This is a genomic window from Streptomyces sp. NPDC029044 (assembly GCF_040637495.1).
Lineage (GTDB): Bacteria > Actinomycetota > Actinomycetes > Streptomycetales > Streptomycetaceae > Streptomyces.
Map to the genome: position 1 here is coordinate 55,571 of NZ_JBEZWN010000025.1, position 41,733 is coordinate 97,303.

35 protein-coding genes and 5 pseudogenes (1 of these 40 running past the window's edge) are annotated in these 41,733 nt (G+C 70.1%); 16 read left to right on the top strand and 24 right to left on the bottom strand.

Features of this window, described 5'->3' with window-relative positions; genetic code table 11:
• The 3 genes and pseudogenes from AB0E85_RS21085 to AB0E85_RS21095 form a co-directional block, all read left to right on the top strand.
• On the top strand, positions 1 to 1,207 hold the 3' portion of the coding sequence (locus tag AB0E85_RS21085; RefSeq protein ID WP_361929271.1) for an MFS transporter. The gene continues 29 nt to the left of window position 1, outside the view; 1,207 of the gene's 1,236 nt are visible here — the last part of the coding sequence; its start codon lies off the left edge, out of view; the stop codon is at positions 1,205 to 1,207.
• A gap of 30 nt (positions 1,208 to 1,237) precedes the next feature.
• Positions 1,238 to 1,541, top strand: a pseudogene (locus AB0E85_RS21090) (hypothetical protein).
• A gap of 52 nt (positions 1,542 to 1,593) precedes the next feature.
• Positions 1,594 to 2,838, top strand: a complete 1,245-nt coding sequence (locus AB0E85_RS21095; protein WP_361929274.1) for an ATP-grasp domain-containing protein — start codon at positions 1,594 to 1,596, stop codon at positions 2,836 to 2,838.
• 215 nt (positions 2,839 to 3,053) lie between these two features.
• Here the strand turns inward: AB0E85_RS21095 and AB0E85_RS21100 are convergent, their stop codons facing one another.
• Positions 3,054 to 3,251, bottom strand: coding sequence for a hypothetical protein (locus AB0E85_RS21100; protein ID WP_361929277.1), 198 nt, complete (start codon positions 3,249 to 3,251; stop codon positions 3,054 to 3,056).
• Positions 3,252 to 3,529: 278 nt separating this feature from the next.
• On the opposite strand from AB0E85_RS21100, the gene AB0E85_RS21105 reads away from it, so the two are divergent.
• The 6 genes and pseudogenes from AB0E85_RS21105 to AB0E85_RS21130 all read left to right on the top strand — a co-directional run bounded on the left by AB0E85_RS21105 (position 3,530) and on the right by AB0E85_RS21130 (position 8,051).
• Complete coding sequence (locus AB0E85_RS21105) at positions 3,530 to 3,985, top strand: hypothetical protein (protein WP_361929279.1); 456 nt, start codon at positions 3,530 to 3,532, stop codon at positions 3,983 to 3,985.
• Positions 3,982 to 4,612 (top strand): annotated as a pseudogene (locus AB0E85_RS21110) (HAD family phosphatase). Before AB0E85_RS21105 ends, AB0E85_RS21110 begins: the two are co-directional and overlap by 4 nt.
• A gap of 26 nt (positions 4,613 to 4,638) precedes the next feature.
• Positions 4,639 to 5,505, top strand: a complete 867-nt coding sequence (locus tag AB0E85_RS21115; protein ID WP_361929282.1) for a DUF317 domain-containing protein — start codon at positions 4,639 to 4,641, stop codon at positions 5,503 to 5,505.
• A gap of 33 nt (positions 5,506 to 5,538) precedes the next feature.
• Positions 5,539 to 6,027: a hypothetical protein gene (locus AB0E85_RS21120; protein ID WP_361929285.1), complete on the top strand. Its 489-nt coding sequence runs from the start codon at positions 5,539 to 5,541 to the stop codon at positions 6,025 to 6,027.
• A gap of 30 nt (positions 6,028 to 6,057) precedes the next feature.
• Positions 6,058 to 7,071: a SpaA isopeptide-forming pilin-related protein gene (locus AB0E85_RS21125; protein WP_361929288.1), complete on the top strand. Its 1,014-nt coding sequence runs from the start codon at positions 6,058 to 6,060 to the stop codon at positions 7,069 to 7,071.
• 263 nt (positions 7,072 to 7,334) lie between these two features.
• Positions 7,335 to 8,051: a hypothetical protein gene (locus tag AB0E85_RS21130; RefSeq protein WP_361929291.1), complete on the top strand. Its 717-nt coding sequence runs from the start codon at positions 7,335 to 7,337 to the stop codon at positions 8,049 to 8,051.
• A 289-nt stretch (positions 8,052 to 8,340) separates the two neighbouring features.
• On the opposite strand, the gene AB0E85_RS21135 is transcribed toward AB0E85_RS21130, so the two are convergent.
• The gene (locus tag AB0E85_RS21135) at positions 8,341 to 9,654 is read right to left on the bottom strand and encodes a hypothetical protein (RefSeq protein WP_361929293.1); all 1,314 of its coding nucleotides are present in this window, start codon (positions 9,652 to 9,654) and stop codon (positions 8,341 to 8,343) included.
• Positions 9,655 to 11,300: 1,646 nt separating this feature from the next.
• A pseudogene (locus AB0E85_RS21140) lies at positions 11,301 to 13,087 on the bottom strand (reverse transcriptase domain-containing protein).
• A gap of 534 nt (positions 13,088 to 13,621) precedes the next feature.
• Here AB0E85_RS21140 and AB0E85_RS21145 point away from each other — a divergent pair.
• The 3 genes and pseudogenes from AB0E85_RS21145 to AB0E85_RS21155 form a co-directional block, all read left to right on the top strand.
• Positions 13,622 to 13,801, top strand: a pseudogene (locus AB0E85_RS21145) (DUF317 domain-containing protein); the annotation flags it as partial.
• 105 nt (positions 13,802 to 13,906) lie between these two features.
• Positions 13,907 to 14,197 (top strand): hypothetical protein, encoded by a 291-nt coding sequence (locus tag AB0E85_RS21150; RefSeq protein ID WP_361929295.1) that lies wholly within the window; start codon positions 13,907 to 13,909, stop codon positions 14,195 to 14,197.
• 15 nt (positions 14,198 to 14,212) lie between these two features.
• The gene (locus AB0E85_RS21155; protein WP_361929298.1) at positions 14,213 to 15,034 is read left to right on the top strand and encodes a DUF317 domain-containing protein; all 822 of its coding nucleotides are present in this window, start codon (positions 14,213 to 14,215) and stop codon (positions 15,032 to 15,034) included.
• Between the two features lie 171 nt (positions 15,035 to 15,205).
• On the opposite strand, the gene AB0E85_RS21160 is transcribed toward AB0E85_RS21155, so the two are convergent.
• The 11 genes from AB0E85_RS21160 to AB0E85_RS21210 form a co-directional block, all read right to left on the bottom strand.
• A complete protein-coding gene (locus AB0E85_RS21160) occupies positions 15,206 to 15,898 on the bottom strand; it encodes a hypothetical protein (protein WP_361929301.1) in 693 nt (230 codons plus the stop codon).
• Positions 15,899 to 15,977: 79 nt separating this feature from the next.
• Positions 15,978 to 16,421: a hypothetical protein gene (locus tag AB0E85_RS21165; RefSeq protein ID WP_361929304.1), complete on the bottom strand. Its 444-nt coding sequence runs from the start codon at positions 16,419 to 16,421 to the stop codon at positions 15,978 to 15,980.
• A 233-nt stretch (positions 16,422 to 16,654) separates the two neighbouring features.
• Positions 16,655 to 18,397: a relaxase/mobilization nuclease domain-containing protein gene (locus tag AB0E85_RS21170; protein ID WP_361929307.1), complete on the bottom strand. Its 1,743-nt coding sequence runs from the start codon at positions 18,395 to 18,397 to the stop codon at positions 16,655 to 16,657.
• A complete protein-coding gene (gene mobC / locus AB0E85_RS21175) occupies positions 18,394 to 18,789 on the bottom strand; it encodes a plasmid mobilization relaxosome protein MobC (RefSeq protein WP_361929309.1) in 396 nt (131 codons plus the stop codon). Before mobC ends, AB0E85_RS21170 begins: the two co-directional genes overlap by 4 nt.
• A 263-nt stretch (positions 18,790 to 19,052) precedes the next feature.
• On the bottom strand, positions 19,053 to 19,289 hold the full coding sequence (locus tag AB0E85_RS21180) for a hypothetical protein (protein ID WP_361929312.1): 237 nt from the start codon (positions 19,287 to 19,289) through the stop codon (positions 19,053 to 19,055).
• A gap of 85 nt (positions 19,290 to 19,374) precedes the next feature.
• The gene (locus AB0E85_RS21185; RefSeq protein ID WP_057608355.1) at positions 19,375 to 19,566 is read right to left on the bottom strand and encodes a hypothetical protein; all 192 of its coding nucleotides are present in this window, start codon (positions 19,564 to 19,566) and stop codon (positions 19,375 to 19,377) included.
• Positions 19,563 to 21,158 carry a hypothetical protein gene (locus tag AB0E85_RS21190; RefSeq protein WP_361929315.1) on the bottom strand — a complete coding sequence of 532 codons (1,596 nt, stop codon included), beginning with the start codon at positions 21,156 to 21,158 and terminating at the stop codon, positions 19,563 to 19,565. Before AB0E85_RS21190 ends, AB0E85_RS21185 begins: the two co-directional genes overlap by 4 nt.
• Complete coding sequence (locus AB0E85_RS21195) at positions 21,155 to 21,796, bottom strand: WhiB family transcriptional regulator (protein WP_361929318.1); 642 nt, start codon at positions 21,794 to 21,796, stop codon at positions 21,155 to 21,157. Before AB0E85_RS21195 ends, AB0E85_RS21190 begins: the two co-directional genes overlap by 4 nt.
• 156 nt (positions 21,797 to 21,952) lie before the next feature.
• On the bottom strand, positions 21,953 to 22,669 hold the full coding sequence (locus tag AB0E85_RS21200; protein ID WP_361929321.1) for a hypothetical protein: 717 nt from the start codon (positions 22,667 to 22,669) through the stop codon (positions 21,953 to 21,955).
• A gap of 2 nt (positions 22,670 to 22,671) precedes the next feature.
• The gene (locus AB0E85_RS21205; RefSeq protein ID WP_361929324.1) at positions 22,672 to 23,562 is read right to left on the bottom strand and encodes a helix-turn-helix domain-containing protein; all 891 of its coding nucleotides are present in this window, start codon (positions 23,560 to 23,562) and stop codon (positions 22,672 to 22,674) included.
• Positions 23,559 to 23,705, bottom strand: coding sequence for a hypothetical protein (locus AB0E85_RS21210; protein WP_361929326.1), 147 nt, complete (start codon positions 23,703 to 23,705; stop codon positions 23,559 to 23,561). The genes AB0E85_RS21205 and AB0E85_RS21210 overlap by 4 nt, the downstream gene beginning before the upstream one ends.
• Positions 23,706 to 24,449: 744 nt before the next feature.
• Between AB0E85_RS21210 and AB0E85_RS21215 the strand changes: the two genes are divergently transcribed.
• The 4 genes from AB0E85_RS21215 to AB0E85_RS21230 all read left to right on the top strand — a co-directional run bounded on the left by AB0E85_RS21215 (position 24,450) and on the right by AB0E85_RS21230 (position 28,078).
• Positions 24,450 to 24,881 carry an XRE family transcriptional regulator gene (locus AB0E85_RS21215; protein ID WP_361929329.1) on the top strand — a complete coding sequence of 144 codons (432 nt, stop codon included), beginning with the start codon at positions 24,450 to 24,452 and terminating at the stop codon, positions 24,879 to 24,881.
• Positions 24,882 to 24,951: 70 nt separating this feature from the next.
• Positions 24,952 to 25,428: a hypothetical protein gene (locus AB0E85_RS21220; RefSeq protein ID WP_361929332.1), complete on the top strand. Its 477-nt coding sequence runs from the start codon at positions 24,952 to 24,954 to the stop codon at positions 25,426 to 25,428.
• Complete coding sequence (locus tag AB0E85_RS21225; RefSeq protein WP_361929335.1) at positions 25,425 to 26,633, top strand: MAB_1171c family putative transporter; 1,209 nt, start codon at positions 25,425 to 25,427, stop codon at positions 26,631 to 26,633. Before AB0E85_RS21220 ends, AB0E85_RS21225 begins: the two co-directional genes overlap by 4 nt.
• Complete coding sequence (locus tag AB0E85_RS21230; protein WP_361929338.1) at positions 26,630 to 28,078, top strand: amidase family protein; 1,449 nt, start codon at positions 26,630 to 26,632, stop codon at positions 28,076 to 28,078. Before AB0E85_RS21225 ends, AB0E85_RS21230 begins: the two co-directional genes overlap by 4 nt.
• Here the strand turns inward: AB0E85_RS21230 and AB0E85_RS21235 are convergent.
• From AB0E85_RS21235 to AB0E85_RS21280, 10 genes and pseudogenes are all read right to left on the bottom strand, one after another.
• Complete coding sequence (locus tag AB0E85_RS21235) at positions 28,056 to 29,042, bottom strand: AAA family ATPase (protein WP_361929341.1); 987 nt, start codon at positions 29,040 to 29,042, stop codon at positions 28,056 to 28,058. The genes AB0E85_RS21230 and AB0E85_RS21235 overlap by 23 nt on opposite strands.
• 119 nt (positions 29,043 to 29,161) lie before the next feature.
• Positions 29,162 to 29,689, bottom strand: coding sequence for a M15 family metallopeptidase (locus AB0E85_RS21240; protein WP_361929365.1), 528 nt, complete (start codon positions 29,687 to 29,689; stop codon positions 29,162 to 29,164).
• A 329-nt stretch (positions 29,690 to 30,018) separates the two neighbouring features.
• Positions 30,019 to 30,432: pseudogene (locus AB0E85_RS21245) on the bottom strand (AAA family ATPase); the annotation flags it as partial.
• On the bottom strand, positions 30,429 to 31,922 hold the full coding sequence (locus tag AB0E85_RS21250; RefSeq protein WP_361929344.1) for an NUDIX domain-containing protein: 1,494 nt from the start codon (positions 31,920 to 31,922) through the stop codon (positions 30,429 to 30,431). The pseudogene AB0E85_RS21245 and the gene AB0E85_RS21250, both read right to left, overlap by 4 nt.
• Before the next feature lie 57 nt (positions 31,923 to 31,979).
• Positions 31,980 to 33,116, bottom strand: coding sequence for an NUDIX hydrolase (locus AB0E85_RS21255; protein ID WP_361929347.1), 1,137 nt, complete (start codon positions 33,114 to 33,116; stop codon positions 31,980 to 31,982).
• Positions 33,117 to 33,177: 61 nt separating this feature from the next.
• Positions 33,178 to 35,118, bottom strand: a complete 1,941-nt coding sequence (locus tag AB0E85_RS21260; protein ID WP_361929349.1) for an ABC transporter ATP-binding protein — start codon at positions 35,116 to 35,118, stop codon at positions 33,178 to 33,180.
• Positions 35,119 to 35,351: 233 nt separating this feature from the next.
• The gene (locus tag AB0E85_RS21265) at positions 35,352 to 36,464 is read right to left on the bottom strand and encodes a hypothetical protein (RefSeq protein WP_361929352.1); all 1,113 of its coding nucleotides are present in this window, start codon (positions 36,462 to 36,464) and stop codon (positions 35,352 to 35,354) included.
• A gap of 4 nt (positions 36,465 to 36,468) precedes the next feature.
• A complete protein-coding gene (gene fxlM, locus AB0E85_RS21270; protein ID WP_361929354.1) occupies positions 36,469 to 38,514 on the bottom strand; it encodes a methyltransferase, FxLD system in 2,046 nt (681 codons plus the stop codon).
• Positions 38,515 to 38,550: 36 nt separating this feature from the next.
• On the bottom strand, positions 38,551 to 39,621 hold the full coding sequence (locus AB0E85_RS21275; protein WP_361929357.1) for a lanthionine synthetase C family protein: 1,071 nt from the start codon (positions 39,619 to 39,621) through the stop codon (positions 38,551 to 38,553).
• On the bottom strand, positions 39,618 to 41,657 hold the full coding sequence (locus AB0E85_RS21280) for a lantibiotic dehydratase family protein (RefSeq protein ID WP_361929359.1): 2,040 nt from the start codon (positions 41,655 to 41,657) through the stop codon (positions 39,618 to 39,620). Before AB0E85_RS21280 ends, AB0E85_RS21275 begins: the two co-directional genes overlap by 4 nt.
• Between the last annotated feature and the right edge of the window lie 76 nt (positions 41,658 to 41,733).

Sequence of the window (41,733 nt, forward strand, 5' to 3'; positions counted from 1 at the left end):
ACGCCACACGGTCGGGCTGATGAGCAGTATCTACCTGCCGCGCACGGCGGATGCGTTGGCGTTCGCGATGTCCACCTACGGCATCCCGTTGCTCGTCTTGGCCACGACTGGCTCCGCCGTGCTGACGGGGGCCGCCTTCGCCCTGGAGTGGATCCCGCGGCTGGCGGCGTTCGGGTGGGCTGGATCGATCGTCGATCGGCGTGGCGCCGCGGTGGTCTTCCACCTCGGCTCCCTGGGACGGGCGGTGGCTCTCGCTGTCGGCGCGGTCCTGCTGTACCTCTACCCGTCCGGTGCTGTGGCGAGCGTGACGGTGATGGTGCTGGCGGCGGCGACCGGTGTGCTCACCGAGTTCAGTTACATCGCCGTCGAGACTGCAGGTGCCGCCGCCGGCCGCCGAGCGGGGCCTCGGGCTCACCGTGTCCAGGCTGTCCTGCTTGGCATCGACCAGACCGCGACCTTGGCCGGTCCGGCGCTCGCTGGCGTGTTGCTGCTCGCCGGACCGCCGTCGATGCTCGCGGTGGTCACCGTGTTCTCGCTGCTCGCCGCGCTGCTCGCGCTGCGCACACCGCCCTCGCCCGTTGCCCCGGCCCGCGCGGCGAAGGGGCGGCCCGGCGCAGGGCTCGTCACGGGGTGGCGCACCATCCGCGCGCTTCCCGCGCTCGGCTGGTTGGTGGCCGGGCTGACCGTGTCCAACCTGTCTATCGGCCTTCTCCAGGCCGCCGGTCCGGTGATCGTCGTCCAGCACTTCGGGCAGTCCACCACGGCCGTCGGCCTGGTGTGGTCCGCCGCAGCGGCGGCCACCCTGGTGGCCGTCACCGTCTGTCGGTTCGTGTTGGACCGCCTGGGCCTGTGGCCAGTGGGAGTCGCCTGCTCTGTCATTGCTTCGCTCGCCTGTCTCGCTGCCGCCCTGGCCCCCGATTACCTGTCCTACCTGGTCATGGTCGCGGTCCTGATGGCAGCCGATGGCGGCCTGGCGGTCGTCCTGCGCACCCTGCGCTTCCGCCTGATCCCCCCAGAGACGTTCGGCAGCACCCTGTCGGCCAGCATCCTCATCCTCCTGCTGCCCTTCCCCGTCGCCGGCGTGCTCACCGCCCTCACCCCGCCCGACGCGCTGGGCCACGTCATCACCGCATGCGCCGCCCTGCAAACCCTCGGCCTGTTCTGCGCCTTCGCCCGCCTGCGCACCGACCCCGCCCTGCGCACCTGACCAGCTGTCCCCAGCCCGTGGAGAACCCTTATGACCATCGCCGCCCTCGGGTCGCACCGAGCGACCGGCCGCACCATTACCGAGCAGTTCCACGCCTTCGATGCCCGCAACCCGCACGTGTACCGCGCTCTGGCACGCATGGCCGCCCGCCGCCTGGCCGCCGGCGCCACCCGGATCAGCCTCAAGGACCTCTTTGAAGACCTTCGCCGCCAACTCCCGTACGGCGTCGTCGGGCTGAACAACAACTTCACCGCTCTCTACGCCCGCCGTCTGATCGACGACCCCCCCCCACTGGGCCGGCGCGTTCGAGCTGCGCCGTCGCCGCGCCGCCTGAGACACCCCCCTTTTTTTCCTGCCCTGTCGTCCCTCGATACGGAGAACTCTTCTTGCCCGCTCGCCCCGTTGTACTTGTCGTCGCTCCCGGAGATGAGAACTACCGCGGCTACTGCCTTGAGCAGGTCGCCGACGCCTACGACGTCGTGCTGCTCACCGGCACCGAACCGTCGTGGGAGAAGCCGCACATCACCGATCACGCCGTCGTGGACCTCAGCGATCCTGCCGCGCTGCTGGCAGGGGGCCGCGCCCTGGCCGGACGCCACGACCTCGCTGGTGTCATGACCTGGGACGAGTGGAGCGTGGTCCCGACCGCCCGCCTCGCGCGCCAGCTCGGCTTGTCCACCACCGCACCCGAAGTGATGCAGGGGTGCCGCAACAAGGCCACCGCTCGCTCGCTGTTCGCCCGCCACGGCGTGCCTTCGGCCGCTTCGGTGAGCGTGCGTAGCCGTCAGGAGGCCGAAGCCGCCGCCGAACGGATCGGCTACCCCGTGGTGCTGAAGCCTGCCTCACACGCGGGTGCCATCGGCGTGCTCCGCGTCGACGACCGTGATCAGCTCACGGCCGCCTACCAGGCAGCCGAACGGACGGCCGGTCAGGGCACCGAGAACACCAGCGTCCTCGTCGAGGAGTACCTCGACGGGCCGGAGATCTCCGTGGAGTGCGCAACCTACCGCGGCGCCACCACGGTGGTCGCGGTCAACCGCAAGACCATCAGCCCTCCGCCGCACTTCGAGCAGCTGGCCCACAGCGTGGACGCCGACGACCCGCTCCTGGAGACCGTCGCGCCGGCCGCCAAGGCGGCGATCAACGCCCTCGGCATCACCGACGGCGTCAGCCACATCGAGATGCGCCTCGTCGACGGCAGACCCCGCCTCATCGAGGTCAACGCCCGCCTCGCCGGAGACATGATCGGCCACCTCGTGCGTCTCGCCACCGGCATCGACCTGCCTCGTGCCGCCGCCGACATCGCCTGCGACCGTGCCCCCGACCTCACGCCCACCAGGTCCTCGGCCGCCGCCATCCGGCTCCTCTACCCGGACACCTCCGGCACCCTCACCCACCTCACCTACGACGGGCCCCGACCGCATTGGCTGGACCGGCTGCACTTCCAGTGCCGCCCCGGCGACCAGCTCCTCCTCCCCGCTGACGGAGGAAACCTGTACACGGGGCGGCTCGGCTACCTCATCACCACCGCCGCCACCGGCCAGCAGGCGCGTGCACGCGCCCAGCAGACCGTTCGTGCCGTCACCGCGGTCCTCGACCGGGCCCCCGGCACCCGCAGTACCAAGGCGTGAGCGCGGTGTCTGCGGCTGACCGGCACAGCCGGACGCTTCTGACCGGGTACTTCCTCGGCCTCGGGGCCATCATGGCGGTGTGGGGCGCCCGGATGCCTGCTGTGCAGCAGGCTGCCCATCTCGGCACCGGAGGGCTGGCCCTGGTCCTGCTGGCCGCCGCCGTCGGCATGGTCGCAGGGCTTCAGCTCGGAGGTCGCTACGCCCGCCCGGCACGGCTACCGGCTCTGCTCAGCACTGGGGCCCTTGCCCTGGCCGGATGCCTCGTCCTCGTGGGCCAAGGCGAGAACCTGTCCGCGCTGCTGGCGTCGGCTCTCGCCTTCGGTCTCGCCCACGGCGTCCTTGATGTAGCCGCCAATACCGCGGCCGTCCGCTGCCAGAACGCCTTCGGCCGACCCATCATGTCTGGTCTTCACGCCGCCTACTCCCTCGGCGCCCTGGCTGGCGCAGCCCTGGCCGCTTTCACTGCCCAGGCCCCGCACAGCACTCTCTTCACCGCAACAGGTGCCCTCCTGGTCGGCATCGCGGTCGCTGCAATGCCGGTCACCCGAAGCCTGAGCGGCGCAGACCGCCCCGCAATGCCCGCCGGCGTCAGGGAGCTGCCCCTGCTTCCTCGTCGGGAAAGCTCTGGCTTCTGGCCGCGCTGGCAGCAGCGAGCCTGCTGGGGGAGGGCGCCGCCGCTGACTGGGCCGCCGTGCACCTGCACACCCTGGGCGCCCCGACGGCCGCGAGCGCCACCGCGTTCGCGCTCTACAGCGCGGCCATGGCCGCTGGACGGCTGACCGGTGACCGGCTCACCGCAGCCTTCGGCGCGCCGACGGTCGTACGGGCCGGTGCCGTTCTCGCCACGGCCGGACTGACCATCGGCGTCATCGGGAGCAGTACCCCGCTTGCGCTGACCGGCTGGACGCTCTTCGGACTCGGCCTGTCCACCGCCGTCCCCTCGCTCATCACCGCGGCCGGAGCCGGCGGCGCGAAGGCCGCGGCCACGGTCACCGCCACCGGCTACCTCGGCCTCCTCGCCGGACCGGCCCTCATCGGCGCCCTGGCCAGTGCCACCACCCTGTCCACGGCCCTGTTGCTGCCCGCCCTCCTCGCAGCAGCTGTCGCCGCCCTCGCCCACCGCGCCCTGGAGAACACCACCCCTTGACACCCGCCACCGCCCAGACGGGCCTAGACGCCGTCATCCTCGACTACAACGGCGTCATCGGCCTGCAACCCACCACTGACCAGTGGCTCCGCCTGGCCCGCACCGCCCTGTGGTCCGACGACGACCTCCCCGCCTTCCAGAACGCCTTCTGGAACGCCCGCTCCGCATACGACGCCGGCCAGCTCAGCGACCTCGCATACTGGGCCACGACCCTCGGCTACCCACCCCGGCGCCCGCCGGCTGCGTGAACTCCGCGACGCCGACACCGACATGTGGACGTCCACCGACGACCGCGTGGTCGAGGTCCTGGACTACGCTCACGAGTCCGGGCTGCCGCTGGTCCTGCTGTCGAACGCACCCCGCCACCTCAGCGATGTCCTCGACCGCCACCCGTGGCGCCGCCTGATGACCCACGCCTTCTACTCGGCCCGGCTCCACGTCTGCAAACCCGACCCGGCCGCCTACCAGCACGCGATGAACGCCACCGGCACCGCCGACGCCGACCGCGTCCTCTTCGTGGACGACCGGGCCGACAACTGCAACGCCGCCCGCCGCCTGGGTCTGCGCACTCTGCACTACACCGGCCGGCCCACCGACCTCGCAGCCGCCCTGCAGTCCCCGAACTGACCCGCCCGCCCTTCCCCCAGGACCCAGTGCCTCACGACGACCACGACACCATCGACGGCGACGTCTACGTCTCCCCACGCCACCTGGCCCGCGCTACCGCGGTCGGTGACCCTGGCCTCGACCCGCTACGCGACCTCGGCTGGGATCTGCACCACGACGACCTCGGCAACGCCTACCTCACGGCCCCCGACGGCAAGATCCGCCTCGGTTACCTCCCCGAAGGCGACGACGACGGACTGTGGCGCATCAACGCCTACAAGGACGCCTTCGGCCCACCGGCCTGGGGCGTCTGCTTCAACGACGCCGCGCCCACCGAATTCGTCACCGCCTTCACCACCGCCCTCGCCGAGGCGTACCGGCAGGGCCCGGACCACTACCTTGCCCGCCCGCTCGCCGGAAGCGCCGACCGCGACCCGTTCCTGGCCGTTGCCCCGCTCATCAACCGAGGCTGGCGCTTCGACCGCCCGGACCTGAGCACCTTCGCCATCACCTCACCCGACGGGCTCGCCAGGCTGGAGTACGCCACCGGAGACCTCGACCCGGCGATCGAACTGGATACCCGCGACGCTCGCTGGCACCTGTGGGCCGGCATCTCCTCAGCCCGGCCCTTCTGGTACGCCACGGCCAGCACCGACACCCCAGCGGCCCTTCTGCGGGCCGTGACCGAGGCCGTGGCCGACCCCGCACCCCTTTCTCGATGGCGGGACGACACCTACAGCTACGTCAAGGACCACGCCCAGCTCTCCCCGATCCTCCCGCCGAGTCCGCTGTCGCCCACCCCGCTCGACGTCCGGCGAGCCGCCGCGTCCCGCCACCCGGCCGCGCTTCCCGCGGCCAGCGTCCCGCGCTGGAGCACCACGAGCCGACCTGCCCTGCCCGGCCCACGCCGCTGACCCCAACCCACCCCGACCGGAGACCTACCCCTCGTGTCGTTGCAGGCCCCCGAGTTCTTCAGCGAGCTGTGCCTCCCTTTCCACGACCACGCCGTCGTGGGCAACACCTACTACGCCGCTCCCGTCCCGGGCACGCCGCTACGGCTGCGGATCGACTTCACCCGCACCATCCACGCGGACACCTACGGCGGGCTACGTGTCGCAGTCGTCCACCCGGAACGCGGGGAGATCGACGCGGTGGCGCTCAGCTTCGTGGACCACGGAACATTCCACCGCCGCGACGAAGCCACCCACACCCGTCCGAACACCAAGCAGTACGGCACCTTCGACACCTACCACCGCCCCGCCCGCCCGCCGTGGGACGGGGCCGTCACCACCGGGCTGCGCGATGCCATCCAGCGGTACACGGCCGTCTGGTTTCCCGGCGCCTGGGCCGCCTCCGCGCCCAAGCGAGCGGCCGGCCGCACGTCGCGCAGCACTCCGGCCCCGCCGACCGCCCCCGCCGGGACCCGCACCCGCTGACCCCCGACCGATCAAGGAGTCTTCTTCCTCGTGCACGCACGTCTCGTTCGATCCGCCGCCGCCCTCGTCGTCGCCGCGGCCGGAACCCTCACCTGGGCGCCGGTCGCGAGCGCCGAGCCCTCCGAACCGAGCCCCTCGGCCTCCGCCGAGACTCCGGCCCCGGACGCGGGCAGCGTCGAGATCACCACCAAGGACACGGCCGGAGACGCCCTGCCCGGCGCCGTGTTCTTGCTGCTCGACTCCGCTGGCCAGGAGGCCGGACGCGGGACGACCGACGCTCAGGGGAAGCTGATCTTCTCCGACCTCGCGCCCGGCGTCTACCGGCTCAAGGAGACGGCTTCCGGCAGCCCGCTCCACGAGGTCGTCGCCGACCAGGACGTCGTCACCCCGGGCGCGACCACGCGGCTGACGATCACCGACCCGTTCAAGGCCGCCAAGGTCCTCCTGCAGGCCAAGGACGACAAGACCGGCAAGCTGCTGGCTGGATCCACGGTCAACATCGGCAGCGGCGACAAAACCCTCCTGATGCTCACCACCGGCTCCGATGGCACGGCCAGCGGCAAGCTACCCATCAACTCCCGCACGGGCAACGAATTCTGGGTCAGGCAGGTGAAGGCACCTTCCGGCTACGACATCCACAAACCCGCGAAGGAGTTCACGGCCAAGCCGGGCGCCCCCGTGACCGTGATCGTCACCAACGCCAAGACCGCCACCACCCCGCCACCCACGGAAAAGCCGGCAGGCAAGCCCACGGAGAAGCCGACCACCAAGCCCACCGAGAAGCCGAGCGACAGGCCCTCCCCGGGCCAGCACGGCGAGGACGAGGATGTCCCGGTTCCGTCCGCTTCGGGTACCCCGACAGCCGACGAGACCGCATCGAGCACCGCGGCACCTGCCCCCGCGGGCTCGCTCGCGCACACAGGCGCCGACGCCACCCCGTGGCTGATCGGAGGCGCCGGAGTTCTGATGGCCGCAGGCGCAGGCGCCCTCGCCATGGCCCGCCGCCGGCGCACGGACAACTCCACCGACGATGGCTCCGCCTAGAGTTGGTCATCCGACTTACGGCACGAGGCCCCCGGAATCCACCCCGATTCCGGGGGCCTCGTCGGGATTCGGGCCGCCGTCGAGAGCTTGTGGTAGACGACCCGACGCCCGCTTGGGCGGCCATTCACCTGGAGCGGGCCGGGCGCCGCTGGGGCAGGTGTCCGTACCGGTCGTTGCCCCGCCGGTGCTCAGGTGTTGCACGGACGGGTGACCCGAGGGCGTGTCGACGAACTGCCTACGTCCCGGTGGGCGAGGCTCCGGCCATGGAGAAGGTAGGGATTTGGGTCGCAGACGATCGGTTCGACATCACTGAACTGAATATCGTGGTCGAAGGGCTGCCCGTCGTCAGTGCGTCAGCCGAGTTCGTGAACTCCTGGTCAGGCGATCTGGAAGAACTGGCAGCGGACCTGTTAGAACGGTTCACCGATGACGGGTCGTGGTGCCGGGTCGGCAACGACGTCCACTCGGTGACCGATGGTTCGGCCGAAGTTCGGCTGACTCCCCGGCCGGATGACCCGGGCTGGCACGCGGAGCTCTTTCACGCCGAGGGCTGGAAGAGTCGGCAAGGCGCGCGTATTCCTGCGGAATGCCGGTGGCAGTACGCCAAGTACGCCGACCGCCGGCACGAGGCCCGCGAGAGCTGCCTTCAGGCGTCGGATCTACGTGCGGCCGCGGCTAAGGACGGAGCTGCAGGTGTCGACAAGCTGGTGCGGCACCAGCAGGCACAGCTTGCCGAGTGGTACGCCGCCCTGGACGAGTTCACCTCCTCCGTGCACACCGCCGAGAGCCTTCCCGAGTGGGCCATCCTGGTGACCAAAGACGAACTCATGGACTGGCATCGGACCCGCGAGTACCTGACAAGCGCTGTTATGGAGTATCACCATGGCGACGTCGGGCCACGTCCCGACACTGTGTTCGGCAATCTGTGTTTCCGCTTCTCGACGGCCGAGTTGGAGCTGGCGCCCTCTCCAGCTCACTAGCCGAGATCACTTGAGATCCCACAGGAGTGGGTCCCCGACGCAACGGCTGTGCCACGCCATCAGATTCCTGACCGGGCGCCCGCAGGCGTGCCGGCGGCAGAGGTGAGGCGCTCGCCGAACACGTAGGGCACAGCGCACGCCGGGATTGGCCTCGCCGAGATGAGCGCAGTACTTGGCGATCGGTGCCAGCTAGGGCACCCAGTCACATCCTCGTGCCCAGTGGCACCACGCTTTGATCGTGCGCCACTGAATGTTGATCGACACGACAGAACCCCTCGCGTCGTTCTGCTCACGGCCGGTCGGGCCACAAGAGCGATGACGGGAGCCGTACGGAGGGCAGTCGCACCGCCTGGATCGGTCCGAGAGCAGTTGCTGCGGCGCGAAAGGCTTCGTCGTGAGTGCCAGAGCCAAGGATCTCTGCGGAGCAGGCCGGGCAGTCGCCGGGACGGCGGGCGTGACCGGTGCTGCGATCTCCAGAGCCCCGGACGTGGGCGAAGGCATCGTCAGGGAAGTCGGCCCGAACGGCGTGCCATACCCCGATGCGTTCGGCGTCGGGCAGCCCGGCTGCTACCGCCGGTCGCATCGGCGGCAGCAGGCGTTCGTGCTCCTGGACGAGGAAGATCCGGTCGGTGAAGTCGACGCTGTCCCCCTCTGGGCGTTCGTGGTCCAGCCATGCCCGGGCCTCCGCTCGGGTGCCCGGCCCCCACAGGTATTCCGTGGGGAAGCGTGTGGTCTCGTAACGGGTATCGAACTCCGCCCAGTGCTCGTCATTCCAGCGACTACCCGGGATGAAGGGGATGGCCCGTACCACGAGGTGCTGGTACTCGTCGTCCTCCTGATCGTCCAAGGAGTCGGGGGCGGTGAGCGCACCGGCGGGCTCCATTCGCGTCCGCCCGGAAGTGTTCCAGCTCAGCACGGCGATCTCTCGATGCAGAGGGGCCGGGTACAAGCGTCCGTCGGGAGTGGCTTGCCCCCACAGCTGGTTGATCAGTTCCGCCAGATCCCGCACCGTACGGGCAGCACCGACGGGGGTGTCGACATGATGGCCCGACGGATGGGCTACGTGGTTACGCAACTTGGCAAGCGCCTCTTCGACTGCCCGACTGCGCCGCCCGCGGAGCAGCCCCGCCGTCCGCGCCCACCGGCGGAGCCCGTGCAGCATCCCATTGAATTCGATTGCGTCGGTGCCGACAACCAGCTTCGCGCGTCGCCGCGTCATCCTGTCCGCGTGCTTCTTGACGTCGTCGTACGACGTGACGGTGTAGGAGACGTCTGCGGCCTGGGACACGCGGAAGGCGATGGTGCCGGCGCACCACTCCATGAAGCGGTCGCGCAACGCCTGCTCGTAGATGAGCAGGGCGTGGTCGCCGACCACGGTGTACACGTCGTAACACAGCACGCCGTAGGCGAAGACGGTGCGCAGCCGCTCGAAGGAGTCCCGTGTGCCAGGTGCGACACCTGCAGCCAGGTCGCAGTCGGCGATCTGCCGCTGTTGGAACTCCGCAGCGTCTTCGGGCTCCATGCGGCCGCCAAGCCCGTAGGGATTGAACGCCAGCGACAGGTCATCAGCGGTGCGCAAAGCCGCGAGCGGCCGGATTTCCATCTACCTCTCCTTCCGATGGGAAACGGGCCAGTTTGCACCTACAGGCTCCGTGGCCGCCACCCTCTTTTCCTTGGAGCGTCAGTTCGGCTGCTGATACGGCCGTTCGGCGCTGGCATTCGGCACAAGGGCGGATGCTTACCATCCGCTTGTGAAGGTTCACGGCATGGAAGATGACCTTGATTCTCCATTGCGAGCTGTATGCGCGTTGTAGCGCACTGAGCGCGCAATCCAAGGGCTCTTATGACCCCATACGGGAGAAGGGGTGCAATTAGGGACTTTTCGGGAAGGCGGCTCTCCGACTCGACCATGAGGCATATCGTCATCTCTGCGATGTCGGCCCGTCCGACGAGTGCAACTCCAAGCATCAGCACATGAGTTCGTGGTCATGCCACGCCCATCGATGCATTGGAGGCACACATGAACGACGGGGAGTCTCGCAACAAGGGGAAGGGACCAGCAAAGGTCTTAACGGCCTTCCTGTCAGCGCTGGCAGTTCGAGCAATTGCCGACTGGTTCAGCGACTGGAGGAGGCGCCACGGCCTGTAGCCGGTCCCCGGTCACCCTTCACTGACCGCGTACGCGGCCAGTTGGCCGGGCCTCACACACCCGGCCTCGCGGGGTCACGCCTTGCCGGGCGTGATCCCGCTCTTTCGATGGCAGCAAACTATGTACCCGACGCCGCTCATTCAATGGTGAGGCATGCGTCAAGTTATTCGCGTCGCCACCCCAAGCACTGTAGCGCTCTCCCCGCTCGCGCGGGGGTGGTCCGCGCTTCTTGCCGTTATGTCGAATCTGGCAGGTCGCGGCGTGGGTTCCCCGCGCACGTCGGGTGGGTCGCACCCCGCGCCCAGGGCCTCAAAGCACAGTTGTAAACCCAATTAAGCAATGGAGGTGGCGCTCAGCGTTGCCGCCAACCGCCGCATCTGGACCGCCTACGTCGCCGGACTGGGCTTCGCCGAGGTGGCGCTTCCCGGGCCGGGTTGAGCAGTCAAGACACTCTGTCGGCCTCGGGCCGCTGACCTTCTCGCCCTCAGCCTGCATTGCGGCGACAGCCTTGTTAACCACGGGAACGGCCTTCCTCGCAGTGCCCTGCCGTCAGGGCTCCCGCCCCGCCGCCTCCGCCGCTGCCAGGCCACCGGTCAGCGCGTCCGTCACTGCGTCGTTGTCAGTGTCCGGTCTGTGGCCGATCGGCCAGCGAGTGGCCATTGGCCGTGAGCTTCGGCCACGGGGATTGAGATCCCACAGAATGACTCGGAACGGCAGTTCGCCGGGGGCAGACAGCAAAGAGCGCGGAAAGACTGGCCAAGGTGTGCGAGCACATGTCAACGTAGACGACCTTGCAAGTAACCCCAGGTCAGAGAGGTGATTGCCCGTGACCGTGGCTCCCCTGGGTTCTGCTCTCTCCACCACCGTCGAAGCTCTGCGCCTGCGCGAGTGGCAGCTCGGCCCCGGCCAGCCCACGCTCGTCACGGATCAGTTCTCCGCGGAGGACTTCCATCTCATCGTGGACGACCGCGCGGACGTGCACATCAGCTCGAAGGACGGTGAAGTAGGCCGCCGACGAGGTGCCCGTGGCGCGGGTCCTTCTCCGACGGCCCCTTCCCGAACGGTGCGGGCCAGTTTCCCGGCACCCCGCTCTCCAGTGGTCATTTCCGGGTTGAGGCTGTGGCGCGGCCCGCGTGGATGTCCTGATGGCAGGGCAGGCAGACCACGAGGGTCTTGCGTCGCCGTTTCGCCATCAGCCGGACCCATGCGGACCGAGGCGGCTGACCTGGCCGTTTGAGGTCAGCGAGTTTGCGGACGTGGTGGACCTGTAGTCCGGTCCGCGTTCCGCAGAGCTCGCATTCTCCGGCCAGAAGCCGGTGCAGGAGCTCATTACGGCCTGCACGGCTCTCCGGGGGTGCGGTGTCAGCCAGTTTGGCGGTGCGCTGTCGCTTGAGCGGTATGCCGAAGCGAGCGATCAGCGGTTCCCTTCCTCCGTCTCGGTGGACCTTGACCTCGAAGCATGTCCTGGGCCCGTGAGGAGTGTCGATGGTCGTCTTGAGCTTGTGCGCCATCGCCCCAACGGAGGACTTGTGCTTGTTCGCCAGGGTCGCGAGCAGCGAGTACCCCATCACCCAACACAGCCGGTTGAACCGGAAGACGTCTTGAGCGAGGAGGTAGTAGTGAACCAATCCCCGGTACTCGCTTGGTACTGAGACACGATCGAATAGTCGCTGTCGTGGATCAGCACGCCACGGTGCACCGGCTTCCCGCGCTTCATGTACAGCGCGCAGCGTTGCCGGATTACCTGCCGAGGCACGAAGAGGCCGATGGTTCCGTTCACGCCCCGGAGACCGCCGGTGATCCTCGTGTCGGCGTACTGAGTCTTGATGTCGTAGCCGAGGAAGCGCGCCGGCTGGCTGGCGGCGTGCGTGATCAAAGTCTTGGACTCGGACAGCTCCAGCTTGAGGTCGTCGCGCAGGAACTGACGGATCCGGGCCTTGATTTCCTCTGCTTCGCGTTTGGGCCCAGCGAACCCGAGCAGCCAGTCGTCGGCGTACCTGACGTATCGCAGCCGCCGGTAATTCGGATCGTAGGGGTCTCCGACCGGCAGGCGACGTTTCTGCTTGCGCAGGTGTCGCACCGCTTCGCGGTCGCCGCGTTTGCGGGCCCGGTTCATCCTGTTGGCGACGCTTACGTACGCCGGGTTGCTCCGACGTCGCTTGCCCCGGTTGTAGTCCGGCATCAGGCGTTGTTCAACGAACTGGTCGAGCCGGTCCAGGTAGATGTTGGACAGGATCGGCGAAGCGACACCGCCTTGCGGCGCACCGCTGAGCGTGGCGTTCCACCGCCAGTCCTCCAGATACCCGGCCTTGAGCATCCGGCCGATCAGGTTCAGGAACCTGCCATCGTGGATCTTCTCCGCAAGGGTCTCGACCAGAATCTCGTGGTCGAGCGACCCGAAGCAGTCGGAGATGTCGCCCTCGATGAACCAGTGGGTTCCCTGCCAGTTGTCCACGATCTCGCGCAGGGCGGTGTGGCAACCCCGACGCGGGCGGAACCCGTGGGACCGGTCGGAGAACTGGACGTCGTAGTACGCCTCAAGGAGCAGGCGCACCACTTCGGCGACCAGCTTGTCCGACCAGGTTGGCAGGCCCAGCGGGCGCTTCTTCTTCGATCCTTTCTTCTCGATGTAGACCCGCCGTGTTGGCGCCCACCGGTACGACTCGCGGCGTAACGCCCCGATGATCGCGTCGATTTTGGCCAGTGACATGCCGTCCGCGGTCTCCCCGTTCACGCCCGGAGTCATCGCACCCGCGTTGGTGTGGATGCGTCCGTAAGCAAGGAGGAACAACTCGTGGTTGAACAACTGCCGGTACAGCCTTTCAAGTGGCAGGCCGTGCCTGCCGCGTTCCCGGATGACGCCCAGCACCGTTTCGGCGCTCTGCATTTCGCATACCTCCCTTCGCCGAGCGTCAAGAACACCTGTGCCCCTTCGCCCTGTGACCGGCTTTCCCGGTCTCCGTGGCAGGTCGCTGCTCCTGCGACTACTACGGGCACTCCGTCACCTTGGGGCTCGCGCCCTGTAGGTGATCCCGTGGTACGTCTTCGCTGTACGTATCGAGCGCGAGGTAGGCCGCCCACTCATCCCCTTGGCCGCCCTCATTGGGTGGCGGTCCACGATCCAGAGGGTGCCCCGGCCATCGACCGTAGCCAGGGCAGGAAGTGGCACCGGTTTCAAGCGTCATTCCGGCGGGTCGATAGTTTTACCACCTGGGGATTGGGCTTCAGGCAATCCAGCTTTGGCCATGTCGCGCGGGTCTCGCGGCACCCCGTCCGAGACGCCTCCAGACGGCCACCGTTGATCTGGCATGCTGCTGTCCCCTCGCGCTTTCGCGTCCAGGTAAGCCAGGAGACCCAAGAACCTCCCTCCTGTTCCTCCCGACTGCGTCGGGGATACAACGAAGCGCCTCACGGCGCACGCCGTTTCTACCTCGGCTGGTTCCCCAACGGCCGCCCCGGCACCGACGGCGAAGGATGGACGATTGCCGTCACAGGGACGGCGAAGGTGCGCGGCTACCGCCTGTCGTTCGACACCGAGACGCCGGCCGACATCGTCGCCGCCACCGTGGCGAGGGTGCTGGAGATCTCACGCCGCCTCTGACAGCGCGGCCACCGATACATAGTGCCCGTCCTGTGAGTGCTGGCCGTGCCGAAGGCTGGCCCGTCTCCACTGCCCCCGTTTCCACCGAATCCCAGGAGGCTGTCCGTGACGTCCCCGGAGATGACCGTCGGCGATCTCATCGACTTGTTGTCCGGCTGCGACCGGAGGGCTCCGGTCCGCCAGGCCATGAACCCGTTCTTCCCGATGGCGCACCGCTTGGCGCAGGTCCTGCAGTCGGTCGACGAGACCGGCCGGACAGTTGTCTACCTCGCCGAAGGGCGGGACGAGGACGCGCAGCTCGGCTACCTTCCGCCGGAGGTCGCCATCGCCCTGACGTGGCAGGGTCCCGTCCAGGCGCCCCCGCGCCGCCCTCGCCGCCGTGCCGGCGGCAACTAGACCCGCACCGAGCCCTTGGAGGCGCCCCTGTACCCCGACCTTCCACCTGACCCGTCCGCTCCGCGCGGCGGCCAGCCCGCGTTCTGGGTCGGCCCCCGGCACTTGGCTGGTGACGATGGACGCCTCTACGACGTCGTCGCCGACGCGCTCGCCGGTCTGGGTTGGACGAGCCTGACGATCGTCCGCGGACGGCACGAGCCGGGCGAGGAACCGGAGGACCGCCAGGTCCTGCGCAGCACCGTCCTGCACATCAGCCCCGATGCCTTGCGCTGGGCCCAGTGGGGGCTGGCGGACGAGCCGTTCCACCTGGGTGGGCTGCCGATCGCCTGGCAGATTTCCGCCCGAGCCGAGGCGAGCAGCCCGCTCGCCCAATGGTCGGCCTACTTCACCCGTGACGTCCCCGGCGAGGCTGTGGTCGACTTCCTCGTCGCGCTCGACGCAAGCGACCAGCCTGCCGTGCCGCTCGCCGGATCGGAGCTGGTCCTTGACGCTGTTGCCGCCCACGGCTGGTTCCGCGACATTGACCAACCCCAGGCGGTGGCGACGGACCCGACGTTCACCTCGCACATCAGCCTGGTGGAGGTGCCGCCCCTCATCCAGGACGGCGACCTATGGGCCCTGTCCGCCGAGGACGACGAGACGGGACCGGCCGGATGGCAGGCGTGGGCCGAGCCTATGCTCGGCGCCCCGCTCCTGTGGGTGGCCTCGTTCGCCGCCAGCGTCCCGCACGATCTCGTCGCCGCCTTCGCCGCCTCCCTCAGCTCGACCGCACCGGTCCTGCGGCGGGTCCTGCCCGAGGCCACCCAGGAGCGCCTCCTGCGCGCGCCGGCCATCTAACGTCCCGCGCACCACTCTCGACGATCGAAGTCCGGCATCCTCCCAGTTGGGGGTGCCGGACTTTTCTATTTTTCCCGGGTGAAGTGGCCGTCGGGTTGTCCATGCGCAGCCCATAACGCACTACTGCCCCCGACCCGCGGTGGTCGGAGGCAGCAGCGTGACGCGCGCAGGTCAGCTCGTTGCCGTGGCCTTGGCAAGGGCCTTGTCGAGGTGGCGGTCGACGAGGGCCGGGGAGCCGGAGACGACCAGCAGCAGGTTGCCGTCGCGGATCGCGGTCTGCTTGACCACGGTGCTCCGTCCCCCGGCGATGAATGTCAGGAGCAGGCTCCACTGCTCATCACCGCCGACGGTGGGTGCGGGCAGCTTCTGCGAGGTCACGTCGACCGGGGTGCCACCGGAGACGACCTGATAGGCCGGGCAGCCGGTCATGGCGTCGAAGATCCGGCCGATGCCGTTGGAGAGCTTCTTCACGCTGTCGCTGTACAGCTCCTCGGAGATCTCCGAGGAGCTGCCGCCGTAGGTGAAGTCCGCCTTCGCCTTATGCGGGAAGGTGAGCGTGCCGCCAGTTGCCGCGTCGCCGCCCAGCTCGCTCAGGGCCGGGCAGCCGATGACGGTGACGTCGTCGTGCTGGGCCGGACGCTCCGGCTTGGGAAGGTAGCCGCTGCCGAGGTCGCGCGGGTCGAGCAGGCGGGACTCGAGCGCGGCCGAGGACAGCGCGGCCGGCTCCTGGGCGGCGTCGGTCGGCTTTCCCGTACGGGAGGAGGAGGTCTTGTGCTTGGACCCGGTGGTGTCGGTGGAGCAGGCGGGCACGGCGAGGAGGGCGGCGGTGATGCCGAGTGCGGTGGTGGTGACGCGAACGCGCATGACGGAACTGACCCCTTGGTGCTAGGCGACGGGTGGTCAGTGCGGGCCCGCGGGCCCGGTGGTGTTGTAGGAGTGGTGGTCAGTGTCCGAGGTGGCGCAGGCAGTCCTCGAACGTGGCGTGCGTCGCGTCCGCTGGCCCGGAGTGCCGGTTGTACCAGGCGGTGTCGATGCGGGTCTCCTGCTGCTGGTGTCCGGCCCGGCAGCGCAGCCAGATCTCACCGCGGGTGGAGAGGATGAGCCAGTCCCGGTATGCGCCGCACTCGGCGCAGGTGGCCATCTCACCGTCGAGGACCAGGGGTTGCTTCCACGGCATCATCTTGCCTTCGACCTGGTCGTGGCTCGGTACCCGCAGTTCCGGCGGGAGGAAGTCGTCCACGATGGCGGCCGGCTCGGCGGACTCCGGTTCAGGCGCCGGCACTCCGAAGCCGGGCGGGACCTGGCCCTGCATCCGCGCGTGCAGCTCGGCGAACCGTTTCTGAGCTTCGCTCGGTTCCTTGGCCCTGCGGCGTATCCGGTGAAACACCCTGGCGTCCTCCTCTACCTCGGTTCCTCGTCCTGCGCGTTTCATGATCGTGCCCCACGCCGCTGGCGGTTTCAATTCACAAAGTCCACAGTCCCCTCCGGCGACGTCAGCAGGGGCACTCGCCTGCTCGGTAGCCCGGGTGACGAGTCGGCCATGATGCGTGTCTCGGTACGGCGCGGCGGTGTTGCCACGGCGGTGATGCCGGTGAGACCGCATACCGACATCTGGTGGTCTTACCGGGTGTAACGCGATGTCTCCTCTCCGCTGCGCCGCCTGCCGGGCGAGGCGGGCTTGGTGGTTGTCCCGCGCGTCGCGGACCGGTTCTCCGCAATGCTGGTTTCGGGAACGTACGAGGCATCGGCGGGCAGGTCTGCTGTCCGCCGCAGCCGCCACACGAGCACGTCGCTGACGGCGTCCGCGGTGCCGAGTTCCCGCCGAGCGGCAACGTCGGAGAGCAGAGCGGCCGGGTCGTGGCCGGCGGCTTCGGCTTCCGTGATGGTTGCGGCCAGGGCGTACCAGCCGGGTTCGGCGAGGATCTGCTCGGCCAGCTCCGGCAGTGTTTGGCGTAGCAACACCGTCTGCCGCTGGAGCATCGGCCGGCTCAGACGCCGGCCGCGCTGGTAGAGCACACCGAGCGGCTGGGCCGAGGCGGACCGGTAGGCGGCGCGCAGGTGCCCGGCTGCCCGGGCGGCGGCCTCTGCTTGCTGGGCGTGCCCCTTCCTGGCGTGCCAGTGCGCGGTGGCGGTGATCAGGAAGAACAGCATGTCGATCGCCATCGCCGTGGTGGCTCCGTCCTCACCGCGGCCGAGGGCCGGGCCGCCCTGGACGAGGTCGCGGGCGGCCTGTCGCAGGACTCGATCGTGCCCGCGTACGGCGCGGACGTGAGAGCGCGAGGCCCGTTCGAAAGCCGTTGCTGCGTCGCGCAGTTCGCGGCGGGTGTGAGCGGCAGACGCCTTCGCGAGGGCGTCCAGGACCTCGCCGACCGCGGCGATGTGGGCGGCAGCGACCCCGTCCTCGCCGTGCTCGACGACGAGCACGGCCTGCCACACGGCCGATGCCGTCCCGCGGCGCGCGGAGGCCGGACTGCCCGGCCCCGTACGAATCGCTTCCCCCCGCCGGGCCGCAGGCACATCCTGCGCATCACCGGACCAGCGCTCGCGGATGCGAGGCAAGGACAGGTCGGGAGCCAGGCGCGCGCCGGGGTAGAACACCGGCTCGCCGTCCTTGTTCAGGTCGTCGGGCAGGGCGACCTTGTATCCGAGCAGGTCACCGGACGGGGCCTCGCGCTTGCGGATCAGCAGGCCGGCGGTGGCGAGGCGGTCGAAGAACTCCTCTTCACTTCTGGCGCCGGCCACCGCTCGACGTACGCTCTCGCGCAGTTCTTCGCGCGCGGTGCGCTCGCGGCCCTGGCGCTGGGCCTTGTGGCGCTCGGCGCTGGTCGGGCGCCGCGCTGCGGTCCCATCCCCGGTGCTGAGCTGCTTGAGCCCGTACTCGGCCTCGATGAGGCGGGCTTCGGCCTGAGATCGCTTGGCGTCGTTGTTGAGCCGGGGGCGCCGGCCGTCCTCGCGGACAAGCGTGGCAATGATGTGGATGTGGTCGTCGGCGTGGCGCACGGCCGCCCAGCGGCATCCCGCCTCGTCGGCGGCCGGCGCGATGCCGGTCGCGGCGACCATGCGTCGGGCGATCTCGCCCCATTGCTCGTCGGAGAGAACCGGGTCATCCGGTGCGGCCCGGACCGAAAGGTGCCAGACGTGCTTCGCCGGGCGTCGCGACTCCGCGAGCGCCTGGACGGGCTGGTCCAGGAGCTGCTGCAGCTGTCGCTTCGTAGCTTGCGGATCGCGACCGGGATCGGGAGCGAAACTGTCCCAGGCCGCCACGAGATGCGGGTCGACATGCTCCTCGTGGGTCCCTTTGCCGTATAGGTAGTTGAGCAGGCCGAACGTGTTCGAGCCGCGTTTGTGGACGCGCGGGATCATCCGGTTCGCGTTTCGGTGTCGAGGTAGTGCTGGATGAAGGCGTCCACGCGCTGGGTGGCGCGCTGGACGGCGCCGAGTACGACTTCGGCGTACGGGACATCGGCACCAGAGTTGATGGCCTTGGCTACCTGGTTGACGTTGTTGCCGATGTGGCCGAGGTGCCGGCGCACAGCGAAGAGCTCGTTGTGGACTTCTCGTTGGGCGGCGATTTCCGCCGCCGTACGGTCGAGATCGTGGGCGGCTTTGAGAGCGGCGTGGGCGAGGAAACTGGCGACGCTCATGTTGCACACGGCGGCAGCACGGGAGAGGAGTTGGTACTCGTCGTCGTTCATGCGGCAGCTGGGCTGGCGCATGCGTTTGTTCTCGTCGCGCAGGCGCTCACGCTGCTGCACATGCGGCTTTGAAGGTCCGGTGTGCGTGCAGTGCGCACTATGGCAGGCGTGCTGGTCCTGCCCCTCAGGATGCGAGCCGCCCTCGGTCGCATCCTCACGGATCGGCGTCCCCCGGTGCCGATCCGCTCCCGCCACTCCAGGGGCGGGGGACGCAAGAGCATTGCTCCCCTCGGGAGCAATGCTCTTGCGATAACTTGCTCGCCCCGAGACCGAGTTGGAGTCGGGATTAGGTTCCGGGGTGGTGCCGTTCTTGCGTGCGTTCGTCATCGGGATTCGGGCCTCGTGGAGCGGGTGCGCTGCTGGATGGTTGCGGCCAGCGAGAGGACATCGGCTGGGCTGGCAAGGACGCCGACCGGTCCGTCGGGGCGGTCCTGGACGAGCCACTGCCCGGTCGGCGTGAGGACGACGGCGTGTAGGAGTTGCTGGCGGACCAGGACGTCCGCCCAGGCATCGGCCTCGGCGACGGTGGGCTCGGAAGAACGAGGGGGACGCGGGGTCACGGCGTACCTCCTAAGCGGGGCGGTGGCCCGACACGGAGCCGGGCCACGTTTGCGGGTACGGGCTTTGAACTGGGGTTTTGCCAGTTCAGCCGCACTCGGGGCAGCGCCCGACGTGGCTGTTGAGCGCGCGAGCCATCCGCTGTTTCGCCGAGGCAGCTTGCTTCGCACTGGACTTCGCCGCCGGCCTGCCCGCGTGCCGCTCGGAGTGAGCGAGCATGAACCCGATCTCTCGCTCGTACTCCGCGCGGACGGTGTCGAACTGGTGGCAGGTCTTCATCGGGCGGTGCTCCTCGTCGTCGTGATGTCCTGGTTCCGCAGCTCCTGGAGGACGAGGCCGAGTCGGTCGTTACCGACACCCGTCAGGCCCTGGCGGCGGATGATTTCGCGCAGCTGCACCCGGGTGATCGCTCCGTTGCCGTCCCGTTCGAGCAGGGCGGGAACATGGGGGCGCACTTCGTGGACAAGCTGGCGCTCGGACTCGCCCAGCTCGCGTGCCGGGCGCTCCGTCTGCGGAGAGCGGGACCGGGCACGGTTGTCCTTGTTCTTCGTCCGGGACTTCCTGGCCGGCTTCCGGCGGAGTGGGACCTTGTGTCCTCGGTCCTGGGTGGTCTCGGTCCCGGACTCGGTGGCGGTCGGTCCTCGGTCCTCGGCGCTCTCGGTCCCCGACTTCGCGAGGCTCGGTCCCCGATGAGAATCTGGGTCCTGAGCTGCTACCTCTCGCGCGTTGCGGTCGGTCCTCGTGGCCGCTGTGTCCCGCGCTGCGGCTTCTGGATCGGCGGGACCGGTCCCCGGGACCGCGCCGTCTTCAGGGGGCCTGGTCCCCGCGGTCGTTCCCGTTTCGTCGCCCTTGGTCCCCGCGCCGACCTTGGCTTCAGGGTCCGCCTCGTCGGGGACCGGTCCCCGAGGAGTCCTCGGTCCTCGGTCCGGGACCGGCTCGTCGGAACCGTCGGGACCGGGGACGGGGACCGGCACATTCGATCTCGGTTGTGCGGGGACCGTGGCCGCTGGTGCGCTGCTGTGCGCCGGGGACCAGGGAGAAGGGAGCGGCACCGTGGCGAGCGCGAGCGCGTGTCGCCGGGCGGCGAGCTGGTCGAGCAGCTGTGCTCGCTGGAGGGGGTCGGTGCCGACCGAAGCCCTGCCGACCGCCTTCGACAGGCGTCGGGTCAGCCGCCGGCCTCGACGGTTCCGCTGCTGCTCGGGTGTGCGCTCGGCGAGGCGGGCGGCGAGGGTGACCGCACGGGCGGTGGCCCGGTCCCGGGTGATCTGTGCGGCGTCGCGGTCTCGCGCAGCGATGCCGAGGCGAGACAGGAGACGCTCGCGTGCCTCCCGGCCCAGGATGGCGATCAGTCCTTTTGAGGCGGCACCGGGTGTGCGCAGGCGCAGTTCGATCCCCATGGCCAGGTGCCACAGCATCGCCGCCATGACTGGTCCGACGAAGGCGCGGACCGTGCCGCCGATGGGGCCGCTCTCTGCGTACGCGGGGATCACCTGCACCGTGGTGATCACCCAGACCAGCGTGCCCGGCAGGCCGGGGGCGCCCTGGACGGCGAGGTTCTGCCGCGCCATCAGTGCGGTGGCGAACAGGGCGAGTTCGGCGGCGGCGAACATGCCGGCGCGCTCGGCGGCGCCGGCCATGTCGAGGTAGTCGGCCGCGAACCGCCACGAGGTGTCGGCGCTGTAGGCGGTGCAGCCGAGGGCGGCGACAGCGGCGACCTTGACCGCCGGGCCGCCGAGACGCTTCTGCGAGCGAGAGCCCCGGCGCCGGATGGTCCAGGCAGTCAGCACGAGCGCGAGGGTGGCGGGCACGACGGCGGCGAGGAGGAGAGGGAGGTCCGAAGTAGCACCGAAGGCGAGGACGGGGTGGGTCATGCTGCCTTTCCGAGAGGGGCGTGCGTCGGGGGCGACGCTGCCGGGCGGCCTGCCGGCTGCTGCGTGACGGGAGCTGCGGACGCGGGGGTGCCCTTGGTCTTGGAGGTCTTCTTCCGCTTCTTCTTGGGGCGGGGCACGCCGTAGTTACGGTCGCGGTCGAGGACCTTGTTGGCGGCTTGCCGGAGCAGGTCTCGGGCGTGCTTGTGGCTGATCTGCAGGGCGGCGGCGAGCCGGTCGGGCTGCCAGCCCCGGACGTAGGCGTGGTCGATGACGACCTGCCGCTCGGCCTCGGTCAGGTGCACGGCGCGTCCCTGGAAGAAGGCGGTCACGCGCCGGTAGTCCAGGCGCTGGTGCAGTCCGTCGTGCAGCGGGCGCCGCTCGGCTTCGGTGAGGCCGCCCCAGACGCCCTCCTTGAGGACGTTCTCCAGGGCGAAGTCCAGGCACTCGCGGCGTACGGGGCACCAGCCGCACAGCTCCTTCGCCTCTGCGATCTCCTCGTGGTCCCGGGGCCCGGGGAAGAACACGGCGTCGGCGTCTTCGACGTCCATGCCGTGGCACGCTGCGCGGGCGTGCCAGCTGGTGTCTGCGATGCCGCGCAGGCCGGTGGCCGGCGCGTCGTGGGTGGTGATGTGGCGCAAGGCGGGTCTCCGATGTGCTGCCGCGGCGGCCGGCTAGGGCGGTGCTCGGCGGGGGCGGCGTCGGGTGCTGGCTGCGCGCAGGGCGTGCGTCGCAGCCGATGCGGGACGTGTCGGGTGGCGGTGCAGCGGACGGGGTGCACGCGCCGGGTGCGCCGGTCAGGCCAGGGCGGGCTGCTGGGCCTGCTCGGTGTGCTGGGCCTGCCGGGCGGTGGCGAGGTTGAGGCGGCCGGGGTGCGGGGTGGCGCGCGGGGCGGTTCCGCGGGCTCCGCCGTCGGGGCCGATCCTTCGGCGGCGGCATGGTTCGCCGGGCTGGGCCAGGCACCACTCGCACCGCACGCTCAGGGCATCGGGCAGTCCCTGCGCGACAGCGGCCTCACGGGCTGCGCGGGCGGGTCGGTAGGGCGCGAGGGCTGCTCGGGCGGCGGGCGGTATGCAGGAGCCGATCTCCCGCAGCCGCGCCTCCAGCTTCGGGTCGACTCCGTCGCGACCGTTGGTGATTGCTCGGGCCTGCGCGGGCTGGGCGGTGCCGGCGGCGACGGCACGGCGGGTGCCGGCCAGCTCTGCGGTCCAGGCGGCCTGGTCGTCCGGGTCGACGGACGGCGTGGGATCGGAGTGCCTCGCCAGGCGGTCGCGCCGGTAGCTCTCCCAGGGGCGGGCCACGTCCGCGGGCAGGATCTGGTACGGCGAGGTGCGGATGTGCTGGCGGGCGGCGACGCGGACGTCCCAGCCGTGCGGGGTGGCCATCGGCACGTCGCCGAGCAGCTCGTGCCACTGGGCGAGCTGGTCGCGCGCCTCGCCTTGGTCGGTGCGGATGGTGCGGGGGTCGAGTCGGCCGATGTAGGCCAGCAGGGCTGCGATTTCGCGGCGGTCCACGCTCAGCCCTCCGTTCCGGTCGGCTCGTCGAGGGCGGCAAGCAGGGCGGCGGTGTGGGCCTCCGTCCGCGTCATGCCCCCCGGTACGGCGGTGTTCTTGCCAGGCACGGCGTAGAGGTTCGGTCGGCTGGGAGCGTGCTCCCGGGCGACCCAGGAGCGCCAGTCGGCAGCCCAGGCTTCCGCCGCCCTCGGAGCATGGCCCGCCCGGTGTGCACGCCACTTCGCGTCGGCGGCCCGCAGGCCCTGCTCGCCGAGGCGATCGAGGTGTCCCTGCTGGCGGGCCCAGGTGTGGGTGGCGGAGTCGACCTGCCACTCGGCAGCCGGGAGGACGGCAGCACCACTACTGCTGTACCTCCGGTTCAAATCAGGTTCACTACGGTTCTGTGTGCCGGTAGCCGGTACATCGCTGTGCCGGTGGCCGGTACGTCGCTGTGCCGGTTTCCGCCTCGACCTGCCGGTTTCCGGTACCTGCGGATTTCGGACCCTCGCGGGGGATTCCGGCACCTCACGCGGGCGGATTCCGTACCGCCGCAGAGCCGAGAGCCGAAGCTTCGCAGGGCCAGCGGGCTCATCTGCCGCCGCCGTGTCGCTGTCCTCCTGCTCCTGCTGGGGCTGGGCGACCGCTTCGGCGGCGAGAGGCATCCGGTAGACCGTGCTGCGCTGCGGGCCGACGAGGTCATCGAGCAGTTCCAGCTCGCCGGCCAGGAGCAGGCGCTCGACGGCTTCGCGCACCGTGGAGACCGAGGCGCGGGTGCGCTTGGCCAGGCTGGACAGCGAGGCCCAGGAGATGCACTGCTCGTCGGCCACCCGGTCGGCGATCGACAGCAGGACCAGGCGCGCGGCCCCTCGGCTGGAGCTGTGCTCCCACACCCACTCGCGGGCTTCGCTGCTCATCGGCCGCTCCAGACGAGCGGGCGGGTCCGGCGGCTCGCCGGGGCCAGGGTGGTGCGGTCCGGCTCGGGGCGCTGAGGCGCCGAGGTGGTGGTGGCTGCCGCGCAGGCCAGGCGGAAGGGCCTTTTGCGCAGGGCAGGAGGCATGCGATACTCCCCTTTGCAGTGTTGCCACGCTGACGCGCCCCTCGGAAGGACTCAGCGTGTTGATGGTGGGCAATCTCCGCCCTTGCCGGGGCGGGTATGCCGCTTAGCGTTCGGCGTCCGCGAGTTACCGCTCTCGGGCGCCGTCGCTGTTTGCGGACCTTCGCGGTCCGGTCTGTGCTCGCGGTCTCCTCACGCTCGTCGCCGCAGGCGGGCTGCCCGGGGACGACGAACATACGCACGGACCGGTGTCAAGATCCAGACTTGGTTCTTAAACTCTGTACTGGTTGCAGAGAGTCGCCGAACCGTCGTGTGCCGCAGCCGTACCCACAGTGCCTGGCGGGGTCCGTCCTCGCATCGAAGCGCACCGTTGCCGCGGTTGCCCCGTACGTCGAGAGCGTGCCATTGTGTCCGAATTGGAGCGGGAGTCTGGTATCCCCCGCAGCGGAAATGCGATGTGGATGAGGTGTTTCCACGGTCGCCTCCGCGCTTTCCGATCGAAGATAAATACGGCCTGCCAGACGTGACTTATGTCGCTGGGTGAATGTGGCTTGCGCCACGTCGCCCGGCGTACTCCTGTCGGCAGAAACGGACAGGTCGACCTGAAACAGGCGGTACGCGCCACACGGAACGTGCTGGTGGGGAAGAACTTTCCATACGTGTGATCGGCGCGTCAAACTGGTGTTTATGGCGGGGTAGGGTGGCTGCAGTTGCGAGGAAGCCCGCCCTGGAAAGGATCATGAAAGAGTGGCCGAAGGTCAGGTGAGCCCCAAGGGGCTCATGGATCGCCTAAACCGCCTGTTCGACACTGTGCACCCGCCCGATCGCGGCCCTTACAGCAACGCTGAAGTGGCCGAACTGATGGAGAAGCGAGGGCTGGGCAAGCTGTCGGGGCAGTACCTGTGGCTCTTGCGGACCGGGCAGCGCGATAACCCGACGAAGCGTCATCTCGAAGCGCTCGCAGGGTTCTTCGGCGTGGATCCCGCCTATTGGTTCGACGATGCTGTCGCCGAAAAGACCGTGCAGGAAATTGAGTTGCTTGCGCTGCTTCGCGACGCGAAGATCAAGAACGTCCTTCTTCGTCTATCCGACGTCTCCGCAGACGGAAAGGATGCCGTCCTGGGGATCGTTGAGAGCGTGCGTAAATCCGAGGGGTTGCCGCCCTCAACTGGCGCTTAAACGGCTGCAGTTCAGTAAATGATCAAGGAAAGCAATGTGGTCTGCACGTAGGCTGCGCCGGCCTGACCTCTTGGCCGAGTTGAAGCTCCCGCACGTCACCAATATCCGCGACCTCAGCGACGAGGTCTCTCGCCGCACGGGACGGACGGTGGTCCTAGAGCCCCGGGAGCAGGCGCCCTCGGTGTGCGGGGCATGTGCCGTTACAGAGAGTGCCGTCCACGTTTTCTACGACCCGTGGACCAGCGTCCTGCACCAGGACCACATCATCGCCCACGAGTTCAGCCACCTACTCCTCGGCCACCACGAGAACCGACCGGTCTCCGCGCTGGCTCCGGCGTTCATCACCAGCGTGGACCCGGCCACCGTGCAGATGATGCTGGGGCGCACCAAGTACGACGAGGACGAGGAGCGAGACACCGAACTCCTCGCATCGCTGCTCCAGCGCCGGATCATCGACTGGTGGTTGCGCAGCGATGAGTCGTCCGGGGACGAAGTGCAGGATCGGGTGACGCACACGCTGCTGCGCCGACGGGAGGCCCGGCCGTGAAGGACCTGCTCCACCCGATCAGCCTCGTCGTCGCGACACTCGGCTTCCTCTGCCTCCTGCGGGACGTGCCCACCCGGCGCCGCGACCCCGCCTCCGCCGCGCTGGCCGCTGTCTTCCTGCTGTCAGGGCTCTCGTTCCTGTTCTCCATCACGCCGATGTGGAACTACCTCGACCGCGCGCTCGGCACCGTCAACATCTCCGTGCCCCTCGCCCAGGGCTGCGTGGTCGCCCTCCTGGCCTGCCAACAGGTGGTCCTCACCTACTGGGGAACCCCGCCCGAGGTAGCCCGCCGGCGCAGTCACCGCTGGCTCTGGGCCGGCTTCGCGGTGATCGCCGGGCTGCTGGTGCTGTTCGCCCTGCTGACGCCCAACGCGCCGCACCCGATCGACTTCACGCTCTACTACGCGCACGACGACTGGTACGCCGCGTACCTCACCCTGTACGTCACGGCCTACACCATCGGCGAGGTCTTCCTCGCCCGCGCCTGCTGGCGCCTGGCCCGCCGCAGCACTCGCGGGTCCGTCCGCGTCGGCCTGCGCATCGTCGCCCTCGGCGCGACCATCACCCTCGGATACAGCGCCGTCCGCATCGGCAACGTGATCGCCGGCGCCTTCAACACCTCCCTCACAGAATGGGAGGGCTTCGCCTGGGCCTGCGGCGATGTCGGCGCCATTCTCACGCTGATCGGCTGGCTCGTGCCCACCATCAGCGACCAGGCCCAGAGCGTCCGGTACCGGATCAAGCAGTACCGCAGCTACTACGGCCTGCGCCCCCTGTGGCTGGCCTTCTACAGGGAGGCACCCGAGATCGAGTTGCCGATCGACAGGGTCGACCCGGCCCAGAGGCGCCACTTCCGCCGCATCTCGATCCGGCTCTACCGCCGAGCAGTCGAGATCCGGGACGGCCGGTTCGTGATCCGCCAGTACCTCGATGCAGCCGTCCGCGAGGCCAGCGAAGCCCGTCACCGGGCTCGAGGGCTTCACGGAAAGGATCTGTCCGCGGCCGTCACGGCGGACCAGATCCTCGCCGGAATCGCCGCCCGCGCTGAAGGCACCCGGCTGGCGCCCGACCAGCTCACCGAGTTCGCCGACTCTGAACGCCAGACCAGCGGGCCCATGGACGACATCGACGCTCTACTCGACGTCGCGCGCCACCTGCCCCGCCAGCCCGCACGATCCCCCCACCTTGAGCGAGTCTCCGCATGACGACCGACCTCACCCACCAGCCCGCCCACGTCCAGCTCCAGGCCCTGGACCGCGGCGAGATCTCCAGCCGCGAACTGCTCGACCTGCACCTCGCCCAGATAGACGCCAGCCAGATCAACGCCGTCGTCACGCGCGACGACAGCGCGGCCCGAGCCGCAGCGCACGCAGCCGACGAACGCCGCGCCCGCAGCGAGAGCACCGGCGTTCTCAACGGCCTTCCCCTCACGATCAAGGACAGCTTCGAGACGGCCGGCCTGCGCACTACCAGCGGCGCCGAAGACCTCGCCGACCACGTCCCCACACGCGACGCCGACGCGGTCGCCCGGCTCCGCCACCAAGGCGCCGTCATCATGGGCAAGACCAACACCCCGGCGTACTGCCAGGACCTGCACACCGACAACGTCCTGTTCGGCCCCACGCTCAACCCGCACGACCCCAAGCACACCACCGGCGGCTCCTCCGGAGGCCCCGCCGCAGCAGTCGCCGCCCACCTGACCCCCGCCGACCTCGGCAGCGACCTCGCCGGCTCCCTGCGGCTCCCCGCCCACTACTGCGGCGTCTACGGCCTGCGCCCCACTCATGGACTCGTCCCAGCCCGCGGCCACATCCCCCGCCCGCCGGGATGGATCACCAGCAGCGACATGGTCACCCCCGGCCCCCTGGCCCGCCACCCCCGCGACCTCAACCTGCTCCTCGCCGCACTGACGACACCGTCACCCGACGAAAACAACCCCTGGAGCGTCACGCTGCCCACGGCGCGGCGCCAGACCGGCCAGCTCCGCGTGGCGGTTTGGGCCGACGACGCGAGCTGCCCCGTCGACCGCAACATCGCCGATGCTGTCGCCGCCCTCGAAGGGACACTCGCCTCCGCCGGCGCCAGTGTCCACCGCACCGCGGGGCCGGTCGGCTTCGCCAAATCCCTCCGCCTCTTCGAACAGCTCCTCCACGCCACCACGACGGCCGCCACCGACGATGCCGCCGGCGCGGCCGAACTCGCCGCCGCCCGTGACCTGCATACGGACGACGCGAGCCCACGGGCCGCCATCCTCCGCCACCGCACGCAGACACACCGCGCCTGGCTCCGCGCCAACGAGGAGCGCCTCCGGCTCCAGCAGACGTGGCACCGGTTCTTCGCCGACGGTCAGTACGACGTCCTCATTACGCCCGCCGCTCCCACCGCGGCGATCCCGGCCGGGAGCCGTTCTCTCACGGTCGACGGCGTCGAACGGAGCTTCTTCGACCAGACCGGCTGGGCCAACCTCACCAGCCACGTCGGTCTGCCCAGCCTGGTAATGCCTATTGCGCACGGCGCCGACGGCCTCCCGATCGGTGTGCAGCTCGTAGGACCGGCCTATTCGGACCGGACCCTGCTCGTGATGGCCGAGCACCTGGCGCCCCTGCTCGGAGGGACGGCCGAGGGCGTCATCGCACCACGGAGCGGATGACCTCTACGTCACCGTTGTAGGTGACTGCGTCTTCATCGGCGATAGGCGGTTCGAACCGAGCGAAGAAGTCGTCCAAGGCTTCGGGAGTGACAGTCAAGACATTGGCGTCTCGACGCTGGTTGCGTGCGGCGAGGCGCCGCAGGATGGCCTCCTTGGACGCTGGCAGGTAGACGAGCAGTGGGCGTCCTCCCACGGCCCGGACGGTCTTCTTCCACTCTTCGCGATCGGAACGACGCCAGAGGCCGTGGTCGAGGACGATGGACCGGCCGGCGCGCAGCAGCTCCGTAAGCTGCGCCCGTACGGTCTCGACCGCGGGTGCTTCGCGCTCGAAATATTCGTGCTCGGGGTAGTCGACGCCGTACCGGCCGTTGAGGCGGTGAACCTCCTCGTCAACGCTGAGACGGACAACGCCCCTCGCGGAGAGGGCCTGTGCAAGGTGCGTCTTGCCGGAGCCGGTAATCCCGATGAGCAGGACGGCGGTCGACTCGCTCACGATGTCGTGCTCCCTCGTGGTGCTCGTACCGGTGGGGTCGTTGGGGCTTACCCCTGGCTCTAGCGGCAGTGTGGAACAGACGGGCCGGACTGCCACCACGAGCGCATAGGGGCGGCTCCGCTGCCCTTGGCGAGGGATCCGTCCGGGTGGTGGTCGGGCAGGGGGCGGCCCGTCCGGGTCGATGTGCACGGTGTCCTCCGAGCTGAGCAGATCCTCGAAGGAGTGGTACGGGGTGATCCGCTTAACGACGACGTCGAGTTCCCGCCCGGTGTCCCGGTCGTTGAAGACGACCGCGTCACCGACTGCGACGGCGCGCTTCTGCGGGGTGGCCACCCTCACTTCGATCGTCTTGCGGCCTGCTTCCACTAGGCGGTAGTACCGCCCGAGCAGGTGCATGTGGTGCTCTTGTGGTTCACCTCCGATCGCCGGACTCGGGACGGCTGGGATCGCCTGCTGCGTGTCGTCAGGCACACGTGCCTCCGTTCGATGCGTTCCGTCCGTCGCGCCAACCGGGCCAGGGTCCGGTGGCCGCGCTCCTGTGTTTCCGGATCGGCGTGGGTGGCGATGAAGTGGACGAGGATGCCAGCGCGCTAGGGCAGTTCGATCGGTCCGTAGCGCGCGTGCGGCTCCTGCCGCATCAGCGCGTCGTACCGGTCCGCTACCGAGAAGTGCCAGAACTCGGTTCGATAGTTCGTAAAACCTGCGTTCTCCATGGCGTTGAGCAGCAGCATGCGGTGGTGGCGCGCACGATCGCTGACGTTCGTGGCGTGAGTGAAGCAGGCACCGTCGCTCTCCTCGGGGGAGGCATTGACGCGGGTGCCGAGGTCGAGTTCGTGACTGTCCTGGTCGGCGAGGGTTACGTCCACGGCCGCGCCCGCGGAGTGGGGCGCGATCTCCGGTGGTGACACGTACCGGCTGGCGGCCTGGCACAGCTGCTCAGCTGTCCAGCCGCGGTGAGCAGCGGCCAGCTCGTCCCGGTACTCGGTGAAGTAGCGCTGCTGTAGAGCCAGCGGCCGGTAGCCCTCGATGAACAGCAGGTCGGTGCCAGCGGGCAGGAGCGAGCGGGCGTGCTCCAGCCGGGCCAGGACGCCCTCGCGGACGTGGGCGAACGCGCCCAGCGGATCTTGCGCTTGCGGGGATCGACGCGGAAGCTGTGGTCACGCACGTCGACGAGCGGCTCCCCGCACTCGCGCACCGGGATCGCGGCGACCTGCGGATCGGACATCAACACCAGACTGCTCATCGAGTCTCCCTGCGACGGCTTGCACTGCGGCGGCGGGATTGGGGAGGCAGAGGCCAGGTCGCTTTCGCGCAGGATTCGCGCGATGGTGTCCTGCAGCGTGCTGTCGGCCGGGATCACGGTCTCCAGACCGCCGGGCAGCAGATCCAGCTCGCGGTACCAGGAGGCGAGGTGGCTGTCGGTGACTTGCGCCAAGTACGCGGCATCCGCCTTCGACGCGTGTCGGACAAACGTCGATTCCAGCGGCACGTCCAGGTAGTAACAGCAGGAGACGCCGCGGTGGTCCCGTACCAGAGACGTGATCATCTGGCTGTAGCGATCGGCGTACAAGATCCCCTCAAGCACCACGTGAAAGCCGGCGTTCAGTGCTTCGCGTGCGACCCGGCCCAGCAGGGCGATGCTGGCGCCGCGCGCGGTGTCGTGTTCCCTGAGCACGTTCCGGCGGATCACGTCCTGGCCCACGATCGCGATACCGCGGCCGTAGTGATCTCGCAGGCCCTGGGCCACGCGTGACTTGCCTGACGCCGAGTTGCCGCGGATCACCACCAGACGGGTGTTCTCACGGCCGGCCGCAGTTGCAGTGGGCACACGACGGTGTGCGCCGCTCGGGGTGCCGGTCATGCGGGCCAGCCCGTCTCGCTGTACAGGTCCCCGTTCTGGATCTTCGCGATGGCTTGGCGGGTATAGGAAACGAGGTTGTCGGGCAGCGCGGCCGGGTCCCAGAACTTCCACTGGGTGCACTTGTCCGGCTCACGCAGTTCCGGCTCGCCGCTCCAGGTGCGAGCGCGGAAGAACAGGCCCATGCGGGGCCGGTCCCCGGCCTTGTCGATGTGATGGATGACGTGGACGAGTTCGACGTGCTGGCGCTCGATGTGCAGGCCGGCTTCCTCCCGTGCCTCCCTGATCAGGCAGGTGATGGCGTTCTCCTGCTCGCAGTGGCCGGCCAGGGCGTGCCAGGTGGAGGGCGCGAACGCGGAGTCGGGGTGGCGCAGCCCGAGCAACACCGTCCCGTCGGGGCGCTCCAGGTAGAGGTGGACGCCGATGACGTTGAGGACCGTGCCGTGTGGGGAGGCTGGGCGACGCTCCTCGTGCGACGAGAGCCCGTTCTGCGACGCAGTGCTGGGAGCGCTGGCCGGGAGGCTGGCGGCGTGGCGCCGTACGAGGTCGCTGGTGGTGTCTGCGATGCGCAGGCGGTGGAGGTCGTCGGGGGCGAACCAGGCCAGCATCACCCCTTCCGTCAGGCTGAGTTCGCGGGGGTCGCCGTTCCAGCGGCCGGCGTAGATGGCGATGGGCACGCTCGCACCGGCGTCGTCGGAGGCGTACTCGGTGCCGAATGGTGTCAGGTCGGCGATGTGGAGACCGGTTTCCTCGGCCAGTTCGCGCCGGACGGTGTGTTCCAGGGTGGCGTCCTGGGGCTCTCGGCCGCCGCCCAGCAGTGACCACATGCCCGGCTCCCAGATCCGGCCGGGGAAGTAGTCGCGCAGGTGGAGCAGGTACTCGCCGCGGTCGTTGTAGATCAGGGCGGAGGCGTTGGCCCTCTCCGGTTCGGTCTCCGGCGTGAGCTTGAGCAGCTTCTCGCGCAGGGAGGGGGAGGACACCCGGTCCACGGGCCGCCACTCGATGCCGCCGACCTCTTCTTCCTGCAGCACCACCGGCGCCTCGGCCGCGGTGTGCAGGCTGAAGAGGAACCGGAAGTCGAAGTGCTGGTGGCCGGGTTCGCCTTTGCCCGGGTGGGCCTCGATGTCGTGGATGTCGATGTCGAACGGCACAGATTCGTAGCCGGGCCACGGTGCCACGGCCTGCGGCGGGATGCCGGTCTCCTCGTGCAGCTCGCGAAGCGCCGCTGCTGCCAGGGACTCATCCTCGGGCTCGGGGTGTCCACCGGGGGCGAGGACCTTCCCGCTCGCCAGGTGCAGCACGTGAAGGACGCGGCCGAGCGGGTCGACGACGATCGCGCCGCAGGTGACGTGGCCGGTGAAGGTGGAGCGGCTGGCGATGTCAGTGGGACGGTCGAGGGCGGCCAGGAGTCCGTCGAGCTGGTCGCGTTCGTGAGGGTGGCGGGCGAGGTAGGTCTCGACGGTGGTGCGGATGTGGTCGTGCGACAACGGCATGGGGTTACCTCAAAGGGGCGTGGAGCGGGACGTGTTGAGGCGGGGTGCTCGTTCGGGTCAGGTCAGCCGCATCCCTTCCGACGGGATCTCCTCGATGGCGGCGGGGCGAGCGGTGGGCAGGCCCCACCGCTCTCGTGCCGTCTCCGCCGCGAGCTGGGCTTGCCGCGCGCCGGGCGGGCCCCAGCCCAGCAGGGCGGCTGCCTGGGCGGGGGTGGCGAGCAGGCGGGCGAAGGGGTTGCCGGTGGCGGGGTCGACGGCCGCCGGCCCGATGGCGGTGACCCGGGCGGCCAGGCGGAGCCGGGCGTTGGCCCCCAGGCCGCCGTAGACCTCGCCGGTCTCGTCCAGCACCCAGCCCAGTCGCATCGGATCGGTCAGGGTGAGCTGGGCTTCCTCGGCGGCTTCGCGGTGCAAGGTGTCCTCGGGCGTCGCGTCGGTCTTCTCCACGGTGCCGCCGGGCAGCATCGGCAGCGCGCCCCGCGGGCCGGGGTTGGCCACGAGGACGACCCGGCCGTCGGGGACGAAGCACCACGCCCAGGCTTGCTGTACGGGTAGCCGCTCGGGGACGGGGCCGCGGTGGAGAGGGCTGTCCCACAAGGGCCGGTAGCGGACGTGGACGTCATGGCGGTCCAGCGCCGGGACGTCGTGGATGTGCCGGCCGTCGGCGAGGTGAGCGGTGGCGGTGTTCCCGAGCCGGGCACGGTAGGCGGCGAGCATGATCTGCCTGTCCACGGGGCGCAGCCGCTGCACCGCGTCCCGGGTCTCCAGGAAGGCGTACTCGGACAGCTCCTCGCGCGGCAGGCGGATCGCCTCCACCTGGTCGGGGCGGAGAGTTCCCCCGTCGAAGACGAACCGGACCTCGCCGGGGCATGCCGTGGCGGGCTGGAGGTCGGCGTGGTCCGGGGAGAAGGAGTGGACGGCGAGCACGGCCGACAGGGGCAGATCCAGGCCCAGTTCCTCGGTGATCTCGCGCCGGCAGGTGACGTGCGGGTGTTCGCCGGCTTCGACGACGCCTCCGGGCAGCAGCCACAAGTCGTCCTCGCGGTAGGTGGGGTGCACCAGCAGGATCCGGCCGACCTCGTCGGTGATGATCGCCGCGGCGCCGAGCCACGCCGCATGCCTGGATGCGGCGTACTGCGCAGCGGGCAGAGCGGCACGCGGTGAGACGTGATCCGAAGGGGAGACGGGAGAGGTCACGTATCTCTGCCTTCCGAGAAGGTGGACGGGGGAGTGGGCAGCGCTGAACGGCGAGGGGTGATCAGGGGGTGTCGCCGCTCATCCGGCGCTGCAGCTCCCACAGGGTCCGGAAGAGACCTGGCTCCCGGGTGAGCTGGGCGTAGGTGCCCTCCTGGACGATCTGCCCTTCGTCCAGGACCACGATCCGGTCGGCGACGGCCACGTTGGTGAGCCGGTGCGTGATCAGCAGGATGGCGCGGTCCTTGGCCAGTTCACGCAGGCCAGCGAAGATCCGGTGCTCCGCGCGGGCGTCGAGGGCGGCGGTGGGTTCATCCATCACCAGCAGCGCCGCCTGCCGGTGGAACGCGCGGGTGAGGACCAGGCGCTGCCACTGCCCGCCGGAGAGCTGCTGTCCGCCGAACCACTCGCTGGTCAGCAGGGTGTTCAGGCCGGAGCGCAGGCCCGGCAGCATCTCGGCGGCGCCGGACGCCTCGCATGCGGCGAGCAGGGCCGCGTCGCTGGTGTCGCCCTGCCCGAACGTGATGTTGTCGCGCATCGTCAGCGGCAGGTACGTGAACTTCTGCGGTACCAGCGCGACGTGCTCCCACGACCCCCACGGGTCCAGGTCCGCGGTGGAGGCGTGGTCCCAGGCCACGTCGCCCTCGGTGGGCAGCAGCAGCCCGCACAGCAGGCGCGAGAGGGTCGTTTTGCCGGAGCCGTTCTCCCCGACCAGCGCCACGGTCTCCCCGCGCCGCACGTGCAGGGAGACGTTGCTCAGGCTGTCCTTCGGGGCGCCGTCGTAGCGGTAGGTGGCGTCGCGGACCTCGAAACGCTCCGGGGCCGCGGTCAGGGGCGCGGTGCCGCGCGAGTCGGTCATGGCCTGGCCGTGGGCGTTGTCGAGGAAGTTCTGCCAGTCCTGCACGTACCAGCCAGTGCGCACCAGGCGGGCCCCGCCGTTGATGATGCCGCGCACCGAGCCGGTGGCGGTCTGGAGGGCGAAGACGGCGCCGCCGCCGGCCGCCAGGCTCATCCGGCCGGAGGCCAGGAGCCACAGCAGCGCCGCCCACACTGCGGTCGAGGCGATCCCGCCGGCCACTGCTCCGGCCAGCCCCATCCAGGCACCGGTGCTGGCGGCCTTGCGTTCGGCCGCGTTGACCGAGGCGGCCAGCTTCCGGTACCGGCCGATCAGGAAGGGGCCGGCCAGGCAGGCGCGCATCTCCTCGCTCGACTCCTGGTAGGCCATGTGCCAGCGCAGTTTGCCCAGCATCCGGCGCCGCCCGGAGGTCTCCAGCGCGGCGAGGTAGAGCACGCGGGCGGAGCGCACGTAGGCGGCGGCCTGCGGCAGGCAGGCGAGGAAGAGAAGGGGAAGGAGCAGGGGGTGCAGGACGGTCAGGACGGTGGCGCCGGCCGCGAGCGTGGCGGTCGCCGCGAGGACGTCTTGTGCTTCTTCGACGAGGTCGGGGGTGACCTGGGCGCCGCGGTCGGCGATGTCGTAGGCGTCGTTGTAGCCGGGCTTGTTGTTGGCTGCCAGTTCCGCGCCGAGTGCGGCCTCGATCATCGTCAGCTCCGCTGCCCGGCCGAGCACCGGGCGCAGACGGCCGGTCAGCCAGACGACGGTGATGCCCAGCAGCGCGCGCAGGCCGGTGGCGGCGGCGATCACGGCCAGCTGCGGGGCGGCGTCTTGCAGTCGCTCGGTGATGTCGCCCGAGGGGATCAGCGCGGTGATCGTGCCCGTGACGGCGAGGAGGCCGAGGGCCGCGAGGACGCCGGTCCCGATCTGGCATACCAGCAGGCCGATGGTCGCGCCGCGGTCCACGCGCCAGGCCATCTGCACCGAGCGCCGCACGAGCGAGGGCAGGCGCCGCGCCATGGTGCGGGAGGTCAGCAGAGATCCGGCCTGGAGCCGTGACTCGTCGCGGTAGAGGTATTCCTCCTCTCGAACACCGGCTCCCTGCGGTTCGTCCTCCGGTGCGGTCCCCTTTGGCGGTTGCGGCGGCTGATCCTGTGTAATGGCCGAGGTCATCGTTCCCCCTAGGACGGTCGCTGCAGCAGAGTCGTGAGGTCTAACGACACGGCTGCGATATCGAACACACGTCATTCGGTCGTGCTGGGGAGCCCGCTATTTCCTGCCTCAGGGAACCCCGCGGGCGCGGGAACCCTGGTCTGGCTTGGAGCGGCTGGAGGCAGGAAATGGCCGAAACGCCGACACTGCCAAACAGCGAGGGAAGTACGGCGGGCCATCCCGGTCGTCCCCTCCTAGCCGGGATCTGGTTCGGGCTGCAGCAGCCTTTCCAGCTCTGTCTCGGCGTGGCTGACCGCGCCCGTCAGAGCCTCATGGTGGTGGGCGGACAGGAGGCCGGATCCCAGTCCGGCCGCGGCGATCACCGCGTTGAGCGCGTCTGTCGCCCCGTCGTCCAGGGCAGATGCGGCGACGGGGTGGTGCAGTGCGTGTCGTGCGGCGTAGGCGTCGAGTCGGGCGACGCTGACGAGGGAGTCGAATACACGGGCGGCATGTCGTCCGCTGCGGTCCAGTTCCAGGGCTGACAGGCCCGTCCGGGTCTGGAAGGCGGCGGTCGGCAGATCGGGGTGGGCAAGAAGCTGGACGGCTGCGTCGAGGGTGCGGTCGAGGTCGGGTTCAGGGACGGGGGCGTCTGCGGGCCGGCAGTGGGCGTGCAGGAGGAGGGCGATGGCTCTCTCCCAAGGCTCCGTGGGCTGGGTGGTGTCGATCAGGTCGCGGGCCTGCTGGTCCAGGCCCTGCTCCATCAGGGCCATGATCTTGATCTGACGGCCGTCGAGGAGCCGGTTGCCAATGCCCCGATGTTGGGCCATGGCGTCGGCCGCGTCGGTCCACCGTCCGATTTGGGCGAGAGCGCGGGCGCCGTCCACGAGCAGGGTGACCCACAGCTCCTGGCACACCGTGCGGTGGTCCTCGTCCGTGCCGGTCAGAGCAGACAGGTCGACGGTGCGGCCGTCGATGTCGGTCTTGTTCCGGTGCCGGGCAGCGTCGTTGAGGCAGACCAACAAGCTGTAGGCAGTCTCGCCGTGGCCGGCTCGCGTCAGAAGCCGGGCGAGGTTGACGAGCGGCATCAGCGACATGACCGCGACCCGTCCGCTGAGGCGTCCGGCGTTGGCGAAGACCTGGTGCTGGCGCCAGCACAGGTCCTCGGCTAGATCGGGCAGGCCGACGTCGGAGGCGATGAGCGCGGCGTAGTTGAGGACCCCGCAGGCGCGGGCCACCAGGTCGTGGTGGCTCGCACCTGCGGGCGCGACGGTCAGCCCGGTGAGGTGGCTGATGCGCTCTTCCAAGGGGAGCGCGGGCGCCTTGGTGCGGCGGACCAGGGGGATGTGGCTGGCTATCGCGGGGATCACCGGCTCAGCCCTTGCGCGCCCAGTCGACGACCAGTCGGCTGTAGGGCTTGTCGACGACGAAGCGGTCGTCGTCTGCTGTCAGCCGGTCACGCGAGTCCGCGACGGCCATCCGGAAGCCCGGTGCGGGGGCGTCGTTGCCGCCACTCGCGTCCCAGGCACGGATCGCACTCACGACGCGCTCGGCGAGGCCAGCGCCACCCCCGCCGTGGCCGATCACGCCGACCTCCCAGTACCGGCCCTGCTCGTCCTCGCCCTCGCGAATGGTCAGGTACGCCAGCGATCCGCCGTCGAGGGCTGCCATGGAGCCCCACCCGAAGTGCGGGGTGAACCCGGGGCGCTGGCCCGGCAGCCGGGACAGGCCGTTGGGCAGCACACAGGCCAGGTACAGGTACAGCCACTCCCACGCCGAACCCTGCCGGAACTTCACCCCGGTGTAGATCTTGGCCGGCTGCTCGTCGAGGACGGAGCGCAGAGCCTCGCGGTCGACGTCCTGCTCGCTGAACGTCTCCAGGCGCACGTTGCCCTCGCCCGCCATCGGCACCAGCGTGTACACGTCGTCGCAGACGCCCTTGCGCAGCGGGATGAAGGTGGCCATCTCGCAGGAGACGGTCTTCCACATGTCGCCGTCGCGTTCGAAGGCGAAGGAGCGGGAGATGCTGCCGCGGATGCGCATCGGCAGGACCAGGCGCCCGCCAGGGGCGAGCTGGTCAAGGATCTTCACGGGGACGTCGCCGGCGCCGACGGTGAAGATGATCCGGTCGTAGGGGGCGTGCTCGGGCAGCCCGGCCGCGCCGTCAGCCATCACCGCGGTGGCATTGTCGACACCGGCCTCGGCGAGGTGCTTGCTCGCGCCGACGACGAGGTCCTTATCGACGTCGAGGGTCCACACCTGCCCGCCGGGCGAGACGATCTTGCCGAGGAGGGCGGCGTTGTAGCCGGTGGCGGCTCCGGCTTCCAGGACCTTGTGACCGCGCTGGGCGCCGAGCTGTTCGAGCTGGGTGGCGACGATGGACGGCGCGGAGATGCAGGAGATCATCTCCCCGTCTTCGTCGTGCTTGATCGGGACCGCGTCCTCCTTGTACGCGCTCTCCAGGTCGACGCCGGGCAGGAAGGCGTGCCGGTCGGTGCTACGGAAGGCGGCGATGGCCGCCTGGCTGCTCAGGTGGCCGCTGTCGACGAGCCGCTGGGCGAGGGCTTCGCGCAACTGGTTGGGGCCGGTTACGGGTGTCACGGTGGTCTCCATCCGAGGGAGGCTAGGGTCCGCGGAGGCGGACTTGCGGGTAGACACGTCAGCTCCTTCTCCGGTGGAGAAGGCGACGTGACGGCCGAGCCACGCGGTGGCGGCCTGCGCGTCGGCAGGTACGCCTGTGCGGTTGAACGCGAAGATCGCGTGATGGGCGATGACGCCCCGGATTCCGCGTATGAGTCGGCCGTCGGCGGCGAGTCGGCGCAGGCGTCGGCCGGCGTCCTCGAACGCGGCGACGCGCTCGCCCCACCCCGCTTCCGCGTCGGGGCGCAGGGCGGCGTCCGCGTTCATCAGCCGCCGCATCGCGGAGACGGCTTTCTCCAGCGCGAGCCCCTGGGGCGGGGTAACGGGGGGCCGCAGGGCAGCCCACCGGGCGTACACGTCTCCGGCTTCGAAGGGGTCCAGCCCGGCCCCGCGGATCATGGCGGACAGCAGCATCACGCTGCGCTCGCGGGCGCCGGGGGTGCCAGTCTCGGCGAGCGCGGCCGGGCTGTCGGCGCAGAACACGTCGTGCGCGACCTCCATGCCCTCGGGGCCGCCGAAGGCATGGGTCTCCGGCTCGTAGATCCCGCCCGTCCAGCCGGTGATCGCGCGGTCGGCGAGGAGCTGGTCCAGCAAGTCGCTGGCGGGCTGTTCGGTGCGCAGACGCACGCCGGCGTCCTTGCGCAGGAAGTGGAAGCGGCGCCCGGACAGGGCGGTCGCCAGGGCCCGGGCGGCGTCCGCGTGCTGGTCGGGGAAGGCCACAGAGGCGTGCCACCAGGACGTGTCCAGGGGGATCAGCAGGTTCTCGTCGTCAAAGGTCATAGGCAGAAAACTCCTTGCGAGGCGGCGGGGAGAGGGTCAGGTGAGCAGGAGGACGCGGGTCCATCCGGTGCTGTCGGTGGCGTGCAGGGCGAGTTGGGCTCCGGCGCGGCCTTCCATGAATCCGGGTTTGGGCAGGCGCTCCCAGTCGGCGGCCAGACGCCGGTGCAGGTCCTGAATGATCGGGGTGAAGCGTGAGGGTGCGGGGCTGTCGGCGGCGACCGCGCGGGTGAGGGTCAGCAGGCCGGCCCAGCCGTGGCACAGGGTCGAGTCGGTGATTCGGGCGAGCCGCAGCGGGTCGGTCAGGATGGCCTCGACGATGTCCTCGGCCGCTTGGCGCCGGGCGGGGTCGCCGAGGGCGAGCGCGGCGAGCTGCTGGGCGCGGGCGATGCCCGGCTGGCCGTAGCACCAGGACGGGCGGGCCGGTTCCGCCTTGGGAGGCTGGTCTGCCTCCAGGTGTGCTGGGGTGGACCAGTAGTGGGCGCCGTGCCGGTCGAGCCAGGTCGCGAACGTGCCGACCGCCTCCACTTGTCCGGGGACGCTGACTCCGGCGCGCAGGGCGAGGGAAAGCACAGCCAGAGGCCCCGCGATGCCGTGAGCCATGCCGTTGTTGCCGTGACCGCCGGCCATCGTCTTCCCGTCGGGGCCGACCAGTGACCACCACCCAGGCAGGATCCGGCCTTCACCACAGGCGCGGTGTGCGAGCGCGACGAGGCAGGCAAGCACGTCGGGCAGCCGGGGCGCGATCGGGCGGCGGGACAGCAGCAGTGCGGCGAGCCCGGTCAGGCCGCGGATGAGGTCCCACTCGGCGAGGTGGGGCAGCGTGCCGGCCGCCTGACGGCGGTGGGCGGCGGCGAGCCGGGCGTCCACGACGCGGTCGACGGCCGCACGGACGTCGTCGCTGGCCCCGTGGGCGCGGGCCAGGACGAACTCCAGGGCGGGGGCGCCGTGGAAGAGGCTGGCATTGCTGCCAGTGCTCACCCCTCGGACGGTGGCCTGGGCGAGGTGGCGGCGAGCGGTGGACAGGTCACGCCGCTCGATGTCGAGCAGGGCCATCCCAAGGGCGCCCTCGGACAGGTCCTGCATGCGGGGCACGGTCGTCGTGGTCATGAGCGCCTGGCCAGGGGGACAACGATGCTGTGGGCCCGGCCGCCGATCCACCTGTCGGCGTCCAGCGGGGGAGCATCATGCAGGGTGGCGATCCTGAAGGGGCTGGCGTCCAGGTGTGCGCGCAGGAGGTCCAGATCGACGTCGCGGGTGAGGTCGAGGGGCAGCTGCTGGTCGTCCTCGGCGAGCAGTACCCGCTCCGGCACCCGGAACCGGGCCCGCCAGGCGTGGAGTTGGTCCGCCCACTGCTGGAGCGTGGCGGTGCGAGCGGGCAGGGTGCGGCTGCGGATCTTCCACCGTGCGGCGGTGAGGATGGTGCGCCGGTAGGTGAGGGCCGGCGTGAAGGGCAGGGTCCAAGCGGCGCCCCAGTCGAACCAGGTCACCTGCGGAGACGCAGCCCGGCTGATCTCGCCGAGGAAGCGGGCCATCGGCGGGGTGTAGTTGTTCCACAGGAAGTTGATGGCGGTGGGGGCCAGCAGCTCCAGCGGCTTGCCCGTCGCGGACTCCACCAGCTTGGGGCGGCCGTCGGCGACGGTGACCGCGAGGTCGCGGGGGAAGAGGACGTGCGGGGCGGGGCGGCGGAATTCGCCGACACTGACGATCCGGGGCAGCGCCTGTGGCGCGCGGGTGAGCAGGTCGGCCGGCACCCGTCCGGCGTGGAAGGAGAGCTGCGCGAGTTCCGCCTTCGGATCGACGGTGGGCAGGTTCGTGTACGCCGCCTCGGTGCCGGGGAACAGATGCCAGAACCGGCCAGTCATCGATCCGGCCGAGCGGGAGACGGTCAGCACGCGCAGCCGGAAGTCGCCCCGGTCCAAGGCCGGAACAGAGGTGGCGTGGACCTGTGCGGCCAGTTCGAGGTGGGGCGCCAGGTCGTGAGGTTTGTCGCCGGCCGCTGCTTCCAGTTCCTCGATCATCGCTTCGGTCACCGCGACGGTGCGGTTGCCTTCGGCGGCGGCGGTGCCGGCCAGCTCCAGCAGCAGGCGGTCACGCCGGGACATCGGCCGGGGCGGTTCGCTCGCCGTGACGAACCCTGCAGGGAAGCCCAGGCCCCGGTCGTGATCCGTGGCCACGCCGACCGGCACCGTGGTGTACTCGCCGTAGCGCTCGGAGAACTGCTCGATCCACCGTCGCCAGGTCGGTGTTCCGGTCGGATGGGTGACCAGGCGGGCCAGGATGGTCGCCGCGGTCTCCACTTCGGTCAGCACCTGCTCGGGCAGCCGCACGTCGGCGTCCAGCCGCAGGTCGCACGTATCCCGCAGGCCGGCTGCCTGAGTGCGCGCCGCGGGCGGTAAGACGTCGGTGGGGTCGGCAACGGTGGCGGGTGCGCGCAGCGAGGAGCGCAGAAGCCGCACCCGCAGCAGTTCACCGAGAAGCCGGTCGCGCGCGGTGCAGCTCACATCGGGGAACTCCGCAGCCAGCTTGTCGGACAACTGGCGGTACCCGATCGGCGATCGGGCCAGGTCGAGGACGAGACGCAGTGCGGGGCTGAGGGCGAGGCGGAACTCGGAGTCGCCCTCGGAGGGGACGTGGATGTGTTTGTCACGCTGTCGGATCAGGGTGTTGACGCAAACCTCGGCGTCGGCCATGCGGGCGGTGTCGCTCTCCCAGGCGCTGAGCATCTCCTCGAGCCCGGCCGGCTCAGGGCGCGTCACAGCCTGGTGCTCGTCGCCGATGCGGACAAACGTGGTCTGGTCGAAGCCGAGCGGGGCGACGCCGGCGAACAGGCCGAAGGGGGTGGAGCGGCGGGCGTAGCGGATCGCGTAGCGGGCGGTGGCCAGCGCCGCCCGGCGCATCCGGCGTACCTTCGGCGTGCGGCCGTTGACGATGGCGTGCACTTGGTCCGCCAGGTGAGGGCTCGCCTGCGACACGGTCCGGCGGAAGTCGCTGTCGGACCACACCGTGCTCAGCCACGCGCGCCACTCTTCCACGGGCGCCGTGGTCGCCGGCCAGGGCGGCATGGCGGGCTCGGTCGTGTGTACCGCGGCGCGCAGCATGGCCTGTCCCGCGCCCTCGTACAGGCTGGGCCGTTGCCGTGTCATCTGGGCTCTCCTCATCTTCTGCGGGGCGGGCGGGGCGGGGGGGGCGGGGGGGGGGCCCGGCGGCCCCCCCGCCCCC

Excerpts from the sequence above, each read along its gene's own strand:
- AB0E85_RS21130 (WP_361929291.1), top strand. The coding sequence starts at position 7,335 with ATGGAGAAGGTAGGGATTTGGGTCGCAGACGATCGGTTCGACATCACT.
- AB0E85_RS21135 (WP_361929293.1), bottom strand. The coding sequence starts at position 9,654 with ATGGAAATCCGGCCGCTCGCGGCTTTGCGCACCGCTGATGACCTGTCG.
- AB0E85_RS21160 (WP_361929301.1), bottom strand. The coding sequence starts at position 15,898 with ATGCGCGTTCGCGTCACCACCACCGCACTCGGCATCACCGCCGCCCTC.
- AB0E85_RS21170 (WP_361929307.1), bottom strand. The coding sequence starts at position 18,397 with ATGATCCCGCGCGTCCACAAACGCGGCTCGAACACGTTCGGCCTGCTC.
- AB0E85_RS21185 (WP_057608355.1), bottom strand. The coding sequence starts at position 19,566 with ATGAAGACCTGCCACCAGTTCGACACCGTCCGCGCGGAGTACGAGCGA.
- AB0E85_RS21190 (WP_361929315.1), bottom strand. The coding sequence starts at position 21,158 with ATGACCCACCCCGTCCTCGCCTTCGGTGCTACTTCGGACCTCCCTCTC.
- AB0E85_RS21205 (WP_361929324.1), bottom strand. The coding sequence starts at position 23,562 with ATGAGCAGCGAAGCCCGCGAGTGGGTGTGGGAGCACAGCTCCAGCCGA.
- AB0E85_RS21210 (WP_361929326.1), bottom strand. The coding sequence starts at position 23,705 with ATGCCTCCTGCCCTGCGCAAAAGGCCCTTCCGCCTGGCCTGCGCGGCA.
- AB0E85_RS21230 (WP_361929338.1), top strand. The coding sequence starts at position 26,630 with ATGACGACCGACCTCACCCACCAGCCCGCCCACGTCCAGCTCCAGGCC.
- AB0E85_RS21250 (WP_361929344.1), bottom strand. The coding sequence starts at position 31,922 with ATGCCGTTGTCGCACGACCACATCCGCACCACCGTCGAGACCTACCTC.
- AB0E85_RS21260 (WP_361929349.1), bottom strand. The coding sequence starts at position 35,118 with ATGACCTCGGCCATTACACAGGATCAGCCGCCGCAACCGCCAAAGGGG.
- fxlM (WP_361929354.1), bottom strand. The coding sequence starts at position 38,514 with ATGACCTTTGACGACGAGAACCTGCTGATCCCCCTGGACACGTCCTGG.
- AB0E85_RS21275 (WP_361929357.1), bottom strand. The coding sequence starts at position 39,621 with ATGACCACGACGACCGTGCCCCGCATGCAGGACCTGTCCGAGGGCGCC.
- AB0E85_RS21280 (WP_361929359.1), bottom strand. The coding sequence starts at position 41,657 with ATGACACGGCAACGGCCCAGCCTGTACGAGGGCGCGGGACAGGCCATG.